The 45353-nt window shown below is 65.6% G+C and carries 41 protein-coding genes, 1 tRNA gene and 1 pseudogene; 18 read left to right on the top strand and 25 right to left on the bottom strand.

Annotated elements, in window-relative coordinates:
* The first annotated feature begins 103 nt into the window (after positions 1–103).
* Together RT513_RS12865 and RT513_RS12860 are read left to right on the top strand one after the other, a co-directional pair.
* On the top strand, positions 104–808 hold the full coding sequence (locus RT513_RS12865) for an alpha/beta fold hydrolase (protein WP_290686780.1): 705 nt from the start codon (positions 104–106) through the stop codon (positions 806–808).
* A 60-nt stretch (positions 809–868) separates the two neighbouring features.
* Positions 869–1447, top strand: coding sequence for a hypothetical protein (locus tag RT513_RS12860; RefSeq protein ID WP_290686778.1), 579 nt, complete (start codon positions 869–871; stop codon positions 1445–1447).
* 240 nt (positions 1448–1687) lie between these two features.
* Here RT513_RS12860 and RT513_RS12855 read toward each other — a convergent pair whose 3' ends face one another.
* The 3 genes from RT513_RS12855 to RT513_RS12845 are packed head-to-tail and all read right to left on the bottom strand — an operon-like array spanning position 1688 to position 8321.
* Positions 1688–2566 (bottom strand): transglutaminase domain-containing protein, encoded by an 879-nt coding sequence (locus RT513_RS12855; protein WP_088216898.1) that lies wholly within the window; start codon positions 2564–2566, stop codon positions 1688–1690.
* 12 nt (positions 2567–2578) lie between these two features.
* Positions 2579–4987 carry a circularly permuted type 2 ATP-grasp protein gene (locus RT513_RS12850; protein ID WP_290686775.1) on the bottom strand — a complete coding sequence of 803 codons (2409 nt, stop codon included), beginning with the start codon at positions 4985–4987 and terminating at the stop codon, positions 2579–2581.
* Position 4988: 1 nt separating this feature from the next.
* The gene (locus RT513_RS12845) at positions 4989–8321 is read right to left on the bottom strand and encodes a DUF2126 domain-containing protein (protein ID WP_290686812.1); all 3333 of its coding nucleotides are present in this window, start codon (positions 8319–8321) and stop codon (positions 4989–4991) included.
* A gap of 643 nt (positions 8322–8964) precedes the next feature.
* Between RT513_RS12845 and RT513_RS12840 the strand changes: the two are divergent.
* Positions 8965–10041, top strand: a pseudogene (locus RT513_RS12840) (IS481 family transposase).
* A 415-nt stretch (positions 10042–10456) separates the two neighbouring features.
* Here RT513_RS12840 and rpoH read toward each other — a convergent pair.
* The 3 genes from rpoH to RT513_RS12825 form a co-directional block, all read right to left on the bottom strand.
* The gene (rpoH, locus tag RT513_RS12835; protein WP_088214363.1) at positions 10457–11353 is read right to left on the bottom strand and encodes an RNA polymerase sigma factor RpoH; all 897 of its coding nucleotides are present in this window, start codon (positions 11351–11353) and stop codon (positions 10457–10459) included.
* A gap of 173 nt (positions 11354–11526) precedes the next feature.
* A complete protein-coding gene (locus RT513_RS12830) occupies positions 11527–12948 on the bottom strand; it encodes a phospholipase D-like domain-containing protein (RefSeq protein WP_290686773.1) in 1422 nt (473 codons plus the stop codon).
* A gap of 215 nt (positions 12949–13163) precedes the next feature.
* Positions 13164–14210: a pseudouridine synthase gene (locus RT513_RS12825; protein ID WP_290686770.1), complete on the bottom strand. Its 1047-nt coding sequence runs from the start codon at positions 14208–14210 to the stop codon at positions 13164–13166.
* Here RT513_RS12825 and RT513_RS12820 point away from each other — a divergent pair.
* On the top strand, positions 14209–14514 hold the full coding sequence (locus RT513_RS12820) for a DUF6476 family protein (RefSeq protein WP_290686768.1): 306 nt from the start codon (positions 14209–14211) through the stop codon (positions 14512–14514). The two genes, RT513_RS12825 and RT513_RS12820, sit on opposite strands and share 2 nt — an antisense overlap.
* A gap of 133 nt (positions 14515–14647) precedes the next feature.
* Positions 14648–15661, top strand: coding sequence for a TAXI family TRAP transporter solute-binding subunit (locus RT513_RS12815; protein WP_290686766.1), 1014 nt, complete (start codon positions 14648–14650; stop codon positions 15659–15661).
* Between the two features lie 248 nt (positions 15662–15909).
* On the opposite strand, the gene RT513_RS12810 is transcribed toward RT513_RS12815, so the two are convergent.
* The 4 genes from RT513_RS12810 to RT513_RS12795 all read right to left on the bottom strand — a co-directional run bounded on the left by RT513_RS12810 (position 15910) and on the right by RT513_RS12795 (position 18679).
* Positions 15910–16263, bottom strand: a complete 354-nt coding sequence (locus RT513_RS12810) for a tRNA-binding protein (protein WP_088214358.1) — start codon at positions 16261–16263, stop codon at positions 15910–15912.
* A complete protein-coding gene (gene proC, locus RT513_RS12805) occupies positions 16260–17072 on the bottom strand; it encodes a pyrroline-5-carboxylate reductase (protein WP_290686763.1) in 813 nt (270 codons plus the stop codon). Before proC ends, RT513_RS12810 begins: the two co-directional genes overlap by 4 nt.
* A 33-nt stretch (positions 17073–17105) precedes the next feature.
* Positions 17106–17609 carry a YbjN domain-containing protein gene (locus RT513_RS12800; RefSeq protein ID WP_088214356.1) on the bottom strand — a complete coding sequence of 168 codons (504 nt, stop codon included), beginning with the start codon at positions 17607–17609 and terminating at the stop codon, positions 17106–17108.
* 767 nt (positions 17610–18376) lie between these two features.
* Positions 18377–18679: an accessory factor UbiK family protein gene (locus tag RT513_RS12795; RefSeq protein WP_088214355.1), complete on the bottom strand. Its 303-nt coding sequence runs from the start codon at positions 18677–18679 to the stop codon at positions 18377–18379.
* A gap of 160 nt (positions 18680–18839) precedes the next feature.
* On the opposite strand from RT513_RS12795, the gene lgt reads away from it, so the two are divergent.
* From lgt to pgeF, 3 genes are read left to right on the top strand one after another with little or no spacing between them, the layout of a single operon-like run.
* On the top strand, positions 18840–19724 hold the full coding sequence (lgt, locus tag RT513_RS12790) for a prolipoprotein diacylglyceryl transferase (protein ID WP_290686760.1): 885 nt from the start codon (positions 18840–18842) through the stop codon (positions 19722–19724).
* Positions 19721–20785, top strand: a complete 1065-nt coding sequence (locus tag RT513_RS12785; protein ID WP_290686758.1) for a class I SAM-dependent methyltransferase — start codon at positions 19721–19723, stop codon at positions 20783–20785. The genes lgt and RT513_RS12785 overlap by 4 nt, the downstream gene beginning before the upstream one ends.
* Positions 20782–21537 (top strand): peptidoglycan editing factor PgeF, encoded by a 756-nt coding sequence (pgeF, locus tag RT513_RS12780; RefSeq protein ID WP_088214352.1) that lies wholly within the window; start codon positions 20782–20784, stop codon positions 21535–21537. Before RT513_RS12785 ends, pgeF begins: the two co-directional genes overlap by 4 nt.
* Positions 21538–21736: 199 nt before the next feature.
* Here pgeF and RT513_RS12775 read toward each other — a convergent pair whose 3' ends face one another.
* On the bottom strand, positions 21737–22237 hold the full coding sequence (locus RT513_RS12775; RefSeq protein WP_035744952.1) for an Lrp/AsnC family transcriptional regulator: 501 nt from the start codon (positions 22235–22237) through the stop codon (positions 21737–21739).
* Positions 22238–22441: 204 nt separating this feature from the next.
* Here RT513_RS12775 and trxB point away from each other — a divergent pair, with 204 nt between their 5' ends.
* From trxB to RT513_RS12760, 3 genes are all read left to right on the top strand, one after another.
* Entirely contained in the window at positions 22442–23485 is a 1044-nt protein-coding gene (gene trxB, locus RT513_RS12770) for a thioredoxin-disulfide reductase (protein WP_088214351.1), read from the top strand.
* Between the two features lie 204 nt (positions 23486–23689).
* Positions 23690–25435 carry a bifunctional sulfate adenylyltransferase/adenylylsulfate kinase gene (locus RT513_RS12765; protein ID WP_088214350.1) on the top strand — a complete coding sequence of 582 codons (1746 nt, stop codon included), beginning with the start codon at positions 23690–23692 and terminating at the stop codon, positions 25433–25435.
* A 373-nt stretch (positions 25436–25808) separates the two neighbouring features.
* Complete coding sequence (locus tag RT513_RS12760) at positions 25809–26174, top strand: response regulator (RefSeq protein ID WP_290686754.1); 366 nt, start codon at positions 25809–25811, stop codon at positions 26172–26174.
* Positions 26175–26241: 67 nt separating this feature from the next.
* Here RT513_RS12760 and RT513_RS12755 read toward each other — a convergent pair whose 3' ends face one another.
* Both RT513_RS12755 and RT513_RS12750 read right to left on the bottom strand, forming a co-directional pair.
* Positions 26242–26469: a DUF1150 family protein gene (locus tag RT513_RS12755; protein ID WP_035744949.1), complete on the bottom strand. Its 228-nt coding sequence runs from the start codon at positions 26467–26469 to the stop codon at positions 26242–26244.
* 11 nt (positions 26470–26480) lie between these two features.
* Entirely contained in the window at positions 26481–26894 is a 414-nt protein-coding gene (locus RT513_RS12750) for an Hsp20 family protein (RefSeq protein WP_035744946.1), read from the bottom strand.
* Between the two features lie 164 nt (positions 26895–27058).
* Between RT513_RS12750 and RT513_RS12745 the strand changes: the two genes are divergently transcribed.
* The 3 genes from RT513_RS12745 to RT513_RS12735 all read left to right on the top strand — a co-directional run bounded on the left by RT513_RS12745 (position 27059) and on the right by RT513_RS12735 (position 28901).
* Complete coding sequence (locus tag RT513_RS12745; RefSeq protein ID WP_088214347.1) at positions 27059–27277, top strand: YdcH family protein; 219 nt, start codon at positions 27059–27061, stop codon at positions 27275–27277.
* Positions 27278–27346: 69 nt separating this feature from the next.
* Positions 27347–27832, top strand: a complete 486-nt coding sequence (purE, locus tag RT513_RS12740) for a 5-(carboxyamino)imidazole ribonucleotide mutase (RefSeq protein ID WP_088214346.1) — start codon at positions 27347–27349, stop codon at positions 27830–27832.
* Entirely contained in the window at positions 27825–28901 is a 1077-nt protein-coding gene (locus RT513_RS12735) for a 5-(carboxyamino)imidazole ribonucleotide synthase (RefSeq protein WP_088214345.1), read from the top strand. The genes purE and RT513_RS12735 overlap by 8 nt, the downstream gene beginning before the upstream one ends.
* Here RT513_RS12735 and RT513_RS12730 read toward each other — a convergent pair.
* Positions 28882–29658 carry an alpha/beta fold hydrolase gene (locus RT513_RS12730; protein WP_290686743.1) on the bottom strand — a complete coding sequence of 259 codons (777 nt, stop codon included), beginning with the start codon at positions 29656–29658 and terminating at the stop codon, positions 28882–28884. The genes RT513_RS12735 and RT513_RS12730 overlap by 20 nt on opposite strands.
* A gap of 511 nt (positions 29659–30169) precedes the next feature.
* Here RT513_RS12730 and RT513_RS12725 point away from each other — a divergent pair.
* Together RT513_RS12725 and RT513_RS12720 are read left to right on the top strand one after the other, a co-directional pair.
* Positions 30170–30376, top strand: coding sequence for a cold-shock protein (locus RT513_RS12725; protein WP_035713291.1), 207 nt, complete (start codon positions 30170–30172; stop codon positions 30374–30376).
* Between the two features lie 57 nt (positions 30377–30433).
* Complete coding sequence (locus RT513_RS12720) at positions 30434–30766, top strand: DUF982 domain-containing protein (RefSeq protein WP_290686739.1); 333 nt, start codon at positions 30434–30436, stop codon at positions 30764–30766.
* A gap of 13 nt (positions 30767–30779) precedes the next feature.
* Here the strand turns inward: RT513_RS12720 and RT513_RS12715 are convergent, their stop codons facing one another.
* The 3 genes from RT513_RS12715 to RT513_RS12705 all read right to left on the bottom strand — a co-directional run bounded on the left by RT513_RS12715 (position 30780) and on the right by RT513_RS12705 (position 31776).
* Positions 30780–30980, bottom strand: coding sequence for a hypothetical protein (locus RT513_RS12715; RefSeq protein ID WP_290686737.1), 201 nt, complete (start codon positions 30978–30980; stop codon positions 30780–30782).
* A gap of 187 nt (positions 30981–31167) precedes the next feature.
* Positions 31168–31395, bottom strand: a complete 228-nt coding sequence (locus tag RT513_RS12710; RefSeq protein WP_290686736.1) for a hypothetical protein — start codon at positions 31393–31395, stop codon at positions 31168–31170.
* Positions 31396–31699: 304 nt separating this feature from the next.
* A tRNA-Met gene (locus RT513_RS12705) sits at positions 31700–31776 on the bottom strand.
* A 217-nt stretch (positions 31777–31993) separates the two neighbouring features.
* Between RT513_RS12705 and opgC the strand changes: the two genes are divergently transcribed.
* On the top strand, positions 31994–33169 hold the full coding sequence (gene opgC, locus RT513_RS12700) for an OpgC domain-containing protein (protein ID WP_290686733.1): 1176 nt from the start codon (positions 31994–31996) through the stop codon (positions 33167–33169).
* Positions 33170–33242: 73 nt separating this feature from the next.
* On the opposite strand, the gene glmM is transcribed toward opgC, so the two are convergent.
* The 8 genes from glmM to RT513_RS12660 form a co-directional block, all read right to left on the bottom strand.
* On the bottom strand, positions 33243–34592 hold the full coding sequence (gene glmM, locus RT513_RS12695; RefSeq protein WP_290686731.1) for a phosphoglucosamine mutase: 1350 nt from the start codon (positions 34590–34592) through the stop codon (positions 33243–33245).
* Complete coding sequence (gene folP, locus RT513_RS12690) at positions 34589–35608, bottom strand: dihydropteroate synthase (RefSeq protein WP_290686730.1); 1020 nt, start codon at positions 35606–35608, stop codon at positions 34589–34591. The genes glmM and folP overlap by 4 nt, the downstream gene beginning before the upstream one ends.
* A gap of 38 nt (positions 35609–35646) precedes the next feature.
* Positions 35647–36528, bottom strand: a complete 882-nt coding sequence (locus RT513_RS12685; protein WP_290686728.1) for a dihydroneopterin aldolase — start codon at positions 36526–36528, stop codon at positions 35647–35649.
* A gap of 93 nt (positions 36529–36621) precedes the next feature.
* Positions 36622–37260, bottom strand: a complete 639-nt coding sequence (locus tag RT513_RS12680; protein ID WP_290686725.1) for a cell wall hydrolase — start codon at positions 37258–37260, stop codon at positions 36622–36624.
* 181 nt (positions 37261–37441) lie between these two features.
* Positions 37442–39979, bottom strand: coding sequence for a putative PEP-binding protein (locus tag RT513_RS12675; RefSeq protein WP_373447783.1), 2538 nt, complete (start codon positions 39977–39979; stop codon positions 37442–37444).
* 79 nt (positions 39980–40058) lie between these two features.
* Positions 40059–42335, bottom strand: coding sequence for a glycine--tRNA ligase subunit beta (glyS, locus tag RT513_RS12670; RefSeq protein WP_290686723.1), 2277 nt, complete (start codon positions 42333–42335; stop codon positions 40059–40061).
* A complete protein-coding gene (locus RT513_RS12665; RefSeq protein ID WP_179209116.1) occupies positions 42316–42801 on the bottom strand; it encodes a DUF6446 family protein in 486 nt (161 codons plus the stop codon). Before RT513_RS12665 ends, glyS begins: the two co-directional genes overlap by 20 nt.
* A complete protein-coding gene (locus RT513_RS12660; protein ID WP_088214333.1) occupies positions 42798–43727 on the bottom strand; it encodes a glycine--tRNA ligase subunit alpha in 930 nt (309 codons plus the stop codon). Before RT513_RS12660 ends, RT513_RS12665 begins: the two co-directional genes overlap by 4 nt.
* Before the next feature lie 143 nt (positions 43728–43870).
* On the opposite strand from RT513_RS12660, the gene RT513_RS12655 reads away from it, so the two are divergent.
* On the top strand, positions 43871–45353 hold a 1483-nt coding region (locus RT513_RS12655), incomplete at its 3' end, for a peptidoglycan-binding protein (RefSeq protein WP_290686717.1).

Here is a 45353-nt window from a genome sequence, read left to right as displayed (position 1 = left end):
ACCACGACCACGACCACGACCACGACCACGACCACGACCACGACCACGACCACGACCACGAGGATGGGCGCGGCAAGAACGGTCCGCAAGGCCATCGCGAGGGATGACGCGGTTCGTGCTGGTCCACGGCGCCTGCCATGGCGCATGGTGCTGGCGGGCGGTGGAAGCGGCGCTCCGCCGTCGGGGCCATGAGACGCAGGCCATCGACCTTCCCTGCCGCGGAGAGGACCACACCCCCGCGCGGGAGGCGACGCTCGCGGGCTTCGCCGAATGGGTGGCCCGAGCGATGGAGCGGCCCTCCGTTCTGGTGGGGCATTCCTTCGCGGGCTTTCCGATCACTGCGGCGGCGGCGCTTGTGCCGGACAGGATCGAGCAGCTCATCTATGTCGCGGCCTATGTGCCCGCACCGGGACGATCGCTTCGGGATATGCGCAAGGCGTGGCCGGGCCAGCCGCTTCGGGGCAGCTATGTCATGGCGGAGGATGGCGCAGCCTTTACCTTTCGCACCGAGATGGCCGGACCGCTTTTCTATCACGACTGCGCGCCGGAGATCGCCGCCGATGCGGCTGCGCGGCTCTGCCCGGAGCCTGTCGCCCCGCAGGAAACGCCGATACCGGATACGGATGCCGCGACTGCGCTGCCGCGCCGGTATATCCTCTGCACCGAAGATCGCGCTATACCGCCCACGTTTCAGGCGGCGATGGTGCACGACTGGCCGGAGACCGCGGTCATGCGGCTGGCGACCTCCCACTCGCCGTTTCTGTCGAAACCCGACGCCCTCGCGGAGCTGCTCTGCTACGAGATGTAGAGACAAGTCGATATAATCCGGCGGTTGCAATCCCTTGCCGCATAGGGTTTACCCTCTGAGATGCGATTTCTGTCCCTCCTCATCCTCGCCCTCCTGCCTGCGGCAAACGTCGCGGCGGAGCCCCGTTCGCTCGCCTATCTTTCCGCGGAACGGTCGGCGGGAAGCACCTATGGCGGTGTGGGACTGATGGGAACGTTCAATGGTCTGGACAGCTCCGGCCCGGTCGGGACGGTCGAAATCGGTCGCCCGGACGACGGCGGCACGCGCTTCGCCATTGCGGGGGGCTGGCGTTTCGTCGGGCATGGCGCCTATCTCACGGCCCTGGCCGGAGTGGAACAGCAGGATAACGCGAACCCGCTCGGCGCGCTGGATTTGTGGTGGGACAACTGGGATTGGATGACCAGCTTCCGCGGGCAATGGGTGAAGGACACGGATCGCAACCTCCGCGCCGCAACCGGCTTCAGGCTGGGCGGGAGCGGGCCGTGGTTCGGGCCGGAAGTCTCGGACACATGGCAGGGAAGCCGCTTCGGCCTGCATGCGACGGGCATACCGCTGCCGCTCGCGTCTGAAAGCCGCATTTCCGCCGGTCATGGCAAACAGGGCAACTACGTGGAGCTGTCGCTCTGGCGGCGTTTCTGAAGGCGGTTCACAGGCGGGACAGGCCCCAAAAGACATCTGCGGGAATTGTTTCCGAAAAGCGGCGCGGCTCGACCATAAGGGCGCCCGACTCTGGGTGACGGGATGCCAGGGGCTGTCCGGCGCCATCTGGTAATGCGGCAGAATGCGGGCAGCGTCACCGTTTTTCCTTCGCCGTTTTGCATTGTCGATAACAGGGGTGCGCATCCGACCGGCTGTGCCTCCAGTCGCACCAAAATGGGATCAGCGGAGCGGGATGACATCCACCGCCTGTCCCGAACTCTGGCCGCCCGCTGTACGGAGCGCACCGCGAACGGGGGAGACATCGGCATAATCGCGCCCCCGCGCGATGACGATATGGTCCTCGCCCACCACCATCGCATTGGTGGGATCGTAGTCGCGCCAGCCCATCTCGTGCCCGCACCAGGCCCGCACCCAGGCATGCATGGCATCCGCCCCCTCAAGCCGGGGGGCACCGGGCGGCGGTTCGGTGCGCAGGAAACCCGAGACATAGCCCGCCGGAATTCCGATCCCGCGGAGCGCGCCTATCATCGCATGGGCAAAGTCCTGACACACGCCGCGGCGTGCGGCGAATGCCTCCAGCACAGGGGTGTCCACCTCCGTCGCCTCCGGATCATAGATCATGTCGCGGTGGATCGCGCGCCCCAGGGCCATCACCGCTTCCCATGCCGTCGGATCAGGCAAGGGCAATGCGCGCCCATAGTCGGCAAGCGCGGCAGCGCGGGGAACACGGGCCGAGGGGCCCAGAAAATGATGCGGGGAGTCCGGCCCCAGATCGCGATGCTCCACCACCTCCCGCGCGATATCCGCAAGCCGCGGCGAAACGTCGAGCACGGCGCCCTGCGGCAGCCGCTCCACCCGCGCATCGAGACGGAAGCATGTCTCCTCCACCAACCCGTCGAAGGCGAGTTCGATCACCCTGTTGCCGAAGAAATCCGTCCGCTCATGCCATTCCGCCGGTTGAGGATCGACCGACACGCGGCTTTCCTCCACGCGCTGCTCCCCGGCAAGCTGAAGCGGAACGATGCGGAGCAGGTGCCGCCCGGCCTCTGCCCCGCCCTCATAGACATAGTCGAGGCTCATCTTCAGCTCATAGCGCATGCTGCCCCCTGCTCAGATCAACCATTTCCGCCCGATGAGAACGGAAATTTCCCCCAGACCCTCCGCCACGACATCAAGCGCGGGGCCGGTCAGTTCCTCCGGCGTCGCGGTGGCGACGCGGGTGCGCAGGCGCAGAACCGCCCGCTCCACTTCGCCCATCGGCGCATTGCCCTGCCCCCGCCAAAGCACGCCCATACGCTCCTGTATCAGGTCGAGTTGATAAAGCACCGCGCGGGGGTTCAGACGGTCCAGCGCCAGCAGGTCGATGACGGTTGCCCGGTTCGCCTCTGCGGCGAAGCGGCTGCGGTGGGTCATCACGCTGTCACCGACCTCCACCGCGACATCGAGCGCGCCTTCGGGCGCTGTCTCATCCGCCAGAACGGCGAGCAGCCGCGCGGTTCCCAGCGCACGCTCCAGCGCCCGCCCGGTGGAGAGGAAGCGCCAGCCCATCGTATGATACATGTTCTCATGCACCAGCCCGGAGAAGCCGGTGATCTTGCGGAGCAAGACGCTCATCCCGCGCGCGCCGTCATCGCCCGGTTTCAGCACGCCTGCCAGCCGCCCCGCAGTACCGTCCAGATCAGTCAGCGCCATCCAGCCATCGACGGAGAACCGGTCGCGCACATGGCTCGCCGCCGTCAGCGCCCCGCGGAGCATGTCGCGAAGCCCGGCGGGCACACCCGCGCCCGGCTTTGCACCGCGATCCTCAAGGCAGTCGCCGATCAGCGCCTGCAGCGGCGCGTCCTCCTCCCCCGTCTCGGCCACGCGGGCGTGCCAGGCGCGCAGCAAACGGACCGTCGTTTCCGCACGCTCAACATAGCGGCCCAGCCAGTAGAGATTGTCCGCCGCACGCGCGGGAAGCAGTGGAGCCTGCCGCCGAAATTCAGCCACGCTTGGCCGCTGGATCATGGTATCGGCTTCTACCGGCGCATCGGCCACCACCCAGACATCCGCGACGGAGGCCCCCTGACGGAGCGCGACGGCCGTCGGATCCTCCGACGTCCCGATCCGGGCAAAGCCGCCGGGCATGACCGTCCAGCCCTCCGCCGTCCGCGCCAGATAGACGCGGAGGCTGTAGGGCCGGGGCACCAGCCGCCCCTCCACCAGCGCGGGCATGGTGGAAAGGTGCACGGCCTCCTGCCCCACCAGATCGCCGCTTCCCGCCATGATCCAGTCGTCGAGCGACGGCGCGGGCGGCGTCCCCCGGAACCGGCCGGCGACGGCGGCCTCCGCCTCCAGATCGAAGAACAGCCGGTTGGAGAGCGCGGGGGAGATCGTCATCTCGTCCGCGTGGCGCCGGACGTGATCCCGCTCCGCCGCCTGCCCGCACCACCACGTGGCGATGTTCGGCAACAGGAGCGGCGCGCCGGTCATCGCCTCGGCAATGCGCGGCAGAAAGGCGAGGAGCGCCCGCATCTCCACGACCCCTGACCCGAGAGCGTTCACCATCGCGAGGTTGCCCGCGCGGATGGCGCCGATCAGCCCCGGCGTACCCAGACGGGACGCCTCATTCAGTTCCATCGGATCGGTCCATGCCGCGTCCATCCGCCGCCAGAGGACGCTGATCGGCCGCAGCCCCGCCACCGTGCGGATCAGGAGCGCGCCGTCCCGCACCGTCAGGTCATCACCCTCCAGCAGGCTGAAACCGAGATAGCGGGCGATGAAGGCATGTTCGAAATAGGTCTCGCTCATCGGGCCGGGGGTCAGGATGCCGATACGCTCCTCCTCCCCGCCCCGCAGATCCATCAGGCGGTCGCGGAAGGCGCGGAAGAACCCGGCGAGCCGGTGGACATTCTGCTCCGCGATCGCATCCGGGAAGGCGCGTCCCGTGGCGATCCGGTTCTCCAGCGCGAAGCCCGCACCGGAGGGCGCCTGCGCCCGGTCGCTCAGCACCCACCAATCGCCATTCGGGCCGCGTCCGAGGTCGAAGGCAAGGAAATGCAGGAAATCCCCCGATTTCGGCGTGACGCCGACCAGCGGGCGGAGCCACTCCGGGTTGGCCGCCACCAGCTCCGCCGGCAGGTGCCCCTCCCGCACCAGACGGTTGGGACCGTAGAGATCGGCCACCAGCGCTTCCAGCAGGTTTGCCCGCTGGATCAAGCCTGCCGACAGGGCGCGCCATTCGCTCTCGGGCAGCAGCAGCGGCACGGGGCTGAGCGGCCAGTCGCGGTCGGCCGCATCGGCCGTGCCGTACTGCCGATGGAACACGCCCGCATCGCGGAGATACTGATCCGCCCGCGCGCCCCGCGCACGGATCTCCTCCTCCGTCATGAGGGAGAGACGCTCCATGAAGGGGCGCCAGACCGGACGCACCCGGCCCCCGGCATCGATCAGTTCGTCGGGAACGCCGGCCTTCGGCCGATAGACGGCAAGAAGCCGGGCTAGCGCATCTTTCGCGACAGGGGCGCTTCGGCTTCCCATCCTAAAGCCCCGGCGCCCTCCGCAGGTCGAGCGTCATCGGATACTCCCGGTTGGGCGCTTCGGCAGGCGGCATGTAAAGGCCCGGAGTGTGGCCCCGCGGCTCGAACCGCGCGAGACGGCGGGCCTCGGCCTCGTTGCCGTTGACGGGGAAGGTATCGTAGTTCCGCCCGCCGGGATGCGCCACATGATAGGTGCACCCGCCCAGCGCCCGCCCCGTCCAAGTGTCGAAGATATCGAGCGTGAGCGGCGCATTGACCGGCAGCACCGGATGCAGCGCAGCCGCGGGTTGCCACGCCTTGAACCGGACCCCGCCAACGGCAACGCCGCTGGTCCCGACGGGTGTCAGCGGCACGCGGCGCCTGTTGCAGGCCACCACGTAACGCCCCGGATCGGAGGTCGTCAGCTTCACCTGCATCCGCTCCACCGAACTGTCGGTATAGCGGACGGTGCCGCCGATGGCCCCGGTTTCACCCAGAACGTGCCACGGCTCCAGCGCCTGCCGGAGTTCGAGGTGGACGCCCTCATATTCCACCTCCCCGGCGAAGGGGAAGCGGAACTCCTGCTGCGCCTCGAACCATTCCGACCGCATGGGGAAGCCATGCCGGTCAAGGTCACGGAGCACGTCCAGAAAATCCTCCCAGACGAAATGCGGCAGCATGAAGCGGTCGTGCAGCGTGGTGCCCCACCGCACCAGCTCGCCCGTGACCGGCGAATGCCATAGCCGGGCGATGAGCGCGCGGATGAGCAGTTGCTGAGCCAGCGACATGCGCGGATCGGGCGGCATCTCGAAACCGCGGAACTCCACCAGCCCCAGACGCCCCGTCGGCCCGTCGGGGGAATAGAGCTTGTCGATGCAGATCTCCGCCCGGTGGGTGTTGCCGGTGACATCGACCAGAAGGTTGCGCAGCAGCCTGTCCACCAGCCATGGCATCGGCGCCTCTCCCTGCCCCGGAGGGGGCATCTGGGCAAGCGCGATCTCCAGTTCATAAAGCGCATCGTGCCGCGCCTCATCGATCCGCGGGGCTTGTGAGGTCGGCCCGATGAACAGGCCGGAGAACAGATAGGAGATGGAGGGGTGCCGCTGCCAGTGCAGGATGATCGAGCGCAGCACATCAGGGCGGCGCAGGAACGGGCTATCGAGCGTCGTCGCCCCGCCCACCACCACGTGATTGCCCCCGCCTGTGCCGGTATGCTTGCCGTCGATCATGAACTTGTCGGCGCCCAGACGCGTCTGACGCGCCTCCTCATAGACGCCCTCGGTAATGGCCACACAGTCCTCCCAGCTCGCGGCGGGGTGGATGTTCACCTCGATCACGCCGGGATCAGGTGCGACGCGGATGACGTTCAGGCGGCTGTCCTGCGGGGGGGTGTAGCCCTCGATATGGATGGGCAGCCCCATGCGGGCCGCCGTCGCCTCTGCCGCCGCCAGCAGATCGAGGTAGTCCTCCACCCGCTCCGTCGGCGGCATGAACACGCAAAGCCGTCCGTCCCGCGGCTCAACGGAAAGGGCGGTCCGCACGACACCCCCCACCTCCCCCGAGGGTGCGGGCGGAACGACGTTCTCCCGCGGCGTGCCGGTGAAACGCATCACGGGCTGCTGGCGCCGGGCGCGGTCCACCGCATCGGCCACCGGGAGCCCCACCGGGAGGGGGTCGCGCGGGATCGTCGGATCGGCGGGGTTCACATAGGGGAACTGCGAGGGCGAGACATAGGGCAGCGAGCCGAGCGGTAGGCGGTAGCCCACGGCGCTGTCCCCAGGGACGAGGAACAGGTTACCCCGCCGCGTCCGCCACTTCTCCGAGAACCAGCGCCGCCCGGCCCGCGCCTGCCAGCTCTGGATCGGCAGCACATAGCCCGAGGGTGTCGTCAGGCCCCGGTCGAAAACCCTGGCGATACGGTGGCGCTCCTCCGGGTCCTTGATCATGGAGTTCTGCGGGGTGACGTTCTCCGGCAGGCGTGCCTCCCGCACCATCCATTCGGCGGGGTCTTCATAGGCGGGCATCACATTGTCCGAAGGCACGCCGAGTTCGGTCGCCATGACTTTCAGGAACTCTTCTGCCTGCTCCGGCGTGGCCCCCGTCTGCTCCCCTTCGGGCGCGATCAGCGCGCCATCGCCCCAGAGCGGCCTGCCATCCTTCCGCCAGTAGAGCGAGAAGGTCCACCGCGGCAGCGTCTCGCCGGGATACCACTTGCCCTGCCCGTAGTGCAGAAATCCGTTCGGCGCGAAGCGGTCACGCAAGCGGCGGATGAGCCTGTCGGCCAGCACCCGCTTCGTCGGACCGACGGCGGCGGTATTCCACTCCGCGCTCTCGAAATCGTCGATGGAGACGAAGGTCGGTTCACCCCCCATCGTCAGCCGCACATCCCCCGCGGCAAGCGAGGCATCGACCTTGCGGCCAAGGTCGTTCAGCGCGCTCCATGCCTCTTCCGAGAAGGGCTTCGTGATGCGGGGATGCTCCGCCACGCGGGTCACGCGCATGTCGAAGTTGAAATCAACCTCCGCATAGGAGGCCAGACCGGAGATCGGCGCGGCATTGCGGAAATGCGGCGTGGCGGCGAGCGGGATATGGCTCTCCCCCGTCAGCAGGCCGGAGGTCGGATCCAGCCCGATCCAACCCGCGCCGGGCAGATATACCTCGCACCACGCATGCAGATCGGTGAAATCGACTTCCGTGCCGGAGGGGCCGTCCAGTGCCTTCAGGTCCGGTTTCAACTGGATCAGATAGCCCGAGACGAACCGCGCCGCGAAGCCCAGATTGCGCAGCGCCTGCACCAGCAACCATGAGGAGTCGCGGCATGATCCGAGACCGCTGGCAAAGGTTTCCTCCGGCGTCTGGACGCCCGGCTCCATGCGGATGACATAGCCCACCTCACGCGCGACGCGGGCGTTGAGACCGACGATGAAATCCACCGTCCGCTGCCGTTCCCGCGGCACGCCCGCCAGAAACGCGGCAAGCAGCGGCCCGACAGGTTCCGGCGCGCGATAGATCGACAGATCGGCCTGCACATCCTCCGGGTAGTCGAAAGGCCAGGATTCCGCGCTTTCCTCGACAAAGAAGTCGAACGGGTTATAGACCGTCATGTCGGCGACCAGATCGACCTCTATCTTCAGCTCGGTCACCGGTTCGGGAAAGACGTAGCGGGCGAGCCAGTTGCCGTAGGGGTCCTGCTGGTAGTTCACGAAATGTCGGTCGGGCGACACCCTCAGAGAGTGGGATATGACCCGCGTGCGGCTGTGCGGAGCGGGGCGCAGGCGGATCACCTGCGGTCCGAGAATCACCGGCCTGTCATAGCGGTAATGGGTGAGGTGATAGATCGCCGCCTTGATTGCCATGGTCTTGCCCCCGTCCCGCGGCTTCGCCGTCATGTCGGGGAAACCGTTTCACACTTTTCCGGGTCGTTCCAGCCTGTTGCGGCCAGCCCCGCCAAGCTGCCCGCGGAACGTGCAGAGACGGCGGCGACCGCCACTCCCTTGGGCGAATATATCCCGGCTCCCCCAAAAAGCGGCGCGCTAAGCCACCGATGGTCATGGAATTGCAGGCCCCCGGCGCTCAACAGTCTTTCGGACAGCGGGAGCGGGCCGGGGTCAGGGCAGCCCCAGTGTACAAGAGCCCGTCCGTCGCGCAACGCGGTCAGAACCCACCGGATGTGACCTAGGTGAAACCGGAGCTGGTATGGCAGGACAAGTCGGGCTTTACGTGAAAGATGGGGGGAAAGCCCCCAAGGCCTCTCGCCTAGGGTTTGGCGGGGGTGATGGAGCCATGAAGGAGCGACACTCGAAAGCTCTCGAAGACCGAGAATGCGAGGCACAGGTCAGTTGAAGGAGTCGGTCATGTAGTGGCGATCTTCGCCCCATGTGCGCTGCTCACTGCCCGTCCGTCTCCAAATGGAGCGATGGGTGGTTCCATATAGATGGCTAGCTGTTTGATCCCACGGTTTGATGGTGCGCTCCTTTCTTTGGAATGGAAGGATGCTCTATGGGACAAGTTCGTCACGGCAGCGCCACGATCAGAGCAGCAATACGAGCCGATCCCAAGCTTCGCTCGCGCAGCTAAGTCGGGAGCTGGGGGTCAATCCCGAGACCGTTGCGAAGTGGCGCAAGCGCGCGACGGTCGAGGATATGAAGACCGGGCCGTCGGAGCCGCGTTCGACGATTTTGACAGAAGCCCAGGAGGCGGCCGTGGTCGCGCTTCGGCGCCATACGCTGCTGCCATTGGACGATTGCCTTTACGCCCTGCAGCCTTCGATCCCCCCTGACGCGATCTGCGTTGCACCGCTGTCCGGCACGCGGCATGGCAATTCGCGCCTGCCTGATATGGAGGGCGACAAGCCGAAGCGTTCGAAGTTCAAACGCTAACCCCCTAGGGTTCTTCCACATCGATATCGCCGAGGTGCAAACCACTGAAGGCAAACTATACCTGTTCGTCGGCATCGACCGCACGAGCAAGTTCGCCGCGACCCAACTCGTCGACAAGGCTGACAGAAAGACAGCCTGGGAGTTCCTTCAGCACATGCTCGAAGCCGTGCCCTATCAGGTCCATACCATTCTCACCGATCGAGCCATTGGAACGCCATTGGTCCGAGTGACAATGGCGAGGGGAATTCAGTTCGCAGAGCAGCCGCGGAACCGGAACACCGTCTACTCCCGGCCGATGCACTTCGACATGATCTGTGAGGCAAACGGCATTGAGCACAGGCTGACCAAGCCCAACCACCCATGGACCAACCGGCCAGGGAGAACGGATGAACAGCACGATCAAGGAGGGTGACGCGGATCAGAAAACGATCCGGGGGATCGTTTTCCCGCTCAACGTCAAACGCTTCCACTACGAAACCCATGACCGGCTGCGGACACATCTTGCGGACTTCATCTTGCGTCGGGGCCGACAGTCCGCTGGACTGTCATCTGATCCCTCCTCACCTACAACTTCGCGCGCAGGCTCAAGACCCTCGGCGGCCTCACACCTTACGAATACATCTGCAAGAGCTGCACTTCAGAGCCTGACAGATTCATCCTAAATCCGTTCCACCAGGCGCCGAGACTGAACAGGTAGTCTCAATATGAGTTGGATGAGTTGGGTAGTCCCATATAAATACCGAATCCGCTGGACGAGCACGGCCATGCTGACAAACCCGGCAGGCGCAGACGACTTGTCTCCTTTAGTCGGCTGCGGCGGAGAGCGTTTCGCGATCAACCGCGCGCTGTCGGGTCGCTTTCCTCCACAAGCAACCAGTGTTTCGCAGTCGGGTGCAAAGGATTTCAGGGCTGCGCTGGAACGGAAATCGTTCCGCAGTCTGAGGAACTCTGGCCGAAAATCTACACATTCCGGGTGAGATTTCGCGAACTCCAGAGCACAGGCATGAGGGTACAGGACTTTTTCAACAGCCTGACGCAGAAGGCCAGCTTCAGACCAGCGGGCAGCGGGCAGCGGGCACAGGATCAACCATGCCCGCGGCCCGGACAAGCCCTCAGACGGTTGCCAGCATTCCCTTTTCGCGCGCCAACTCGGTCATCCGCTTCTGGAGCTTCTCGAAGGCGCGAACCTCGATCTGCCGGATACGCTCCCGGCTCACGTCATACTGGCCGGAGAGATCCTCCAGCGTCACCGGCGCTTCGGACAGCCGGCGCTGGACGAGAATGTCCTTCTCCCGGTCATTCAGCACGCCCATCGCTTCCTCAAGCAGTTCGCGTCGGGCCTCCAGTTCATCGCGTTCGGCAAAGTCGGAAGCCTGATCGGCATCCTCATCCTCCAGCCAGTCCTGCCACTGCGTCGCACTGTCACCTTCGGAACCGATCATGGCGTTGAGCGAGGCATCGCTGCCGGAAAGACGACGGTTCATCGCGATGACCTCATCCTCCGTCACGTTGAGGTCATGGGCGATCTGCTTCACATTCTCCGGCCGCAGGTCCCCCTCCTCAAGCGCGCCGATGCGGGCCTTGGCCTTGCGCAGATTGAAGAAGAGCTTCTTCTGCGCCGAAGTGGTGCCGAGCTTCACAAGGCTCCAGGACCGCAGGATGTATTCCTGAATGCTCGCGCGGATCCACCACATCGCATAGGTGGCGAGGCGGAAGCCCTTCTCCGGCTCGAACCGTTTCACCGCCTGCATGAGGCCGACATTCGCTTCCGAGATTACCTCGGCCTGCGGCAGGCCATAGCCGCGATACCCCATGGCGATCTTTGCCGCGAGGCGCAGGTGGGATGTGACAAGCTTATGGGCGGCGCCAGCATCCTGATGATCCACCCAACGCTTGGCGAGCATGTATTCCTCATTGGGATCCAGCATGGGAAACTTGCGGATCTCCTGAAGGTAGCGGTTCAGCCCCTGCTCCGGGCTGGGGGCCGGAAGATTGGTATAGGTTGCCATCGCATCTCCCTTCTTGCCCCTGTCGGGCGGGTTCCGTCCGGGGGCAGCAAGATATGGTTACCGGGTCCGTCATGTTCAAGACCCCGCTTCACTTGCCCTATTAACGCAGGAAGGTTGGCGTTTCGTTCCAAAAGCAGCGATGTTTCGCGAGTCTCACGCCGATGTGCGCAGCGTTACAGCACCGGCCCGAGCGTCGCCATGGCGCTGTTGAGCAGACGGCGCGGCAGCGACCATGCCCGAACCTCCTCCAAGGTAAGGCGGTTGCAGTCCGCAAGCCAGTCTTCCTGCCGCGCGCGGAGCGCCCGGTTCAGGTCGGGCGAGAAGACCAGAACATTGTTCTCATAGTTGAGGTCGAGACTGCGGCGATCCATGTTCGCCGATCCGACCAGCACCGCGTCATCGTCGATGGCCATCGTCTTGGCGTGCAAAAGCCCGCTGCGGTATTCGTAGATCTCGATACCGGATTCCAGCAAGGCCTCGTAGTAACTCTGACTGGCCCAGGCCACGAAGCGGCTGTCGTTGCGCGCGGGAAACAGGATACGGACCCGCACTCCTCGCATGGCGGCGGAGCAAAGCTCATCCTGCAGCGGTTCGTTGGGCACGTAATAGGGCGTGGTGATTGTCAGGTCCCGCTGTGCCGCGCCGATGGCAAGCTGAAAGCTGTCGGAGACCGCGTGCGGATTGATGCGCGGCCCGGTGCCATAGGCGATCGCCACCTCCTCTCCTTGCGGGGGCGGCAACGGCGCGGACAGGAGCGGTGACAGATCCTCTCCCATATGGGTCAACCAGTCCGCCGCGAAGATCATCTGAAGCTGCCGCGCCACCGGGCCTGCTCCACGAAAGAACACGTCCACCCAAGGCGCATAGCGCGGCTTCACACGGAAGGCCGCGTCGGCACAGTTCTGACTGCCGAACCAGCACACATCACCGTCGATCACCGCCACCTTGCGGTGGTCGCGCACGTCGATGCGGGAAATGAACATGCGAAGAAGCGGTTGCGATGTGGGAAAGGCGACGCCCATCGTCGCGCCGGCCTTCTCCATCCTGCTCCAGACCGCGGAGGACAGCATGGCGCGGGAGCCGAAAGCATCCACCATGACGCGGCAGGTCACACCGCGACGCGCGGCGCGCTCCACGGCCTCGGCGACCCGGAGCCCGTTGTTGTCGGTCAGCCAGATGTAGAACATCAGATGCACATGGTCCGTCGCCCCGTCGATGTCGGAGACGAGACCCGCGACCGCATCATCACTGTCGCGGGCCAGCAGGATGCTGTTGCCGCCAACCGCCTGAAAGCCGTTCACGGCACTCACCCGCTGAAAGCTGGAGACGAGCCGTTCGGGCAGCACGGGTGGCGGATCGGGCGGCGGCATCTTGGGTAGAACCCGGATGGCCCGTTCCATCCGGGTCAGCGTTTCCCGACGGATCGTCACTTCTCCGAAGAAGAAGTAGAGCACCATGCCCAGCAGGGGCACGGTACCGACGACCATGATCCAGGCGAGCCGGGCAGCCGGTTGCCTGTCCTTGCGGATCAGGACACGGGCAATGACTGCCGCCTGAGCGAGAAAAAGCAGGATGAGGGGGAAATAGCTCTGCATGTCACTCCCCATGTCATTCCGCGCGGTTCTTTGAATATATGGCGTGGCCGGGGATGGTGGCCAGCCATACCCACGCGATGACGAAGCGGCAGTCTCACTTCACGGTGTGACCTTGCCGACCGGCGCGAAGACGCAGGACAGGTGGCGACCGGCAGCAGCGTTCGAGGCAGCATCCTCCCTTGAGCAAAAGCGCAGCGGGTGGTGCGAACGCGTGGTCAGCCGCGCAGGAGGGCAACCAAAGTTGCCATATCTTCCGGCAGCGGCGATTCGAAGGCAAGCTCCTCGCCGGTTACGGGATGCGTGAAGCCCAGCGTCGCCGCGTGGAGCGCCTGCCGCGGAAAGGCATCCACTGCTGCAGCGATCTCAGGCCCCAGCGCGCGCGCAGAAGCCTTGCGCCGCCCGCCATAGACCGGGTCTCCGACCAGCCCGTGCCCCGCATGGGCCAGATGAACGCGGATCTGATGGGTCCGCCCGGTCTCCAGCCAGCAATCCATGAGCCCGATGACGGGCGGCTGTCCAAAACGCTCCTCCAACCGGGCGCGCGTCACCGCATGGCGGCCGCCGGTGAAAGTCACGGCCTGACGCTGACGGTCGGTGCGGTGGCGGTCGATGCCGGTCACGATGCGCAGGATGCCCCCCGGCTCGAACCCCACGCCCCGCACGCCCCGGAGCCGCGGATCGGCCGCGTCGGGAACTCCATGAACCAGCGCGCGGTAATGGCGGTGGACGGTATGCGCCTCGAACTGCCGGGCAAGGCCGTGATGCGCGCGATCGGTCTTGGCGACGACGAGCAGGCCGGATGTCTCCTTGTCGATCCGGTGGACGATGCCGGGCCGCCGCGCGCCCCCGATGCCGGAGAGGCTGTCACCGCAATGGTGGAGCAGCGCGTTCACCAGCGTCCCGGAGACGGAGCCGGGCGCGGGGTGGACGACCATGCCCGCGGGTTTGTCCACCACGATAAGGTCATCGTCCTCCCACACCACGACGAGGGGGATCGCCTCCGGCAGCGTCTCCAGCTCCTCCGGCGGGTCGAGCAGGATGGTGATCTCCTCTCCCGCCGCCACGCGGGCAGAGGTGTCGGTCAGCGCCTCCTCCCCGCGCCGCACGGCGCCGGCGGCAATGAGCCGCGCGAGGCGGGAGCGCGACAGCGCCTCCCCCTCTGGCACGTCGCGGGCGAGCGCCTTATCAAGGCGCGCGGGCGGCTCCTCTCCGATCAGAACGGAGAGAACCCTGCCCGATGGCGCTGAACTGGAGGCCGACATGGATGATGCTCCCCCCCCGGAGGCGCTGCCCCCGAGCCTGCGTTTCCTGAAACTGCTGGTCACCGTGCTGACGGCGACGCTGATTATCGGCGTCTTAACGATCGTGGTGCTGCTTGTCACCCGCCTGCCGCGCGCCGCCGCACCGCCACCGCTGCCGGAGACGGTCACCCTCCCCGATGGAACGACCCCGATCGCCTTCACGCAAGGGACGGACTGGTATGCGGTCGTGACGGCGGAGAACGAGATTCTGATCTTCGACCGTGCGACAGGTGCCCTGCGGCAACGGGTGGAGATCCGGCCCTAGCCACAGGACCGGCTCTGGCGCACAAAAATCCTGCACAAGCGAAAGTGAAGATCTGCCGCCCCACCATCTTTGACGTTGAGTTTCCGGGTAGAGACTGCTCCCTTGGTAAAAAAGACAAGCGGGGACGGTAACCATGCGACGCGGACTTCCGGCACTTCTGGCGGCGATCCTCACGGTGAGTCTCGCGGTGACCCTGACAGGGGGCATCGCCAGCGCAGGAACGCCCTTCACCATAACGACGGGGGAGGAAGGCGGCAGCTACTACCCCATCGGCCAGACCATCGCCACAGCCGTCTCCGGCCCGGAGACGGAGGCCGACTGCCCCGACCCGATGGATTGCGGCGTTCCGGGGACAAGCGTCGAGGCAACGACCTCCACCGGATCGGTCGCGAATGTGGAGGCTCTGGCCAGCGGCAAGGCGAATTCCGGCATCGTGCAGTCCGACGTGGCAACCTGGGCGGAAACGGGCACCGGGCTGTGGGAGGGGCGGCAGGCGGCCACGAACCTTCGCGCCATTGCCACGCTGCACAGCGAAAGCATCCATCTCGTCACCCGCGCCGACAGCGGCATCCGCTCTCCCGCGGATTTGAAGGGCCGCCGGGTTTCGCCGGGCGAATCCGGCTCGGGAACGGCCTTTGACGCGCAACTGGTGCTTTCCGCATGGGATGTCCCGCAGGAGGAGGTCACACTCACGCCCATGGCCGCGCGGGATGCCGCCGCGCAACTGGCGGCCGGGGAACTCGACGCCTTCTTTTTCGTCGGCGGCTTTCCCGCGCCCTTCATCGCGGCACTGGCGGAAAAGACGCCGCTGGCGCTCGTCCCGCTGGAAGGGTTTCCGGCCGAGGCATTGGCCGTCGATCTCGGCTTTCTGGGAGAGGGGGTGATCCCAGGTGGCACCTATGCGGGTGTCGAGGAAGATACCCCCACCCTCGCCCTCGGCGCGGTCTGGGTCACGCGGGCCGAGGAGCCGGAGGAACTGGTCTATGCCCTGACCCGCGCGCTCTGGAACGACAGGACAAGGACCGCCCTGGACAAGGGTCCGCCGCAGGGTGCCGACATCTCCATCGAAACCGCGCTCGACATGCTTCAGATCCCCCTTCACCCCGGAGCGGAGCGGTATTACCGGGAAGCGGGTCTGCTGGAATAGGAGGCGGCCCGCTGCCTCTGCCGCGGAGGGGGAAAGCCTGGCGGCCCGGCAAGAGAAATGCACCGTTCCGGCGATACGCCCCGCCACGATCTAACAGGCTGTCGGCAAAGGTTTTCAGTTCTGCGCTGGAGCGCAAAATCTGACGAAATCCAGCCGGAGATCTGAACATTTCGTGTCATTCCCGGGCCGATTTCCACATTTCCCGCCTATGGGTGCGGCGCTCCCGACCTTTTCGCCAGCCTGCCAGGTCAGTAAAGCCGCCCCCCGAGCGGCACGTCCTGATCCGGGGCGATCAGCACCACGCCGCCCGTGCCATCGGGCACGCCCAGCACCAGAACCTCCGACATGACCTTGCCGATCTGGCGGGGTGGAAAGTTGACCACGGCCATCACCCTGCGGCCCAGCAGCGATTGCGGCGTATAGTGATCGGTAATCTGCGCGGAGGAGCGTTTCTCGCCGATCTCCGGCCCAAGATCGACCCAGAGCTTGATGGCGGGCTTGCGCGCCTCCGGGTAAGGCTCGGCCCGGACGATCCGGCCGACGCGGATATCCACCTTTGCGAAATCATCCCAGCCGATCTCGGGCGCCCTCCCGCCGCTCATCGGGACAGCTCGCGGGAGCGGTCGGCGGCGGCTTTCACCGCACGGCGAAGGAGCGGCGGGAACCCGGCCTCCTCATTCATGAGCACCTGAAGCGCGGCGGCGGTGGTGCCGTTCGGGCTGGTGACGTTGATGCGAAGCTGGGAGGGCGTCTCGCCGCTTTCGATGGCCAGCGCGCCTGCGCCCGCGACGGTCACCTTGGCAAGCCGCAAGGCAAGCTCGGGCGGAAGGCCCTCTGCCTCCCCCGCCGCCGCCAGCGCCTCGATCAAGTGGAACACATAGGCAGGGCCGGAACCGGAGACGGCAGTGACCGCATCCATCTGGCCTTCCTCCTGCAGCCGCACGGTTTCGCCAACGGCGGAGAGCAGGCTTTCGGCCAGCGCAAGGTGTGTCTCCGTCGCCGCCCCGTTGCCGATCAGCGCGGTGATCCCCCGCCCGATGGCGGCCGGTGTATTCGGCATCGCCCGGATGATCGGCGTCGCCGCGCCGAGCACGCTTTCATAATGGCTGATGGGCGTGCCCGCCGCGACGGAGACGAACAACGTCTCCCCTCCCCCAAGCGGCTTCAGGACGGGCAGTGCCTCCGCCATCATCTGCGGCTTTACTGCAATGAGCACGATGGCCGGCGCGGGCGGCAGGTCACTCCCCAGATGGACGCCCGCCTCCTTCAGCCAGTCGGAGGGGCGCGGGTCGATGACCGTTACACCCGACGGCGCCAACCCGCGGTCCAGCCAGCCTTCCAGCATCGCAGAACCCATCTTGCCGCATCCGAGCAGCACGAGGCCGCGCGCCGAAAGCTCATCCATCTTCATTCCGCCGTCTCCATCAGTCAGACGGCGCAGAGACTAGGCGCGACCGTAAGCCTCGGCAATGGCGACCTGCAGGGCCTCCTTCGCGCTGCGGTCTCCCCAGCCGACAAGCTGGAACGCCGGATAGTAACGCTCCGCCGCCAGCACGGACGTGGCGATCATCCTGTCGATCTGTTCGGGCCCCGCCACCTGCCCGCCGGTCAGCACGAGCCCGTAGCGCCAGACCATCAGCCGCTGCTCCGCCCAATAGGCGAAGGCGCCCGTCCAGCATTGATCGTTCACGCGGTTCAACAGGTCGTGCAGATCCGCGGACCGGCCTTCCGGCGGGTCCATCTCAAAGGTACAGAGCAGGCGCAGCACCTCATCCTGCGGGGACCAGGCGAGCGTGATGGAATAGCTCCGCCACTGCCCCTCCACCGTCATGGCGATCTGATCCTCCGCCACACGCTCGAAATCCCAGTCGCGGTATTCGGCCAACGTTTCCACGATGTCGATCGGGTGGATTTCCGTGCTGTCGATGAAGTCCTCGGATAGCGACATGGCCCGACCTCTCTTGATTGGCCTTGGGGAAGAGACCCCACAAGACGCTGGGTGTCCGACAAGAAGGAGCGGGGAAGCCTGCTCTTTCTACCAGATATGGTGCGGTCAATGACCCATTCTGTAAAGCGATATTTCGGTGACAGTCGTGGATGAACCGCAAAATCCTGTGGGTAAGGCTATGGATAGGCAGAGGTGGAAAGAGGGAGGAAAAATACCCCCGGACGGGTGCCGGAATCCGGCCGGTCGAGGGGAATCGCCCCTCAGACCATGAAGCCGTCATGAAGCCGGCCCAGCGCTTCTCCTGTGGCAGAAAAAGCCGGGCATCGGCCCGGGCCTACGCCGAAAGCCAGAAAACCGGTCCGGTCACGCGCCGAAACCTGCGGTTTCCGGGGCGCGCCCTTCAACAATGAGGGGAAGATTTCCGCCGCAGGGGAAACCCGGCATGTTTTCCGGCAGGCTGCTGGGAGCGGCTTCCGCCATGCCACCGCGATCTTGCAGGAGTGCCGTCGCCGACGTTCTGTCAGAAAGGGCGCGCCTCACAACATGGCTGCCCGATCGGTCAATGTCGCAATGCAGGAAGGGGATGTGTTCGCAAAGCTGCGAACTGCATCGCAGGGCCACCAGCCGGAAGTTGGCCAGGCTATTGTACATCGGTCAGACCTTCGCCGCCGATAAATTCCGTGGGGAAAGGACGCCGAACCGCCTCCTCATGCCCGCAAGGCCACGCGCCGCGGGCGCGTGACATCATCATTCCGCAACGGCGGCAGTCAGGCGTCCGGCGCGCCGGTGTTCGGAGGCAGTTCAGGCTCCGCACGTTCGGCCGCCTCCGCGAAGCGGGCCTCCAGAGCGTCGAGCCGCGCCTTGAGCGTCGCGTTTTCCTCGCGCGCCTTCTGGGCCATGGCGCGGACCGCGTCGAATTCTTCCCGCGTCACGAGATCACGATCGGCAAGGAAACGATCAACCCAGCCCTTCATGGCTGTCTCGGCCTCCGACCGCGCGCCCTGCGCCACGCCCATGGCGTTGGTCATGAGCTGCGACAGATCGTCGAAAATGCGGTTACGGGTCTGCATCCGGGCCTCCTTGACAGGTTTCCCTTATATGGACGCGCGCGCGCCATGCACAAGCCATGCGCCGACGATAGCCCCGCCACCTCGCCGGTCCTGCGGCGGAGCCACGCATGTCGCGCGCGTCACCTTGACTTGCGGCGGACAAGCGGGAAGGAAGGCCGTCATGCAGGCCGTGCTCCCCTTCCCCGACATTTCACCGGAGATCTTCTCCGTTACCATTGGCGGTTTCAGCTTCGCGCTCCGCTGGTACGCCCTTGCCTATATCGCAGGGCTCCTGATCGGATGGCGGATGATCGTCGCGCTGGTCCGCAGACCCGACCTCTGGCCCCACGATACCGCACCGATGACGGCGGAGCAGGTGGAGCGGTTGCTCACATGGATCATCTTCGGCGTGCTGCTGGGCGGGCGGCTTGGCTTCGTGCTGTTCTACCAGCCGGGCTATTATCTGGCGCATCCGGCGGAGATCCTGCGCGTGTGGGAGGGGGGCATGTCCTTCCACGGCGGGCTGATCGGCGTGACGCTGGCTGCGCTCTTGTTTGCGCTGAAGGAAAAGGTGCCGCCACTGTCGCTCGGCGATGCGCTGGCCGTTGCGACGCCTCCCGGGCTGATGCTCGGGCGGATCGCCAACTTCATCAATGCCGAGCTTTGGGGTCGCCCCTCCGACCTGCCGTGGGCGGTGATTTTTCCCGGTGCCGCCGCGCAGGACTGTCCCGGCTGGAGCCTGCCCTGTGCCCGCCACCCCTCGCAGCTCTATGAGGCGCTGATGGAGGGCGCGATCCTTGGTGCGCTGCTGCTGTGGCTTGCCTGGCGCAAGGGCTGGCTCAAGGCGCCGGGACGGCTGATGGGCGTCTTTGCGGTGGGCTACGGCATCGCGCGGTTCATCGTGGAATTCGTCCGTGTGGCGGATCATCAGTTTATCGGCCCGGGCAACCCGCTGGGCCATGCGGTGCAGTTCGGCGGCGGCTGGGGACTTTCCATGGGGCAGCTTCTGTCGCTGCCGATGATCGCGCTCGGCCTGCTGCTCATCCTCCGGGCACGAGCGCGGTGACGCCGCTCGGCCGGAGGATCGCGCTCAGGATCGCCCGGACGGGGCCGATAACGCTTGCCGATTACATGGCCGAATGCCTGCTCGACCCGCAATACGGCTATTATACCACCCGCGACCCGCTGGGCCGGGGCGGCGACTTCGTGACCGCGCCGGAGATCAGCCAGATGTTCGGAGAACTGCTGGGCCTGTGGCTGGCGCAGTGCTGGCTGGATCAGGGCGCGCCCGCTCCCTTCGCATTGGCGGAGCTCGGGCCGGGGCGGGGCACGCTGATGGCCGATGTCCTCCGCGCGACGCGGGGCGTGCCGGGCCTGCACGAGGCGATGCGTGTCTGCCTGATGGAGGCATCCCCCACACTCCGCGCGGCCCAGGCGGCAGCGCTGGCCGGCTACGACCCCCAATGGCACGACAGTGTGGCGACGCTTCCCGAACTGCCGCTCTTCCTGCTGGCCAACGAGTTTCTGGATGCTCTCCCCATCCGTCAGTTCCACCGCCACGCCGCAGGCTGGCAGGAGGTGATGGTGACGGAGGAGGACGGCCGCCTCGCCTTTGCCCTCTCCCCGCCCATCCACGTCTCTCTGCTGGCTGACCGGATCGCGGATACGCGGCCCGGCGATATCGTCGAGCTCTGCCCGGCGCTCCGCACTGTTGTGGGAGAGGTGGGCGCACGGCTGTCGCGGCATGGCGGCGCAGCGCTTTTCGTGGATTACGGCGGCTGGCATTCCCGGGGGGACACGCTGCAGGCCGTACGGAACCACGGCTTCACCGACCCCCTCGCCGAACCCGGTCTGGCAGACCTGACGGCACATGTGGATTTTGAGGCCGTGGCCCGCGCCGCGCCGCCCGCCCGTGCGACCGGAATGGTTGAGCAAGGCGCGTTTCTCGAACGGCTCGGCCTTCATGCGCGTGCCCGACAACTCGCGCAGGGGATGAGCGGAGATGCCCTCCTCATCCACCGGGCGGCAACGGAGCGCTTGACCGCAGCCGATGCGATGGGAACTGTGTTCAAAGCTCTCGCCCTCTATCCCCAGACTGCCCCCCTGCCCCCCGGATTTGCCGCATGACGCTCGACCCGATCACCTCTCCTGCCCTCGCCCCCCTCAGACACGGCTTCTTCACCCGGAAGGGAGGCGCGTCATCCGGCATCTTCCACGGGCTGAACTGCGGTCCCGGCTCCAGCGATCTGGCGGAGGTTGTCGCGATCAACAGGGCCCGCGCCGCCAAGGCGCTGGCGCTGCCGGCGCAATCGCTGGTGACGCTGGCGCAGGTGCATTCTCCCGATGTGGTCGTGCTGGACGCGCCGCCAGAGGCGCCGATCCGCGCCGATGGCATGGTGACCCGGACGCCGGGCCTCGCTCTCGGCATCCTCACCGCGGATTGTGAGCCGGTGCTGTTTGCGGACCGGCAGGCGGGCGTGATCGGCGCGGCCCATGCAGGTTGGCGGGGGGCGCTGGAAGGCGTGCTGGAAACGGTGCTCGACCGGATGGAAACGCTGGGCGCCCGGCGGCAGGATACGGTCGCCGTTATCGGCCCAACGATCAGCCAGCGCGCCTACGAGGTCGGCCCGGAGTTCTTCTACACCTTCACCGATGAGGACCGCGCCTATTCCCGCTTCTTCTCGCAGGGAAAGGGCGACAGGATGATGTTCGACCTGCCGGGCTTCGGCCTCCACCGGCTCCGCGAGGCGGGAATCGGTGCGGCGGAATGGACGGGGCATTGCACCTATTCGGACCCGGAACGATTCTTCTCCTACCGCCGTACCGTCCATGCGGGGGAGGCAGACTACGGCCGCCTCCTCTCCGCCATCCGGCTGTAGCAGGCTGCTGAAAAAGCCTTATGGGTCCGTTTTGAAAGGGAGAGCGTTTACAATCCGGCGGAATCCCGCCGGAAATCTACATGTGTCGGATCATTCCGAGGCCGATTTCCTGTTCCATGAAGCATGGGCATGACGCTTCAGAGCTTTTCAGCAGCCTGTTAGCCGCTCCGCCGGATCACGCGGCCCGCGGCGGCGCAATTCAGGCCAGCCGCTTCAGCCGCTCCTCCAGCACCTCAAAAGGTACGCCCGGTTCGTCCTTCGCACCCCGGATGACCAGTGATGTCTTGACGCTGGCCACGTTCGGCGCGGCGGTCAGATCACCGGTCAGGAAGCGCTGAAAGCTGGTCAGATCGGGAGCCACGCATTTCAGGATGAAGTCGATCTCACCGTTCAGCATGTGGCATTCGCGCACCAGCGGCCAATCCTGACACTGACGTTCGAAGGACTGCAGGTCCTTCTCCGCCTGGCTCGTCAGGCGCACCATGGCAAAGACCTGCACCTCGAAGCCCAGCATCTGGCCATCCACCTCGGCATGGTAGCCGCGGATAAAGCCCTGTTCCTCAAGCGAACGCACACGGCGCAGGCAGGGCGGCGCGGAAATGCCGACACGGCGCGCAAGCTCCACGTTCGTCATCCGCCCGTCGGCCTGCAACTCCGCGAGAATCATCCGGTCAATCTGGTCGAGTTTCTCGCCTGCCATTGGCGGCTCCGCTCCATCTGATGCGTAAAAGGGGAGGCCGGGGCAAGATTGTTGCCCGACGCCGGTGGGGGTGTATTCCCCTATGGCGGACAGGGCAAGCCTTCCGGGCGACGATCGCGCTGCGTCACTCTCCCGCCCGCACGGCGGCTTCCGTCGCGCGCCCGGAACGCTTATATCCCCTATCCGACAAAGATGGAGATCCCCATGGCCGACACCCGTCATACCCGTGTCCTGATCATCGGCTCCGGCCCGGCCGGCTATACTGCCGCGATCTATGCCGCGCGGGCGATGCTGGAACCTGTGGTGATCGAGGGTCTGCAACCCGGCGGCCAGCTCACCATCACCACGGATGTGGAGAACTGGCCCGGCGATACCGCCGTAATGGGGCCGGACCTCATGCTCCGCATGGGCGATCACGCGCGCGAGATGGGCGCGGAAGTGATCCCGGACATGGTGTCGCAGCTCGACCTCCGCTCCCGCCCGTTCCGCGCGGAAACCGACAGCGGGCAGACCTTCACCGCAGACTCGGTGATCCTTGCCACAGGGGCACAGGCGAAATGGCTCGGCCTGCCGTCGGAGGAGACGTTCAAGGGGTTCGGCGTCTCCGCCTGCGCGACCTGCGACGGCTTCTTCTACCGCGGCAAGCATGTGGTGGTGATCGGCGGCGGCAATACCGCCGTTGAGGAGGCGCTGTTCCTGACGAACTTCGCCAGCAAGGTCACCCTCGTCCATCGCCGCGATTCGCTCCGGGCGGAGCGGATCATGCAGAACCGCCTTTTCGCCAATCCGAAGGTGGAGGTGCTCTGGAACCGTGAGGTGGAGGAGATCCTTGGCACCACGGATCCGCTGGGCGTGACCGGTGTCCGGCTGCGCGACGCCGTGACGGGAGAGGAGCAGACCGTGGCCTGCGACGGCTTCTTCGTGGCGATCGGCCACCACCCGGCCTCGGAACTGGTGAAGGACCAGCTCCGCCTGCATTCGGGCGGCTACGTCTGGGTGGAACCGGGCAGCACGCAGACCTCCATCCCCGGCGTCTTCGCCGCGGGGGACCTGACGGACCACACTTATCGGCAGGCGGTGACCTCGGCCGGCATGGGCTGCATGGCCGCGCTTGATGCGGAGCGCTGGCTCGCGCAGCAGGGCGAGGCGGAGCCGGTCACCCCGGACCTCGGGCTGGGAACCATCTCCAACGACATGCCCGCCGATGTGACGCAAGCAACGGGCAGAGTCGCGCGCCCCGCGGAGTGAGGGCCTGCGCAGGACGAATAGTCCAAAAACAGCGTTGCGCATTTCGGGTTTTCAGAAAGTTTTTCTCCCGACCCGCATGGAAAAGGCGGATCATCCGCCTTTTCGCAATCCCCCTCGTCTGTCCGTGCTTGATCGAAAGGCCAGCACGGCTCTAAGCCCCGGCACGCCGCGATTTCCCCGCGGCGAGGAAAGCCGAGGGACAGCATGAAAGATCTCGTCGCAGACGCCTCCGTCGCGCGCATTGCCTATCAGGACAACCATTCGCCGATCCGGGAGCTTTATGCCGCTCCCGAGGATGTCCCGGCGCTGAAAGCCCATGCTGCGGGCCTTCTGTCCTGGGATCTGACGCCGCGACAGCTCTGCGATCTGGAGCTTCTGATGAACGGCGGCTTCGCGCCGCTGGAGGGTTTTCTGGACCGCGCCGACTACGACAGCGTGGTGGAGACGATGCGGCTCGCGGATGGCCAGCTCTGGCCGATGCCGGTAACGCTGGATGTGTCTCCGGCCTTTGCGGAGCATATCGCGCAGGGAACGGAAATCGCGCTTCGCGATGCGGAGGGCGTGATCCTCGCCATTCTCAGGGTCAACGACAAATGGTCGCCTGACAAGGTGCGTGAGGCAGAGCATGTCTTCGGCGCGAACGACCCCTCGCACCCGGCTGTCGCCTATCTCCACGATATCGCGGGCGAGGTCTATCTTGGCGGGCAGATCACCGGTCTTCAGGCCCCGGCGCATTACGATTTCCAGTCGCGCCGCAAGTCGCCCAACGAACTCCGCGCCCTGTTCCGGGAACGCGGCTGGAACCGCGTCGTGGCCTTCCAGACGCGCAACCCGCTGCACCGCGCGCACCAGGAACTGACCTTCCGCGCCGCGCGGGAAGCCGGGGCGAACCTGTTGATCCACCCCGTCGTCGGCATGACCAAACCGGGCGACATCGACCATTTCACGCGCGTGCGCTGCTACGAGGCGGTGCTGGACCAATATCCGACGGAAAGCACGGAGCTCAGCCTCCTGAACCTTGCCATGCGAATGGGTGGCCCGCGGGAGGCCGTGTGGCACGGCCTGATCCGCCGCAATCATGGCTGCACGCATTTCATTGTCGGCCGCGACCATGCAGGTCCGGGCAAGAACGGCAAGGGGGAGGATTTCTACGATCCCTATGCCGCGCAGGATCTGTTCCGCACCCATGCGGATGAGATCGGCGTGACGCTCGTCGATTTTCGCCAGATGGTCTATGTGGCGGAGCGCGGCCAGTACGAGCCTCGTGACGAGGTGGAGGATGGCGCGACCATCCTCAACATTTCCGGCACCGAACTTCGCCGTCGTCTGCGCGAGGGTCAGGAGATACCGGACTGGTTCTCCTTCCCTTCCGTCGTGACGGAACTGCGCCGGACCTCTCCGCCCCGATCCAAGCAGGGCTTCGTGGTGTTCATGACCGGGCTTTCCGGCTCGGGAAAATCGACCATCGCAAACGCGCTGCTCGTCAAGCTGATGGAGATCGGCGGGCGGCAGGTGACCTTGCTGGACGGCGATCTGGTGCGCAAGCACCTGTCGTCCGAACTGGGCTTCTCGCGCGAGCATCGGGACATCAACATACGCCGCATCGGGTTTGTGGCCTCGGAAATCGCCAAGAACGGCGGTATCGCCGTCTGCGCCCCGATCGCGCCCTATGCCGCGACGCGGCAGGCCGTGCGGGACATGGTCGAATCGCACGGGACTTTTCTGGAGGTCCATGTCGCGACGAGCCTGGAGGAGTGCGAACGGCGCGATCGGAAAGGGCTCTACCAACTCGCCCGCGCCGGAAAGATAGCAGAATTCACCGGGATTTCCGACCCTTATGAGACACCCGGTTCGCCAGACCTTCGGATCGAGACCGAAGGTCGGGACGTCGCCGAATGTGCGTCCCAGATTCTCGAAAAGCTGACGGGTCTGGGTCTTATCCGGCACTGAACAGCCCCGATCTGGGGATGTGGACCCGATTTTCGGGCGGCGCCTTGCCAGCGCCGCCCGTATCCTTTTGGCGGGCGGGTGTTGCACGCCGGACGCATTCTTATGAATTGCTCAATGTCTTGCGCGGACAGTCGGTTTTAGGAACCAACGCGGGAACTCTCCTGCCTGTCTTGGCGTTCCAACTGAAATCCAATGGCGTCATTGACCCGTGGTACAACGAACAAAGGTCGGATCGTGCCAGCTACAACCTCGGAAGCATTCGGCCAGAAGAATTTCATGATCGTCCTTCGGCAGGCACGGACGGCGAGCGGAAAGGATCGCGATGAGCAGCGCGATTAGTGGCAAAATGTTAAGTGGAAAGAATATTCTCATCGTGGAGGACGAAGCCATATTGGCGCTCGACCTCACTTTCGTGATGGAAGACATGGGGGCGAGCGTGATCGGCCCCTGTCACCGCCTCAGACGCGCGCTCGAAGTGCTGGGTCAGGGGCAGATCGACGGCGCCATCCTGGATGTCGATCTGGCAGGGGAAGCGGTGTTTCCGCTGGCCGACGATCTGGTGCTGCGGCACGTTCCCATTGTGTTTCACACCGGTCGGCACAATTCCGGCGAGCTGACACGCCGCTACAAGGGCGCTGCGGTCTGCGCCAAGCCCACGCAGCCCGAGAATGTCGCCCTCACCCTCGCCGCATTGATCGAGAACGACATGGAAATCGCTCCCGGCTCCTCCGGTCACTGAGGGTCCAATAGACAAACGGCCCCCGGGTGCTTCCGGGGGCCGTTTTTCATTGTTGATTAGTGCGATTTCAGTGAACGCTCACAGGGGCGAGGTTATTCTCCCGTGCCAGCGCAAAGGCGATGCGGCGATCCCGCACGAGCGCGAGACGCTCGCCGTCCTCATCATAAAGCGCATAGAGCTGTTTCGCGCCCAGCGCCTGTTCCTGGACGATTTCCGGCAGCTCGGACACTTCGACGGGGCGGACATAGACGATGCGTTCCGCGCCAGCTTGGGAAAGTTCAAATTCCGCGTCCATGATGTCCTCCTTCAACTCTTGTTGATTTCGATGGTCCGGACAACCGATTCCGGGCGGCTCCGCGCCAGGTCAAGGTGCAGCAGCCCGTTCTCCAGGCTGGCGCCCCGTACCTCCACGCCTTCGGCAAGGACAAAACTCCTCTGGAACTGTCGGGCGGCTATACCACGATGAAGGAAGACGCGTTCTGCCTGCTCATCGGCCTGACGACCCCGAATGACGAGCTGGCGGTCTTCCAGCGTTATAGACAGATCCTCATCCCGGAAGCCCGCAACGGCGAGCGTGATCCGGTAGGCGTTCTCACCCGATTGTTCGATGTTGTACGGCGGATAGCCGTCATTGCCGTTTTTCGCCGTCCGCTCTACCAGCCGCTCAAGCTGATCGAAGCCCAGAAGATAGGGATGGGCAGCAAAAGTCAGTTTCGTCATCGTGGCAAGTCCTTGAAAAGCGACGTTGCTTGGAGTCCCGGAGATCGGCGACCCTCAGATTTGAATATGGGGCGCACTTTCCGCTCCCGCAAGTGCTGCGGCTTTGCCTTCATGGCTCCGCCCCGCTATATTCGGCCTCCCAGGCCAGTCGCACGGATTTCAGGATGAACGCTCCGCAGGAATTCGAGACGGAAGAAGCCATGCGCATCAGGCTTGAGCTGCTGAAGCGCGAGCACCGCGATCTGGACGCGGCGATCCTCGCGCTGGAGGAGACCGGCCGCAGCGATCAGCTTACCCTTCGCCGCCTGAAAAAGCAGAAATTGCTGCTGAAGGACCGCATTCAGCGCTACGAAGACCTGCTTACCCCCGACATCATCGCCTGAAGCCCCCGGGCGAGGTTGCCCGCCGCCACGTGATGGCTATAGTCCCGCGCCATCAGACGGGAGATCGGGATGGACTTTCAGGTCGGCATCATCATGGGCAGCCAGTCGGACTGGCCGACGATGCGCGAAGCGGCGGCGGTGCTGGATGAGCTCGGCGTGGCTTACGAAAAGCGCATCGTTTCGGCACACAGGACGCCCGACCGGCTCTGGGACTATGGTCGCACAGCCGCCTCGCGCGGCTTGAAGGTCATCATCGCGGGTGCAGGCGGCGCCGCGCATCTGCCGGGCATGATGGCGTCCAAGACGCGGGTGCCGGTGATCGGCGTGCCGGTGCAGACGCGGGCGCTCTCGGGCGTGGACAGTCTCTATTCCATCGTGCAGATGCCGAAAGGTTACCCGGTGGCGACCATGGCGATCGGAGCGGCAGGCGCGGCGAATGCCGGCCTTATGGCGGCAGGTATACTGGCGCTCGGCGATGCAGCACTTGCTGCCCGCCTGGATGCCTGGCGAGAGGCGCTTTCCGCCTCCATTCCCGAGGAGCCGGTTGATGAGTGACGCACTTCCCCCCGGAGCCGTGATCGGCATTCTTGGCGGCGGTCAGCTTGGCCGCATGCTTTCCGTCGCGGCCGCGCGGCTGGGGTTGCGCTGCCATATCTACGACCCCGCGCCGAATCCGCCCGCCGGTCAGGTCGCCGAGCGCGTGACGACCGCCGCCTGGGAAGACCGGCAAGCGCTGGTGGCCTTTGCCGGCTCCGTCGATGTGGTGACCTATGAGTTCGAGAATGTGCCGACCGCCTCTCTCGACACAATCGAGGCTATCCGCCCGATCCGCCCCGGCCGCCGGGCCTTGGCCATCAGCCAGGACCGCATCGCGGAAAAGGACTTCCTGACATCTCTGGGCCTCGTCACCGCGCCCTACCGTCGTGTCACGACGCGGGACGATCTGACGCAGGCGCTGGCGGAAATCGGCACTCCTGCGATCCTGAAGACAACCCGCCTCGGCTATGACGGCAAGGGGCAGGCCCGCATCCGCAACCCGGAGGAGGCCGATCATGCCTTTACCGCCATGGCAGGGGCGGAGGCCGTGCTGGAGGGTTTCGTCAGTTTCAGCCGGGAAGTGTCGGTCATTGCCGCGCGCGGGCTCGACGGTTCGGTCGCCGCCTACGATCCGGGGGAAAATGTCCACCGGGACGGGATATTGCACACCACTCGCGTCCCCGCCACCCTCAGCCCGGCGCAGAGAAGCGACGCCGTTCTGGTTGCGGCGCGTATCCTGAATGCCCTCGACTACGTGGGCGTGATCGGCGTGGAACTGTTCGTCACCGAAGCCGGGCTGCTGGTGAACGAGATCGCCCCCCGCGTCCACAATTCCGGCCACTGGACGCAGAACGGCTGCGTCATCGATCAGTTCGAGCAGCACATCCGCGCCGTCGCGGGCTGGCCGCTGGGCGATGGGCACCGGATCGCGGATGTGGAGATGGAGAACCTGATCGGCGACGATGTGCTGCGCGTCCCCGACCTTTCCCGGCAGGCCAATACCGCGCTGCATCTCTACGGCAAGTCCGAGGCGCGGCCGGGTCGCAAGATGGGGCATGTGAACAGGATCATTCCAGCGGGGCGCTGAACAGCCCCCCCGGCCCGGTGGTGAGGCTGCGGAGCGCCGCGCTGCCGGTCATTGCATGATCGAAGGCGCCGGTTTCAAGGAACCGTATCGTCTCGGCGATCACCAGCGGGTTGTTCATCATGAATGTATGCGTGACGTGCAGCACGATATGATCGGTCATGCCTGCCACCTTTGTGCTCTCAACCGAGACCTTTCCATCATCCGGCCCCTCTATCAGCGATGAGAAGATCGGATTCAGCGACCGGTTGCCCGCGATGATGCCAAGCGGAAAATCCACCGGCGGCAAGCGGTTCGGCAGGCTCTCCGGGCCGGTTCCGAGCTCCATGCCTGCGGGGCCGTTGATATAGCGGAACAGTTCGAGCCCCGCAAATTCGTCCACGATCTCCGACCCGCCGTTGGGAGGCGCCAGCATCACGACGCGCCCCAGCCGGTCGGGCCGGGACTGCGCGAACCATGCGCGGAGCAGGATACCGCCCATGGAATGGGTGACAAAATTCACCTCCGCCCCGCCGCAGGCCGCAACCGCGGTATCGACATCACCCAGAAGGGCCTCCACCGGCGCGTCCGTGGAGGGATAGCTGGAATTCACGACGTGGTAGCCGCGATGCTCCAGCGCCTCCTCCATCAACAGAAAAGACGTCTCTGTCCGCGCCAGCCCGTGCAGCAGCACCACGCAGTCACGGTCCCGCCCCGGCTCCTGCGCACCGGCACAGGCGGGGGGCAGCAGACAGAAGACGAGGAGGAGAGGGAATCGCATCCTTCGACGCTAGCAGCGCCGGAATATCTTGGCGACAGTCGTCCGCTCCGGCTGATCCCCGGGCGATCCCAACCCGCGCCCGACAGTCACCCGATTGGCCTCCAGCGGGCCGAAGTGTCATGCCTGTGCGCCGGAGATTGGAGAATCAGCTCCTGAATGAATGCGAAATGTGCGGCCTTCCGACCGGACGGTGCCAAGTTGCGAACGATTTCCGCTCCAAGGCAGACCTGAAAGCCGTTTTCAGCTGCCCACCAGGAGGGGCCGGAACCTTGAAAAGGCTTTGGGATGAAGCAATCTGGTGAGAACGGGAGCACCCCTGCCCCGCTTCCAGAACTTTCTTTGCATCAAACCAAGAAATTTTAACTTGCCCACTCGCAATTATTTCCCCAACACTTATATACGACCGGCATCTATGCTTTTCGAACCTGTTCCTTTCGGCTCAGCTTTCGATTTTCAGCTTTGCCGGGTCGCCGCCTCCTGCGGGCGACATCTATGATAAGGAAGTATTACGATGGCCAATGGCACCGTAAAATGGTTCAACTCCACCAAAGGCTTCGGCTTCATTCAGCCCGAAGGCGGCTCCAAGGACGTGTTCGTCCACATCAGCGCGCTTGAGCGTGCGGGCCTCCGCGGTCTCAATGACGGCCAAGCCGTGACGTTCGATATCGAGCGTGACCGCAATGGTCGCGAATCGGCGACGAACCTCTCGCTGGCCTGAGCGTCCAGTCTCTACCATACCAAGGCGGGACCGGCGACATGCCGATCCCGCACCTTCATGGACTGCCTCGACATCAGGGATGCGGGCGATCCACCTTCCAGAAAGAAGTATATTTTGATCGAAATTAACTGGGGTGAACCCCTGTCTTTTGTCACGTCTCCCGACGGCGACGTGCAGAAATTCAGCACCATCGAACAGGCAAGTTACTGGCTGCGCCGCAAGTGGCCGATATCCGACGACGCGCGCCAGCAGGCTGTCGATCAGCTTGATGCGGCCATGGACTGCATGGTCTCTGTCGGCACGGCGCGTCGCGCGTTCATTGCGGCAGCACGGAGTGCTGGCTTCGTATCGGAAAACCTGGTCGCCGGAGCGCGGCGGCACAACGCCTGAGTGAACGTCCGGCTTACTTGACCTTGCGGGGCTTCTCCCGCCCCTTGCCGAGGGTCAGTTGCCAGACTTCGTCTCCCTCGGCCGCTTTCGGTGCCGGGCGCGGGGCGAAGTTCCTGCCTTTTCCCCACTGTGCGTCGTCATAGACATCATCGAAGATCGACTTGCGGGCAACGTGTCGTGCATCTGCCTTCGCGGTCCCTGCCTTCGCGGTCATGAAAAACTCCTGATTTTGCTGGTTGGCGCTGCTCTGGCCGGGGGCAAGGCTGGAAACCAGCTACCCTTTCGGCAGTTCGCGTAACGCTTGAACATTAGGGTTACAGGTAGCGCTCCCTGACGAATTGCAACGCACCCCTGCCGATGGGTCCGGGCGGGCTTCATACAACGTCCGTCCGCCCATAGGGTCATCCGAGCCGGGAGGGGCTGGGCAACTCACATTGCGCTAAGGACCGGCTCCCGCCCGATGGAGCCGCAAGCGCCACGAGAAGCGCGTTGGACGTGTCGATCAGCGCCTCGAGATGAGTTCTGGCGTCCGGGCTGAGGCCCTCAACCGTCGCCTCGAGAAAGCCCTTCAGGAACTCGTTAATGTTCCGCACATGAAGAATGAGCTGCAAATCCGCGTCGGATTCCATGAATGCACCTGAAAAATACCTGATGCAGCACAGCCCGAACCGGAGCTGTTTGCAATCCAGGCAAACGCATGGGTGCCATGCGTTCTCAATGTGCTGTCGCGGCGGGCAGGGTTTCGTCCCTTTGCCGGGATACCGACGTTCGGACGAATGCCGCAACGACGACGATACCTCCCGGGCACAATCTCTGCCGGTGATTTCCATCACCCGCAGGTCCGGAAGCACAGGAATATGGAAGGGTTAAGCCGCGACCATCGATATCAAGTGCTGGCTATCGGCGACCACCGGAGCCCCGTTGGGGGGCTTCTGGTAGCGGAGGAGGGATTTGAACCCCCGACACAAGGATTATGATTCCTCTGCTCTAACCAACTGAGCTACTCCGCCGAAGTGGCGCGTAGGTATTCCAGCCCCGGTGGCGCGTCAAGCCCGGGTGCCGCTTTTTTTGCAGTTCCATGCCGTCGGCGGTATCTTTCCTCCGCCTCACGGCGATATGGCGGGATTTTGCCCGTCGCGACCTTTTCACGGATCGAATCCCGGCCTACAGCGTTAGCCGCCAAAGGGTTCCGCTTTCCGAACCCTGATTTTCATTCGGAGAGATCCCATGCGACTCACGCTAATTGACGGATTTCGCGGGTATTTCCTGCTGTTCATGATGATCGCGCATGTTGCGCCCATCGTGAACGCGCCCATCGGGGTTCTGACCCACCACTCCATCGGCTGGGTGGAGGACGCGCAGGGCTTTGTCTTTGTTTCCGGGCTGGTGGTGGGGCTTGTCTATGGCAAGATCCTCCTCAAGCGCGGGTATGAGACGATGACCAGCAGCATCTGGTCCCGCGTCCGCAAGATATACGCTTATCAGGCCGCGCTGATCGGTGTGTTTCTCGTGGCGGCGCTGGTGTTTGCGGCCTTCGCCGACGTTCCGGCCATCCTGTCCTCCTATGCGCGGGAGCCGGTATTGTTCACGCTTGTCTCGCTGCTGCTCGTCGGTGGTTCGATGCATATGGGCATCCTGCCGATGTATGTGTTCTTCATGATCGCCACGCCTTTCGTGCTCTGGGCCTTCAAGACGGGGCGTGGGCCGGTGGTGCTCATCACATCCGTCCTGCTGTGGCTGGGCGCGCAACTCGGGCTGACGGACATCCTCCAGCCGCCGATAGAGGGTGCGCTGCGCGAGATGGGCCACCCGGTCAACATCGGCATCTATTTCGACGTTCTCGGCTGGCAGGTTCTGTTCTTTGCGGGGCTTTATCCGGGCTATCTCATGGCGAACAAGACGCTGTCGCTCGAGTTCCTGAAGAAGCCCGCCTATGAGCAGGTGTTCTTCGTCGGACTGGTCGGGTTCACCGCGCTGGCGGTGTTCGACATCGCGGTGCGCCAGCACTGGTTCGGGCCAGATTACAGCAACACGCTCTACTGGACGTCCGACAGGGCGATGCTCGCGCCGATCTATGTGGTGGCGTTCTTCCTCGACCTGTTCCTGATCGTCTGGCTGATCTCGGCCGGGCAGGACAGCAGCCTCCGGTGGATCAACAAGGCCTCGGTCTTTGCCAACTGGCTCTTCACCCGGCCCTTCCTGACGACGCTGGGGCGGCACTCGCTGCAGGTGTTCACCATCCACATCCTCGCCGTCTATGTGATCGAGATCTGGGCGGAGGGCCGGGACGTCTCCGCAATGACGGCGAACATCATCGTGCTGCTCTCGCCCCTCCCCCTCTACATCACCGCGTGGATGCATGAAGAGATCAAGCGCAAGCGCGCTGCGGCTGCCGTGGTGTGAGAATGAATGGGCCGCCGTTGCGGCCCGGCAGTCAAAGCGATCAGGGCCGCCCGTAAAGGCGGCCTTTTTCCGTTCAGCCGCGCGTGGCCGCTTCCACCGCGTCGACGACGCCCGAGACGACCGTCTCCGTCAGCGTATCATCCTCGCTCTCGGCCATCACCCGGATCAGTGGCTCCGTGCCGGACTTGCGGATGAGCAGCCGGCCACGGCCATTCAATGCGCGCTCCGCCTCCGCGATCGCATCCCGCACGCTTTTGAGGGCAAGCGGCTCCTGCCCCGCCGTATAGCGGACGTTCCGCAGCAACTGGGGAACGGGCGTGAACTGGCGGGCGAGCGCGCTCGCCTTCTCCCCCGTATCCGCCATCGCGGCGAGAAACTGCAGCGCCGCGACCAGCCCGTCCCCCGTGGTGGTGTAGTCGGTCATCACGATATGGCCCGACTGCTCGCCGCCAAGGTTGAAGCCGCCCTCCCGCATCGCCTCGACCACGTAGCGGTCACCGACCGGCGTTCGCTTCAACGCGATGCTCCGGTCCGCGAGATAACGCTCCAGCCCGAGGTTCGACATGACCGTCGCCACGAGCGTCTCATGGGCGAGCGTGCCGCGCTCCTGCATCCGCCGGGCCAGCAGCGCCATGATCTGGTCGCCATCGGCAATCGCGCCCTGTTCGTCGATCAGGATCACCCGGTCGGCATCACCGTCAAGCGCGATGCCAAGGTCAGCCCCCTCGGCCAGCACGCGCCGCGCCGCGGTTTCGGGATGGGTGGAGCCGCAGTTGGCGTTGATGTTGAACCCGTCGGGCGACACCCCGATGGCGATCACCTCCGCCCCCAGTTCCCAGAGCACCTCCGGCGCGGCGCGATAGGCCGCACCATTGGCGCAATCCACCACGATCTTCAGCCCGTTCAGCCGCCCCCGCCCGGGAAAGGTCGTCTTGGCATATTCCACATAGCGTCCACGCCCGTCGTCGATCCGCTTGGCCCGCCCGATGTTCTGCGGTTTGGCCGGCAGGATTTCCCCCGCCACCATCGCCTCGATCTCCGCCTCGGCCTCATCGGACAGCTTGAAACCGTCAGGGCCGAAGAACTTGATGCCGTTGTCCTGATGCGGGTTGTGGCTGGCGGAAATCATGATCCCGACATCCGCCCGCATGGAGCGGGTGAGGAAGCCCACCGCAGGCGTCGGCACAGGCCCGAGCAGCAGAACGTTCATGCCGGTGGAGGTCAGCCCCGCCGTCAGCGCGTTCTCCAGCATGTAGCCCGACAGACGCGTGTCCTTGCCGATCACCACCTGATGCCGGTTCAGCCCGTCGCGGCGGAAATAGCGCCCCGCCGCCGCGCCAAGACGCAAGGCCATTTCGGCGGTCATCGGGTAGGTGTTGGCCTGCCCCCGTACTCCGTCCGTGCCGAAGAGCTTGCGTGTCATTCTTCCGTCTCCCAACCTCTGCCCGTCATGGCGCGCCACAACCGCAGCGCCTGAACCGTCTCGGCCACATCATGCACGCGCAGGATCTGCGCCCCCTGCCCGGCGCAGGCAAGAGCCACGGCGACCGATCCCGGCATGCGCTGGCGAGGCTCTGCCGCACCGCCGATCGTGCCGATGAAGCGCTTGCGCGAGACGCCGATCAGCAACCCGCAGCCCAGCCCGTGAAACAGCGACAGCCCCCGCAGCAGAGCCACGTTCTGCTCCGCCGTCTTGGCAAAGCCGATACCCGGGTCCACCACGATCCGGCTGCGCGGAATACCCGCCGCCTCCGCCCGCAGGACGGCGGCCTCCAGCCAGTCATAGACATCGGCAAGCACATCGTCATAGGCGGTCAGGCCATTCATCGTCTCCGGCGTGCCCCGCGAGTGCATGACACAGAGCGCCGCGCCCGTCTCCGCCACCGCAGCCGCCATGCCCGGGTCGAAGTCGAGACCTGTCACGTCGTTGACCAGCGCTGCCCCCGCCGCGACCGCGACCCGCGCCACGACCGCCTTCCGCGTATCGATGGAGAGCGGCACCGCCCTCCCGGCGTTCAGGGCGGCGATCACCGGCTCGGTCCGGGCGATCTCCTCCCGCACAGGCACTTCGGGGGCGCCCGGACGGGTCGACTCTCCGCCGATGTCGAGGATCTCCGCCCCGGCGGCGATCATGCTGCGGGCATGGCCCAGCGCGGCGTCCGGGGTATCGTGGCACCCGCCGTCGGAGAAGCTGTCGGGCGTGACGTTCAGGATCCCCATCACCACCGGATGGTCGAGCTGAAGCCCCCCCACCGGCGCACGCGGTTCTGTAAGCCGTACCCGCATCTCAGACGGCAGATCACGCGCGGGAAGCAGGCTCCTCGGCCCGCCCCGCTCCCACATCTCCACCCGGTCGAACCAGAGCGGGCCGCCCGCCAGCGGCAGCGCCGCCTCCGGCATGGCAGGGTCGCTCATCACAATAGGACGCCAATAAGTCATGCGGTTTCTGTGGCGGAAAGCAGCTCTGGAGGCAAGAGCTAGGCCGGTCGGCGCGTAATGGCGACGGGTCCCGACGGCACCGAAAGACCCTCCGGGGCGATGATCCGCTCCGCCCCGTGCCGTACCGCCAGCCACATGGCGAGCGCACCGGGATCGTCCGGCGCGGGGAGACCCTCCCCACCCGCATCCAGAAGCATCTTGGCAGGCGCCCAGACTGTGGGCCGCCCCTGACGGAGCGACCAGTCCATCTCTGTGCGGGAAGCCACGACGGAAAGCTGCGGATCCGCCGCAGCGATGAGCCAGGCCGCCTGATCGAGCGCGAGGAGGTCGATCCGCCATTGCGCCGCCGGGCTGGCCGCAACGGGGCGATCTCCCGGAAGGCCCGGACAGATCACCACGGCCTCTCCGACCCCGCCCAGCAGCTCCGGCGTGCACGCAGCTTCCCCGGCGGTCACCAGCAGCAGGGCAAAGGCGGGAAGCGCACTCTCCGTCCGGGTTTCCTCCCCCGGCGTCCGCATGATCTCCACCCCAAGCGCGCCCGGCCCGCGGTCGAGCTTCTGGATGCGGATGAAGGCGCGCCGCGCCAGGCGATGCGACAGGATGCGGTCCGCCACGCCCTCTGCCAGCGTCTCGAGCAGGTTGACCCGCCCCTCCGCCAGTTCATCGCGCACGGCCTCCGCCAGCCGGTCGTAGGACAGGATGTGATCCACGTCGTCGTCGCTGCCCTCCGGCCGGGCCGCGACCTCCACCACGATGTCGAACCGCAGTCGTTGCCGCCTGCCCCGCTCCTCCGCAAAGGCGCCGATATCGGCCTCCACCACATGATCGCGCAGGCTGATCCGGTCGAGCGGCGGGTCCGACGCTGTGGCCGCCGCGCGCGCCTCCGGGTGAGCAAAGGCGAGGCGGGTTTCATCGGTCATCGGAGGCTCCTCGCGCGGCATCTGCAAGGCACCGATCCTAAGACGATGCCGCCGAAGATGCCAGCAATGCCGTTCGCGACCTCAGTCCCGCCCTCAGTCCACTGCCACGCGTTGCGTCGCGCCGGGCAGCCGGTAGAACAGATGGTCGCCGATGAGGGTGGTCCGCGCCATCTTGCGCGACCAGCCCGGCTTTACATGGACCGTGTGAAAGAAGGTCGCGCCATAGGTGAGCTGGCGTGGAGCACCGTCCAGCATCAGCCGCGCGATCTTGCCCGCGCGCTCATACGCCTTCCGTTCCGCAATATGGTCGGGCGTGCCGTCGCACATGAAGGAGAACTGACAGCCCTGCTTCACCACACCACAGATGGAATTCGGCCATTGCCGGTTTTCGACGCGGTTGAGGATTACCTCCGCGACGGCGAACTGTCCCTGCAGCGGCTCACCGCGCGATTCGAAATAGACGGCCTTGGCCAGACAACGCCAGTTCGCATGGCCATTCGCCTTGGGCTGGTCGTCCAGCCAGTTCGCATCGTAGCGGACACGCATCTCTCCCGCCGCGGGGGCAGAGACGGCTTTCACAAGCCATGGATCGACGGGCCTTCGCACATCATCCGCTGTATGGTTCGCATCCTGCGCTCTCGTCGCGGTTGTCGCCGCGTCGGTAAAGGCGGTCGCCGGTGATCCCAAGGCCAGAGCCAGAGCCACCGCGATACCCCGTCCTGTCCTGGTCATCCCATTCCCCGACTGGTTTTCATTCGCGCCCCGAGGGGGCATGAGGAGGGGAATTAGGCGGCAATCGCAGGGGCGGTCCACTCACGTGGCAAAAATGCAACGCTTATCGGCGGAACCCCGCCGATAGTTTTCTGCAAATAATATGAGATATTTCCGATACTAAGCGGAAACTTCTAGATAATTACCTGCGCTTCCACTTCTCTAGCGCAAGATGAGCGGCCGTCAGTCTTGCAACCGGAACACGAAACGGCGAACAGGAAACATAATCGAATCCTGCCGCACGACAGAAGGAAATCGATTCGGGATTGCCTCCGTGCTCCCCGCAGATGGAGAGGGTGAGATCGGGATTCACCCGCTTCCCCCGCTCCGCGCCGATCAGCAGAAGCTCCCCCACGCCTTCGGTGTCGAGCCGATGGAAGGGGTCTTCGGGATACACGCCCTGCTGGACGTAAGTGCTCATGAACCGGCCCGCGTCGTCACGAGACAGGCCATAGGTCATCTGGGTCAGGTCATTGGTGCCGAAGCTCAGGAAGGCGCTGTGCTGTGCAAGATCGCCCGACCGGAGCGCGGCACGCGGCGTTTCCACCATGACCCCGAGCCGGAAATCCAGCGGCACGCCCATGCGGGCTTGCACCAGCGCGGCGACGGCGTCGATCCGGGCCTTCACCAGTTCCACCTCTCGCTGAGCGGAGACGAGCGGGATCATGATTTCGGGCACAACCCGCTTGCCGCGACGGCCGATTTCCAGCGTCGCCTCAAAGATCGCGCGGACCTGCATGTCGTAGATCTCGGGCATCGCAATGCCCAGCCGCACGCCCCGCAGACCCAGCATCGGATTGAATTCGGTCATGGATTCCACCCGCCGCGTGACTTCCGACAGCGGGCGATCCAGCGCTTCGGCCAGTTCGCGCATTCCGTCACGGGTCTGGGGCAGGAACTCATGCAACGGCGGGTCGAACAGACGGATGCAGACGGGGTGGCCGTCCATGATCTCGAACAGCTCGACAAAATCATCGCGCTGCATGGGCAGCAGACGGTCCAGCGCCTCGGCGCGGTCCTCGGACCGATCGGCGAAGATCATCTCCCGCATCACGGTCAGACGGCCTTCCTCGAAGAACATGTGTTCGGTGCGGCACAGGCCGATGCCCTCCGCCTCGAAGACACGGGCCATGCGGGCGTCGTCGGGCGTGTCGGCATTGGCGCGGACACCGATATCGCGCACCGCATCCGCCCAGTGAAGCAGGCTGTAGAACGCGTCGTCCAATGCCGGTTCCAGCAATCCGGGCGCACCGGCCAGCGCCTCACCGCGCGTACCGTCTATCGTGATCACATCGCCTTCGTGAAAGATGCGCCCGTCCATCGCGGTAAGGGTCCTGTCCCGCGGGTTGAACCGGAGAGACGAGGCGCCGACGACACAGGGAAGGCCAAGCCCCCGTGCGATGACCGCCGCGTGGCTGGTCATGCCGCCACGCTCCGTCAGGATGCCCTTCGCCGCATGCATGCCGCGGACATCCTCCGGCGCCGTTTCGCGGCGGACGAGGATGCAGGCTTCCCCGCGCGCGGACATGGCCTGCGCCGCCATCGCGCTGAACACGATACGACCCTGTGCGGCACCGGGGCTGGCGGCGATACCCTTGACGATCACGTCGCGTTCGCCCGCGGGATCGACCTGCGGGTGCAGGAGTTCGGAAAGCGCGCGGGGCTGGATGCGCAGAAGCGCCTCCTCCCGCTCGATGACGCCGTCCTCGGCCAACGCCACCGCGATGGTGACCGCCGCGCGCGAGGTGCGCGCGACCTTCAGCGCGTCCAGAACGTGCAGATGGCCGTTCTCGATGGTAAACTCGATCTGCATTTCCTCGCGCAGACCCTGACGGCTCACCGCGCCCAGCCGGATCAGTTCGTCGAAGGGGCCGGGGCAAAGTTCCTCAAGCGAAGGACCCCGCGGATCGCGGGTCAGGTAGAGCGAGCCCTCGCGCCGTGCCAGCGCCTCCCGCCCCTGACTCTGGCTGAGGTAGCGACCGGTGATCCGCGGCTTGCCCGTGGTGCTGTCAACGAACTGCATGACACCGGAGCCGGATTCCGCCCGGCCCAGACCCAGCGCCATGGCCTGCACGACAAGACCAAGCCCCGCATCCACCGGCGCGCCTTTCGCCTGCCGCAGCAGCCGCGCCGACGTGCCCTCCCACGCCCGCGACATGGAGCGGAGCACATCGGCGAGCTGCCGTTCCGCCTCTTGCGGAAAGGGTTCGTCGGTCTCGTCCTCATAGGCGCGCAGCGCAAAGCGCAGCGCCTCCGCCGTGGGCATGTCGGTCTCGAACATGTCGGGGTCCAGGCGCGCAACGTTGACGGCATAGGCCTGCACGAAGCGGAGATAGAGCGCATCCGCCGCCTCCCGCCCATGGGTTTCGGACAGCGCGTTGTGGCACTCCTCGCCCATGCCGATGTTCAGAACGGCGGAGGGCCCGCCCCATTCGGTATTCTCGGGGCTGGGCCGGACGCAGATAAGCTGCCCCGGACCCAGCAGATCGGTGAGTGCGGAGGCATCCAGCGGATAACCAGCCGCCAGCGCCCGCACCGCATCGAAGGAGAGCGCCACCGTCGGCGGAACCGGCATCTGCAGACGCACAAGCCGCTGGAGGCATTTCGCCCGCCAGCCGTGGCTCTGGACGGCGATCGTCGCCGTCGGCGTGATGGAGACGAAATCCGTCACTTTCTGCACCGCAGCAATCCCCCCTTTTACATATCCGCGCTTGCCGATCCGGCAAGTCCGGCGGTCCGAAAATTGCCGCGACGCAGCGTCAGCCTTCGATGCGGCCCAGATCGGCCACCCGCGTGCAGATGGTGCGGATCCGGTTCAGCAGGTTCAACCGGTTTCTCCGCAGCACCTGATTCTCGGTATTGACCTGCACTGCCTCGAAGAACGCGTCGATCGGCTGGCGGAGGGCGGCTGTCGCCGTCATCGCGGCGGCAAAATCCCCGGACGCCAGTGCCGGCGCGATTTCGGCCTCCGCCCTGTCCAGCGCGGCAAAGAGCGCCTTTTCCTCGGGCGCTTCGGCATATTTCACGTCCGGCCCGAAGGAATATTCAACGCCGTCCTTCTTTTCCTCCGCCGTGAGGATGTTGTTGGCGCGCTTGAACCCCTGGATCAGGTTTTCGCCATCTTCCGACTTCAGGAAGGCAGCGACCGCCTCCGCCCGCTTCACCAGCAGCGTGAGATCATCGTTGCCCGGCATTGCGAGGCAAGCGTCGATCACGTCATGGCGGATGCCCTGATCCCGCAGGTAAACCTTCAGCCGATCGTGGAAGAAGGCGAGCAGATTGGGCGTAAGATCTTCTAGCTCGTAGCGATTAAAGTTCCCTAGTTTAAGGGTTTTGAGTTGTTCCGCTTCTAAGACTTTAAGTTCTTCCTCCAACTTCCTGCGCATTAAAAGAATATCATCCAGGTTATCTATATATTGAGATTCTGCTTCGATAAGCTCCTGTATTTTTAACTCAATACGATACATTTCAGGCTTATAGCCATGGCCATCGGCATTCAGCCGCATTTCGTGCGACATCCAAATCCAATCTATCACCTTCGTGAGAGATAGCCGCAGCCCGTTCGTCAGCACGAGCCGGATCACCCCCAGCGCGGCGCGGCGGAGCGCGAAGGGATCCTTCGAGCCCGTGGGTTTCTCGTCGATCGCCCAGAAGCCGGTGAGCGTGTCCAGCTTGTCCGCCAGCGCCACGGTGACGGAGACCGGCTCCGTCGGAACCTCGTCGGAGGGCCCGAGCGGCGAGTAATGCGCCTTGCAGGCATCGGCCACCGCATCGGGCAGGCCGGCAGCCCGGGCATAATAGCCGCCCATCACCCCCTGAAGCTCCGGGAACTCCCCGACCATGGCCGATTGCAGGTCCGCCTTCGCGACCCGTGCGGCCTCCGCCGCCAGATCGGGAGAGGCGCCCGTCACCGGGGCCAGTTCCCGCGCCAGCGCCTCGATCCGGCCGATCCGGTCGGCCTGCGAGCCCAGCCGGTTGTGGAAGGTCACATGGGCCAGCCCCGCGGCCATGCCCTCCAGCCCCTCCGCCTTCACGGTGCGCAGGTCGTTTTCCCAGAAGAACCGCGCATCCGACAGGCGGGCGCGCAGCACCTTGCCATTGCCCTGAAGGATGGTCGCGCCGTCATCCGCCGTCTCCCGGTTGGCGACGGTCACGAACTTCACGATCCGGCCCGCCTTGTCGCGGACGGAGAAGAACTTCTGATGCTCCTTCATGGAGGTTTGCAGCACCTCCGGCGGCAGGGTCAGGAACTCCTCCCCGATCGGGCCCATCAGCACGACCGGCCATTCGACCAGCCCCGCGACCTCCGCCAGAAGGCCCGCATCCTCCACGATCTCCAAGCCCTGCGCAAAGGCCATCTGGGCGGCGTCGTTGCGGATGTGATCGGCCCGTTCGGCCGGGTCGAGCATCACCTTCGCGGCCTTCAGCTTGGCGGCGTAGTCCTCGAACCCCGTGACGGCAAAGCGGCCCGGCGCCATGAAACGGTGGCCTTCGGTGATGGCGCCCGCCTTGATCCCGTCCACCGCGAAGGGCACGATCTCCGCCCCCGCCTCGCTGGTGAGCAGGCAGAGGATCGAATGCAGCGGCCGCACCCAGCGGAGCGACCCGGACCCCCAGCGCATGGATTTCGGCCAGGGGAAGGTGCGGATCGTGCGCTCCACCACCTCCGCCACGATCTCCGGCGCGGGGCGCCCGGGCTTTTCGACCACGGCGAAATAGACCTGCGCCTTCTTGTCGGCGCGGATCTCAAGCTGCTCCTGCGTCAGCCCCGTGGCGCGCAGGAAGCCCTCGATGGCCTGCGCCGGTGCATCGACCCGCGGCCCCTTGCGCTCCTCCCGCACGGCGCGGCTCTCGGCGGTCAGGCCGTGAACCGTCAGCGTGAGCCGCCGCGGCGTGGAAAAGGCCGCAGCCCCGGCATAGGTCAGCCCCGCCTCCACCAGCCCGTCGGTGACGAGCTTCCTCAGATCGTCGCGGGCCTTGGCCTGCATCCGCGCCGGGATTTCCTCGGAGAAGAGTTCAAGGAGCAGGTCTGGCATCGGTCTCTCGCGCGAAAGTCGGGTTGATTTGCTGCCAGGCATAGGCCCGGCCGTCGGGATAGAGGGCAATGACGCGGTCATACCCTTCGGAATGCGCCGCGCCAAGGAAAGCCTTCGCCGCGCCGGAGGCAAGCGCCGCGCCGATGGCGGGGGCGTCGAAGCAATCGAACCAGCGCGGCGCGATCAGCGGCTCCGCACCGGGATAGGGGGCGAAGCGCTCCACCTCCTGCGCCGTCAGGCGGGTGCGGAAACAGGCGCGGAACCGGATGGGGGAGGAGGAGGCGTCGATGGCGCGAAAGTCGCTGACCGCCAGCGGCTCCACCTGCCCGTTCCGGTCGGTCAGCGTGAGCGCGGCTTCCGCCTCCGGCACGTCGCGATAGAAGGCATAGACCTGCAACCAGTAGATTGCGGCGCCCGCGATGAGCGCCGCGCCGATCAGTATCCCGCCGACGAGCCTGCCATTCACGCCGCTTCCCCTGCTCCGCCCGCCTCTGTCGTAACGAAGGCATCGGCACATTTCTTGGCCAGCGCGCGCACCCGCCCGATATAGGCCTGCCGCTCCGTCACGGAGATCACGCCGCGGGCGTCCAGCAGGTTGAACAGGTGGCTGGCCTTGATGCACTGGTCATAGGCCGGATGCGCCATGACGATCCGACGGCCTGCCTTGTCCACCTCCGGGGCGGAGAGTATGCGTTCGCACTCCGCCTCCGCATCCTCGAAATGCCGGAGCAGCATCGCCGTATCGGCCTGATCGAAGTTCCAGCGGCTGTATTCCTGCTCCGTCTGGCGGAACACGTCGCCATAACTGAGCGGAATGGGCGCGGCGGGGTCGTTGAAGGGCATGTCCATCACGTGGTCGATGCCCAGGACATACATGGCCAGCCGTTCCAGCCCATACGTCAGCTCGCCCGAAACGGGCTTGCAGTCATGGCCGCCGACCTGCTGGAAATAGGTGAACTGGCTCACCTCCATCCCGTCGCACCAGACCTCCCAGCCCAGCCCCCAAGCGCCCAGCGTCGGGCTTTCCCAGTCATCCTCCACGAAGCGGATGTCATGGAGCGCCGTGTCGATGCCGATGGCATCGAGCGAGCCCAGATATAGCGCCTGAAGATCGGGCGGCGACGGTTTGATCAGCACCTGATACTGGTAGTAGTGCTGAAGCCGGTTCGGATTCTCACCATAGCGGCCGTCCGTCGGGCGGCGGGAGGGCTGCACATAGGCCGCGGCCCAGGGCTTCGTTCCCAGCGCGCGGAGCGTGGTTGCCGGGTGGAACGTGCCCGCGCCGACCTCCATGTCATAGGGCTGCAACACCGCGCAGCCTTTCGCGGCCCAATAGGATTGAAGCCGCAGGATGATCTCCTGAAAGCTCCGGGGGGTGGTTGCGGGTGCCATGCTGCCTCCTGAAAGGTCGTCATCTCCATAGGCGCGGGGCGCGGGGCGGTCAACGGCAGCCCCCGTTTTCGCGGATGCGAAATGGCGGCGGGCGCGCTAATGTCGCCTCCAAAGCCGGGAACACGGCAGAAGAAGGGGCAGAGATGCGGATTTTTGTGGTGGCGGCATGGGTTATCGCTCTCGCTCTCGTGCTGGGCCAACCCGCCCGGGCCGAGGATGCGGTATGGATCCAGATCGAGGCCCGCCCGGCCGAGGCGGAGGCACTGGATCGGGCGCATCTTTGGCAGCGGGAGTTTCCCGATCTGGCCGGCTTCCTGCTGCCCACCGGCTGGCACGCGCTTGCCATCGGACCGTTTTCCCGCGCGGAGGCGGAGAAGCGGCTGGCGGAGCTGCAGGGCGAAGGCCGGGTTCCGCATGACAGCTACCTGATGCGCGGTGCGGCCTATGGCGCGCGCTTCTGGCCGCAGGGCGTACGGGCCGAGGCGCAGGCAATGCTCGCCGCCAGTCCGCCACGCCGCCCGGCGGCGCCCACCGCTCCGACCGGCCCCGATAGCGCGCGGCGGGCGGAGAGCCAGCTTTCGCTGGAGGAACGCAGGGAGACGCAGACGGCGCTGGCATGGCTCGGCCTTTATGACGGTAGGATCGACGGGGCTTTCGGTTCCGGCACACGGGCCGCCCTTTCCGCATGGCAGCGCCTGAACGGAGAGCCGGAGACAGGCTCGCCCGGCCCCGAAAGCCGTGCGGCCCTTGTGGCCCGCTACCGCGCGCAGGTGGCCCATCTCGGCATGACGGAGGTCACCGAAGGCCCCTCCGGGATCCGCGTTACCCTGCCGCTCGGGCTTTTGGCGTTCCGGGGTTATGAGCCGCCCTTCGTACGCTATGCGGGCGACGACGGGGTGGAGGTGCTGCTCATCTCCGCACCGGACGGCCCGCTGACACGCACCTTCGAGGCGACAGAGACCCTCGCCCTTCCCGGTGGGCGCCTGAACAGCTTCGGACCGGAGGGGTTCACCCTCAGCGCAAGAGACGGCAGCCGCGCGGCGGAAGGAGAGGCCCGGCTCGAAGGCGATGTCATCAAGGGCTGGATCGCGGTCTGGCCGCTGGACCGGGAGGCGGAAATGAAGCGTGTCGTGGCGGAAATCCGGCGCAGCTTCCACCCCCTGCCCGGCCGCGCATTGGACCCCACGGCGGGCAGCATGGGCGAAGCGGATCGCGCGGCCCTGCTGGCCGGGGTGGACATCGGCAGGCCCACGCGCCGTGCCACCGGCTTCCGGCTCGATGCGGCAGGGCGTGTGGCGACCGTCACGGAGGCCGTGGCCGGCTGCACCCGGATCACCGCGGCGGCGGAGGGCTTAGCCCCGGCTACGATGGTGGTTGAGGAACAGCGCGGCGAGCTCACCATTCTGCGGCCGGAGGGCCAGATGGCACCCGGCCCCGTCGCCCCGCCTGCGGGCGCGCCGCTGAAGCCGCTGGGAAGCGGAGAGATCGTCGCGGCGGGCTATGGGGCGACGCCGGGCGGGGCGCGGGCTGCGATCCTCAAGGGGCGCTACAACGGCGAGACGGATGGGCGGGCGCGGCTGGCCCTCCGCACGACGCCCGGGGACGCGGGCGGGCCGGTGCTCGACC

It is taken from the genome of Haematobacter sp., from assembly GCF_032102465.1.
Taxonomy (GTDB): domain Bacteria; phylum Pseudomonadota; class Alphaproteobacteria; order Rhodobacterales; family Rhodobacteraceae; genus Haematobacter.
This window is presented reverse-complemented; position numbering and strand designations above follow the sequence as displayed.

Excerpts from the sequence above, each read along its gene's own strand:
- RT513_RS12865 (WP_290686780.1), top strand. The coding sequence starts at position 104 with ATGACGCGGTTCGTGCTGGTCCACGGCGCCTGCCATGGCGCATGGTGC.
- RT513_RS12860 (WP_290686778.1), top strand. The coding sequence starts at position 869 with ATGCGATTTCTGTCCCTCCTCATCCTCGCCCTCCTGCCTGCGGCAAAC.
- RT513_RS12855 (WP_088216898.1), bottom strand. The coding sequence starts at position 2,566 with ATGCGCTATGAGCTGAAGATGAGCCTCGACTATGTCTATGAGGGCGGG.
- RT513_RS12850 (WP_290686775.1), bottom strand. The coding sequence starts at position 4,987 with ATGGGAAGCCGAAGCGCCCCTGTCGCGAAAGATGCGCTAGCCCGGCTT.
- RT513_RS12845 (WP_290686812.1), bottom strand. The coding sequence starts at position 8,321 with ATGGCAATCAAGGCGGCGATCTATCACCTCACCCATTACCGCTATGAC.
- rpoH (WP_088214363.1), bottom strand. The coding sequence starts at position 11,353 with ATGGCAACCTATACCAATCTTCCGGCCCCCAGCCCGGAGCAGGGGCTG.
- RT513_RS12830 (WP_290686773.1), bottom strand. The coding sequence starts at position 12,948 with ATGCAGAGCTATTTCCCCCTCATCCTGCTTTTTCTCGCTCAGGCGGCA.
- RT513_RS12820 (WP_290686768.1), top strand. The coding sequence starts at position 14,209 with ATGGATGATGCTCCCCCCCCGGAGGCGCTGCCCCCGAGCCTGCGTTTC.
- RT513_RS12825 (WP_290686770.1), bottom strand. The coding sequence starts at position 14,210 with ATGTCGGCCTCCAGTTCAGCGCCATCGGGCAGGGTTCTCTCCGTTCTG.
- RT513_RS12815 (WP_290686766.1), top strand. The coding sequence starts at position 14,648 with ATGCGACGCGGACTTCCGGCACTTCTGGCGGCGATCCTCACGGTGAGT.
- RT513_RS12810 (WP_088214358.1), bottom strand. The coding sequence starts at position 16,263 with ATGAGCGGCGGGAGGGCGCCCGAGATCGGCTGGGATGATTTCGCAAAG.
- proC (WP_290686763.1), bottom strand. The coding sequence starts at position 17,072 with ATGAAGATGGATGAGCTTTCGGCGCGCGGCCTCGTGCTGCTCGGATGC.
- RT513_RS12800 (WP_088214356.1), bottom strand. The coding sequence starts at position 17,609 with ATGTCGCTATCCGAGGACTTCATCGACAGCACGGAAATCCACCCGATC.
- RT513_RS12795 (WP_088214355.1), bottom strand. The coding sequence starts at position 18,679 with ATGCAGACCCGTAACCGCATTTTCGACGATCTGTCGCAGCTCATGACC.
- lgt (WP_290686760.1), top strand. The coding sequence starts at position 18,840 with ATGCAGGCCGTGCTCCCCTTCCCCGACATTTCACCGGAGATCTTCTCC.
- pgeF (WP_088214352.1), top strand. The coding sequence starts at position 20,782 with ATGACGCTCGACCCGATCACCTCTCCTGCCCTCGCCCCCCTCAGACAC.
- RT513_RS12775 (WP_035744952.1), bottom strand. The coding sequence starts at position 22,237 with ATGGCAGGCGAGAAACTCGACCAGATTGACCGGATGATTCTCGCGGAG.
- trxB (WP_088214351.1), top strand. The coding sequence starts at position 22,442 with ATGGCCGACACCCGTCATACCCGTGTCCTGATCATCGGCTCCGGCCCG.
- RT513_RS12765 (WP_088214350.1), top strand. The coding sequence starts at position 23,690 with ATGAAAGATCTCGTCGCAGACGCCTCCGTCGCGCGCATTGCCTATCAG.
- RT513_RS12755 (WP_035744949.1), bottom strand. The coding sequence starts at position 26,469 with ATGGACGCGGAATTTGAACTTTCCCAAGCTGGCGCGGAACGCATCGTC.
- RT513_RS12750 (WP_035744946.1), bottom strand. The coding sequence starts at position 26,894 with ATGACGAAACTGACTTTTGCTGCCCATCCCTATCTTCTGGGCTTCGAT.
- RT513_RS12745 (WP_088214347.1), top strand. The coding sequence starts at position 27,059 with ATGAACGCTCCGCAGGAATTCGAGACGGAAGAAGCCATGCGCATCAGG.
- purE (WP_088214346.1), top strand. The coding sequence starts at position 27,347 with ATGGACTTTCAGGTCGGCATCATCATGGGCAGCCAGTCGGACTGGCCG.
- RT513_RS12735 (WP_088214345.1), top strand. The coding sequence starts at position 27,825 with ATGAGTGACGCACTTCCCCCCGGAGCCGTGATCGGCATTCTTGGCGGC.
- RT513_RS12730 (WP_290686743.1), bottom strand. The coding sequence starts at position 29,658 with ATGCGATTCCCTCTCCTCCTCGTCTTCTGTCTGCTGCCCCCCGCCTGT.
- RT513_RS12725 (WP_035713291.1), top strand. The coding sequence starts at position 30,170 with ATGGCCAATGGCACCGTAAAATGGTTCAACTCCACCAAAGGCTTCGGC.
- RT513_RS12720 (WP_290686739.1), top strand. The coding sequence starts at position 30,434 with ATGGACTGCCTCGACATCAGGGATGCGGGCGATCCACCTTCCAGAAAG.
- RT513_RS12715 (WP_290686737.1), bottom strand. The coding sequence starts at position 30,980 with ATGACCGCGAAGGCAGGGACCGCGAAGGCAGATGCACGACACGTTGCC.
- RT513_RS12710 (WP_290686736.1), bottom strand. The coding sequence starts at position 31,395 with ATGGAATCCGACGCGGATTTGCAGCTCATTCTTCATGTGCGGAACATT.
- opgC (WP_290686733.1), top strand. The coding sequence starts at position 31,994 with ATGCGACTCACGCTAATTGACGGATTTCGCGGGTATTTCCTGCTGTTC.
- glmM (WP_290686731.1), bottom strand. The coding sequence starts at position 34,592 with ATGACACGCAAGCTCTTCGGCACGGACGGAGTACGGGGGCAGGCCAAC.
- folP (WP_290686730.1), bottom strand. The coding sequence starts at position 35,608 with ATGACTTATTGGCGTCCTATTGTGATGAGCGACCCTGCCATGCCGGAG.
- RT513_RS12685 (WP_290686728.1), bottom strand. The coding sequence starts at position 36,528 with ATGACCGATGAAACCCGCCTCGCCTTTGCTCACCCGGAGGCGCGCGCG.
- RT513_RS12680 (WP_290686725.1), bottom strand. The coding sequence starts at position 37,260 with ATGACCAGGACAGGACGGGGTATCGCGGTGGCTCTGGCTCTGGCCTTG.
- glyS (WP_290686723.1), bottom strand. The coding sequence starts at position 42,335 with ATGCCAGACCTGCTCCTTGAACTCTTCTCCGAGGAAATCCCGGCGCGG.
- RT513_RS12660 (WP_088214333.1), bottom strand. The coding sequence starts at position 43,727 with ATGGCACCCGCAACCACCCCCCGGAGCTTTCAGGAGATCATCCTGCGG.